Origin of the sequence: Mesorhizobium sp. M1329 (genome assembly GCF_040318035.1) — a bacterium.
In the GTDB taxonomy this organism is placed as follows: Bacteria; Pseudomonadota; Alphaproteobacteria; order Rhizobiales; family Rhizobiaceae; genus Mesorhizobium.
This window is the reverse complement of record NZ_JAMYLN010000005.1, coordinates 57672-113767: the sequence shown is the minus strand read 5'-3', so window position 1 is coordinate 113767 and position 56096 is coordinate 57672. Positions and strand designations below refer to the sequence as shown.

The 56096-nt window shown below is 62.7% G+C and carries 55 protein-coding genes (1 of these 55 only partly in view); 18 read left to right on the top strand and 37 right to left on the bottom strand.

The features are described from left to right. Positions 1-152 precede the first annotated feature (152 nt). Entirely contained in the window at positions 153-950 is a 798-nt protein-coding gene (locus NKH21_RS06840) for a glycoside hydrolase family 25 protein (protein WP_352564463.1), read from the top strand. A gap of 80 nt (positions 951-1030) precedes the next feature. Then, the gene (locus tag NKH21_RS06835; protein ID WP_352564461.1) at positions 1031-2203 is read left to right on the top strand and encodes a lytic murein transglycosylase; all 1173 of its coding nucleotides are present in this window, start codon (positions 1031-1033) and stop codon (positions 2201-2203) included. Positions 2204-2279: 76 nt separating this feature from the next. Here NKH21_RS06835 and NKH21_RS06830 read toward each other — a convergent pair whose 3' ends face one another. Then, positions 2280-3173, bottom strand: coding sequence for a LysR family transcriptional regulator (locus tag NKH21_RS06830; RefSeq protein ID WP_352564460.1), 894 nt, complete (start codon positions 3171-3173; stop codon positions 2280-2282). Positions 3174-3296: 123 nt separating this feature from the next. Between NKH21_RS06830 and NKH21_RS06825 the strand changes: the two genes are divergently transcribed. Then, positions 3297-4028, top strand: coding sequence for an SDR family oxidoreductase (locus tag NKH21_RS06825; protein WP_352564456.1), 732 nt, complete (start codon positions 3297-3299; stop codon positions 4026-4028). 140 nt (positions 4029-4168) lie between these two features. On the opposite strand, the gene NKH21_RS06820 is transcribed toward NKH21_RS06825, so the two are convergent. Then, on the bottom strand, positions 4169-5389 hold the full coding sequence (locus NKH21_RS06820; RefSeq protein ID WP_023721223.1) for an alanine racemase: 1221 nt from the start codon (positions 5387-5389) through the stop codon (positions 4169-4171). A gap of 225 nt (positions 5390-5614) precedes the next feature. On the opposite strand from NKH21_RS06820, the gene NKH21_RS06815 reads away from it, so the two are divergent. Then, a complete protein-coding gene (locus tag NKH21_RS06815) occupies positions 5615-6532 on the top strand; it encodes a DMT family transporter (RefSeq protein WP_352564454.1) in 918 nt (305 codons plus the stop codon). A gap of 36 nt (positions 6533-6568) precedes the next feature. Here the strand turns inward: NKH21_RS06815 and NKH21_RS06810 are convergent, their stop codons facing one another. From NKH21_RS06810 to NKH21_RS06795, 4 genes are all read right to left on the bottom strand, one after another. Further along, positions 6569-7258 (bottom strand): RES family NAD+ phosphorylase, encoded by a 690-nt coding sequence (locus NKH21_RS06810; protein WP_352665950.1) that lies wholly within the window; start codon positions 7256-7258, stop codon positions 6569-6571. Further along, the gene (locus NKH21_RS06805) at positions 7259-7696 is read right to left on the bottom strand and encodes an antitoxin Xre/MbcA/ParS toxin-binding domain-containing protein (protein WP_352863665.1); all 438 of its coding nucleotides are present in this window, start codon (positions 7694-7696) and stop codon (positions 7259-7261) included. A gap of 593 nt (positions 7697-8289) precedes the next feature. Beyond that, a complete protein-coding gene (gene metF, locus NKH21_RS06800) occupies positions 8290-9207 on the bottom strand; it encodes a methylenetetrahydrofolate reductase [NAD(P)H] (protein WP_352564450.1) in 918 nt (305 codons plus the stop codon). Continuing rightward, positions 9207-10229: an ArsR/SmtB family transcription factor gene (locus tag NKH21_RS06795; protein ID WP_352564449.1), complete on the bottom strand. Its 1023-nt coding sequence runs from the start codon at positions 10227-10229 to the stop codon at positions 9207-9209. Before NKH21_RS06795 ends, metF begins: the two co-directional genes overlap by 1 nt. Positions 10230-10371: 142 nt before the next feature. Between NKH21_RS06795 and tsaA the strand changes: the two genes are divergently transcribed. Further along, positions 10372-10896 carry a tRNA (N6-threonylcarbamoyladenosine(37)-N6)-methyltransferase TrmO gene (gene tsaA / locus NKH21_RS06790; protein ID WP_352564447.1) on the top strand — a complete coding sequence of 175 codons (525 nt, stop codon included), beginning with the start codon at positions 10372-10374 and terminating at the stop codon, positions 10894-10896. Beyond that, positions 10893-11204 (top strand): DUF2293 domain-containing protein, encoded by a 312-nt coding sequence (locus tag NKH21_RS06785; protein WP_352564446.1) that lies wholly within the window; start codon positions 10893-10895, stop codon positions 11202-11204. Before tsaA ends, NKH21_RS06785 begins: the two co-directional genes overlap by 4 nt. Before the next feature lie 302 nt (positions 11205-11506). Here NKH21_RS06785 and NKH21_RS06780 read toward each other — a convergent pair whose 3' ends face one another. Continuing rightward, entirely contained in the window at positions 11507-12124 is a 618-nt protein-coding gene (locus NKH21_RS06780; protein WP_352564444.1) for an MOSC domain-containing protein, read from the bottom strand. A 207-nt stretch (positions 12125-12331) separates the two neighbouring features. On the opposite strand from NKH21_RS06780, the gene NKH21_RS06775 reads away from it, so the two are divergent. After that, on the top strand, positions 12332-12898 hold the full coding sequence (locus NKH21_RS06775) for a methyltransferase family protein (protein ID WP_352564443.1): 567 nt from the start codon (positions 12332-12334) through the stop codon (positions 12896-12898). A gap of 68 nt (positions 12899-12966) precedes the next feature. Here the strand turns inward: NKH21_RS06775 and NKH21_RS06770 are convergent, their stop codons facing one another. The 4 genes from NKH21_RS06770 to ettA all read right to left on the bottom strand — a co-directional run bounded on the left by NKH21_RS06770 (position 12967) and on the right by ettA (position 17120). After that, a complete protein-coding gene (locus tag NKH21_RS06770) occupies positions 12967-14088 on the bottom strand; it encodes a beta-ketoacyl-ACP synthase III (RefSeq protein WP_352564441.1) in 1122 nt (373 codons plus the stop codon). A gap of 121 nt (positions 14089-14209) precedes the next feature. Continuing rightward, positions 14210-14545 carry a hypothetical protein gene (locus NKH21_RS06765; protein ID WP_352564439.1) on the bottom strand — a complete coding sequence of 112 codons (336 nt, stop codon included), beginning with the start codon at positions 14543-14545 and terminating at the stop codon, positions 14210-14212. Positions 14546-14654: 109 nt separating this feature from the next. Further along, complete coding sequence (gene tam, locus NKH21_RS06760) at positions 14655-15425, bottom strand: trans-aconitate 2-methyltransferase (protein WP_352564437.1); 771 nt, start codon at positions 15423-15425, stop codon at positions 14655-14657. 45 nt (positions 15426-15470) lie between these two features. Continuing rightward, positions 15471-17120: an energy-dependent translational throttle protein EttA gene (ettA, locus tag NKH21_RS06755; RefSeq protein ID WP_352453385.1), complete on the bottom strand. Its 1650-nt coding sequence runs from the start codon at positions 17118-17120 to the stop codon at positions 15471-15473. 347 nt (positions 17121-17467) lie between these two features. On the opposite strand from ettA, the gene NKH21_RS06750 reads away from it, so the two are divergent. Further along, entirely contained in the window at positions 17468-18763 is a 1296-nt protein-coding gene (locus tag NKH21_RS06750) for a GGDEF domain-containing protein (protein ID WP_352564435.1), read from the top strand. Positions 18764-18790: 27 nt separating this feature from the next. Here NKH21_RS06750 and NKH21_RS06745 read toward each other — a convergent pair whose 3' ends face one another. The 4 genes from NKH21_RS06745 to NKH21_RS06730 form a co-directional block, all read right to left on the bottom strand. After that, a complete protein-coding gene (locus NKH21_RS06745; RefSeq protein ID WP_352564433.1) occupies positions 18791-19405 on the bottom strand; it encodes a hypothetical protein in 615 nt (204 codons plus the stop codon). 73 nt (positions 19406-19478) lie between these two features. Further along, positions 19479-20492 (bottom strand): ribonuclease T2 family protein, encoded by a 1014-nt coding sequence (locus NKH21_RS06740; RefSeq protein WP_352564431.1) that lies wholly within the window; start codon positions 20490-20492, stop codon positions 19479-19481. Between the two features lie 120 nt (positions 20493-20612). Beyond that, entirely contained in the window at positions 20613-21062 is a 450-nt protein-coding gene (locus NKH21_RS06735; protein ID WP_352665954.1) for a MarR family winged helix-turn-helix transcriptional regulator, read from the bottom strand. After that, positions 21059-21961, bottom strand: a complete 903-nt coding sequence (locus tag NKH21_RS06730) for an alpha/beta fold hydrolase (RefSeq protein ID WP_352863659.1) — start codon at positions 21959-21961, stop codon at positions 21059-21061. Before NKH21_RS06730 ends, NKH21_RS06735 begins: the two co-directional genes overlap by 4 nt. Positions 21962-22107: 146 nt before the next feature. Here NKH21_RS06730 and NKH21_RS06725 point away from each other — a divergent pair, with 146 nt between their 5' ends. From NKH21_RS06725 to NKH21_RS06715, 3 genes are all read left to right on the top strand, one after another. Further along, positions 22108-23043 (top strand): alpha/beta fold hydrolase, encoded by a 936-nt coding sequence (locus NKH21_RS06725; protein WP_352564426.1) that lies wholly within the window; start codon positions 22108-22110, stop codon positions 23041-23043. 78 nt (positions 23044-23121) lie between these two features. Continuing rightward, a complete protein-coding gene (locus NKH21_RS06720) occupies positions 23122-24297 on the top strand; it encodes a CaiB/BaiF CoA transferase family protein (protein WP_352505567.1) in 1176 nt (391 codons plus the stop codon). Further along, positions 24294-25943 (top strand): thiamine pyrophosphate-binding protein, encoded by a 1650-nt coding sequence (locus NKH21_RS06715; protein WP_352863656.1) that lies wholly within the window; start codon positions 24294-24296, stop codon positions 25941-25943. Before NKH21_RS06720 ends, NKH21_RS06715 begins: the two co-directional genes overlap by 4 nt. A 49-nt stretch (positions 25944-25992) precedes the next feature. Here the strand turns inward: NKH21_RS06715 and NKH21_RS06710 are convergent, their stop codons facing one another. The 5 genes from NKH21_RS06710 to NKH21_RS06690 all read right to left on the bottom strand — a co-directional run bounded on the left by NKH21_RS06710 (position 25993) and on the right by NKH21_RS06690 (position 30855). Next, positions 25993-26436 (bottom strand): CHRD domain-containing protein, encoded by a 444-nt coding sequence (locus NKH21_RS06710; RefSeq protein WP_352564540.1) that lies wholly within the window; start codon positions 26434-26436, stop codon positions 25993-25995. 152 nt (positions 26437-26588) lie between these two features. Next, positions 26589-27560 (bottom strand): ABC transporter substrate-binding protein, encoded by a 972-nt coding sequence (locus NKH21_RS06705; RefSeq protein WP_352564423.1) that lies wholly within the window; start codon positions 27558-27560, stop codon positions 26589-26591. Between the two features lie 40 nt (positions 27561-27600). Then, complete coding sequence (locus tag NKH21_RS06700) at positions 27601-28737, bottom strand: ABC transporter permease (RefSeq protein WP_352564421.1); 1137 nt, start codon at positions 28735-28737, stop codon at positions 27601-27603. Next, the gene (locus tag NKH21_RS06695; protein ID WP_352665955.1) at positions 28734-29612 is read right to left on the bottom strand and encodes an ABC transporter permease; all 879 of its coding nucleotides are present in this window, start codon (positions 29610-29612) and stop codon (positions 28734-28736) included. The genes NKH21_RS06700 and NKH21_RS06695 overlap by 4 nt, the downstream gene beginning before the upstream one ends. 451 nt (positions 29613-30063) lie before the next feature. Then, the gene (locus NKH21_RS06690; protein ID WP_352564417.1) at positions 30064-30855 is read right to left on the bottom strand and encodes an ABC transporter ATP-binding protein; all 792 of its coding nucleotides are present in this window, start codon (positions 30853-30855) and stop codon (positions 30064-30066) included. A gap of 158 nt (positions 30856-31013) precedes the next feature. Between NKH21_RS06690 and NKH21_RS06685 the strand changes: the two genes are divergently transcribed. Beyond that, a complete protein-coding gene (locus NKH21_RS06685; RefSeq protein ID WP_023720850.1) occupies positions 31014-31418 on the top strand; it encodes a cupin domain-containing protein in 405 nt (134 codons plus the stop codon). 35 nt (positions 31419-31453) lie between these two features. Here NKH21_RS06685 and NKH21_RS06680 read toward each other — a convergent pair whose 3' ends face one another. From NKH21_RS06680 to aptA, 5 genes are all read right to left on the bottom strand, one after another. Further along, on the bottom strand, positions 31454-31816 hold the full coding sequence (locus NKH21_RS06680) for a hypothetical protein (protein WP_352564415.1): 363 nt from the start codon (positions 31814-31816) through the stop codon (positions 31454-31456). A 5-nt stretch (positions 31817-31821) separates the two neighbouring features. Next, complete coding sequence (hydA, locus tag NKH21_RS06675; RefSeq protein WP_352564413.1) at positions 31822-33273, bottom strand: dihydropyrimidinase; 1452 nt, start codon at positions 33271-33273, stop codon at positions 31822-31824. 64 nt (positions 33274-33337) lie between these two features. Then, positions 33338-34588, bottom strand: coding sequence for a Zn-dependent hydrolase (locus NKH21_RS06670; protein ID WP_352564411.1), 1251 nt, complete (start codon positions 34586-34588; stop codon positions 33338-33340). A 3-nt stretch (positions 34589-34591) separates the two neighbouring features. After that, positions 34592-35038 carry an endonuclease domain-containing protein gene (locus NKH21_RS06665; protein WP_352564410.1) on the bottom strand — a complete coding sequence of 149 codons (447 nt, stop codon included), beginning with the start codon at positions 35036-35038 and terminating at the stop codon, positions 34592-34594. Positions 35039-35147: 109 nt separating this feature from the next. Continuing rightward, the gene (gene aptA, locus NKH21_RS06660; protein WP_352465212.1) at positions 35148-36476 is read right to left on the bottom strand and encodes an omega-aminotransferase AptA; all 1329 of its coding nucleotides are present in this window, start codon (positions 36474-36476) and stop codon (positions 35148-35150) included. 243 nt (positions 36477-36719) lie between these two features. Here aptA and NKH21_RS06655 point away from each other — a divergent pair, with 243 nt between their 5' ends. After that, positions 36720-37361: a TetR family transcriptional regulator C-terminal domain-containing protein gene (locus NKH21_RS06655; RefSeq protein ID WP_352564406.1), complete on the top strand. Its 642-nt coding sequence runs from the start codon at positions 36720-36722 to the stop codon at positions 37359-37361. A gap of 65 nt (positions 37362-37426) precedes the next feature. Here the strand turns inward: NKH21_RS06655 and NKH21_RS06650 are convergent, their stop codons facing one another. Further along, positions 37427-38299, bottom strand: a complete 873-nt coding sequence (locus NKH21_RS06650) for a helix-turn-helix transcriptional regulator (protein WP_352665956.1) — start codon at positions 38297-38299, stop codon at positions 37427-37429. A gap of 105 nt (positions 38300-38404) precedes the next feature. Here NKH21_RS06650 and NKH21_RS06645 point away from each other — a divergent pair, with 105 nt between their 5' ends. Both NKH21_RS06645 and NKH21_RS06640 read left to right on the top strand, forming a co-directional pair. Then, positions 38405-39256, top strand: coding sequence for an SDR family NAD(P)-dependent oxidoreductase (locus NKH21_RS06645; RefSeq protein WP_352564403.1), 852 nt, complete (start codon positions 38405-38407; stop codon positions 39254-39256). Continuing rightward, entirely contained in the window at positions 39253-39975 is a 723-nt protein-coding gene (locus tag NKH21_RS06640; RefSeq protein ID WP_352564402.1) for an SDR family oxidoreductase, read from the top strand. The genes NKH21_RS06645 and NKH21_RS06640 overlap by 4 nt, the downstream gene beginning before the upstream one ends. A gap of 28 nt (positions 39976-40003) precedes the next feature. Here NKH21_RS06640 and NKH21_RS06635 read toward each other — a convergent pair whose 3' ends face one another. The 5 genes from NKH21_RS06635 to NKH21_RS06615 all read right to left on the bottom strand — a co-directional run bounded on the left by NKH21_RS06635 (position 40004) and on the right by NKH21_RS06615 (position 44215). Then, positions 40004-40381 (bottom strand): DoxX family protein, encoded by a 378-nt coding sequence (locus NKH21_RS06635; protein ID WP_352564400.1) that lies wholly within the window; start codon positions 40379-40381, stop codon positions 40004-40006. 61 nt (positions 40382-40442) lie between these two features. Further along, a complete protein-coding gene (locus tag NKH21_RS06630) occupies positions 40443-40901 on the bottom strand; it encodes a carboxymuconolactone decarboxylase family protein (protein WP_352564399.1) in 459 nt (152 codons plus the stop codon). A 13-nt stretch (positions 40902-40914) separates the two neighbouring features. Next, entirely contained in the window at positions 40915-41433 is a 519-nt protein-coding gene (locus tag NKH21_RS06625) for an RrF2 family transcriptional regulator (protein ID WP_352564397.1), read from the bottom strand. Between the two features lie 101 nt (positions 41434-41534). Then, on the bottom strand, positions 41535-42848 hold the full coding sequence (preA, locus tag NKH21_RS06620; protein ID WP_352863649.1) for an NAD-dependent dihydropyrimidine dehydrogenase subunit PreA: 1314 nt from the start codon (positions 42846-42848) through the stop codon (positions 41535-41537). A gap of 2 nt (positions 42849-42850) precedes the next feature. Next, on the bottom strand, positions 42851-44215 hold the full coding sequence (locus NKH21_RS06615) for an NAD(P)-dependent oxidoreductase (RefSeq protein ID WP_352564393.1): 1365 nt from the start codon (positions 44213-44215) through the stop codon (positions 42851-42853). 387 nt (positions 44216-44602) lie between these two features. Between NKH21_RS06615 and NKH21_RS06610 the strand changes: the two genes are divergently transcribed. Next, positions 44603-45379: a VOC family protein gene (locus NKH21_RS06610; RefSeq protein ID WP_352564391.1), complete on the top strand. Its 777-nt coding sequence runs from the start codon at positions 44603-44605 to the stop codon at positions 45377-45379. A 117-nt stretch (positions 45380-45496) separates the two neighbouring features. Here the strand turns inward: NKH21_RS06610 and NKH21_RS06605 are convergent, their stop codons facing one another. After that, positions 45497-46003 carry a hypothetical protein gene (locus tag NKH21_RS06605; protein ID WP_352564538.1) on the bottom strand — a complete coding sequence of 169 codons (507 nt, stop codon included), beginning with the start codon at positions 46001-46003 and terminating at the stop codon, positions 45497-45499. A gap of 180 nt (positions 46004-46183) precedes the next feature. Here NKH21_RS06605 and NKH21_RS06600 point away from each other — a divergent pair, with 180 nt between their 5' ends. After that, a complete protein-coding gene (locus NKH21_RS06600; protein WP_352564389.1) occupies positions 46184-46576 on the top strand; it encodes a DoxX family protein in 393 nt (130 codons plus the stop codon). Between the two features lie 15 nt (positions 46577-46591). On the opposite strand, the gene NKH21_RS06595 is transcribed toward NKH21_RS06600, so the two are convergent. Together NKH21_RS06595 and NKH21_RS06590 are read right to left on the bottom strand one after the other, a co-directional pair. Continuing rightward, the gene (locus NKH21_RS06595) at positions 46592-49033 is read right to left on the bottom strand and encodes a GcvT family protein (protein WP_352863646.1); all 2442 of its coding nucleotides are present in this window, start codon (positions 49031-49033) and stop codon (positions 46592-46594) included. A gap of 83 nt (positions 49034-49116) precedes the next feature. Further along, complete coding sequence (locus NKH21_RS06590) at positions 49117-50655, bottom strand: trimethylamine methyltransferase family protein (protein ID WP_352564385.1); 1539 nt, start codon at positions 50653-50655, stop codon at positions 49117-49119. 218 nt (positions 50656-50873) lie between these two features. Between NKH21_RS06590 and NKH21_RS06585 the strand changes: the two genes are divergently transcribed. After that, the gene (locus NKH21_RS06585) at positions 50874-51464 is read left to right on the top strand and encodes a transglycosylase SLT domain-containing protein (RefSeq protein WP_352564384.1); all 591 of its coding nucleotides are present in this window, start codon (positions 50874-50876) and stop codon (positions 51462-51464) included. A gap of 15 nt (positions 51465-51479) precedes the next feature. On the opposite strand, the gene NKH21_RS06580 is transcribed toward NKH21_RS06585, so the two are convergent. The 3 genes from NKH21_RS06580 to NKH21_RS06570 all read right to left on the bottom strand — a co-directional run. Continuing rightward, complete coding sequence (locus NKH21_RS06580) at positions 51480-53903, bottom strand: dipeptide ABC transporter ATP-binding protein (RefSeq protein WP_352564382.1); 2424 nt, start codon at positions 53901-53903, stop codon at positions 51480-51482. 64 nt (positions 53904-53967) lie between these two features. Beyond that, positions 53968-55125, bottom strand: a complete 1158-nt coding sequence (locus tag NKH21_RS06575; RefSeq protein WP_352564380.1) for an ABC transporter permease — start codon at positions 55123-55125, stop codon at positions 53968-53970. 11 nt (positions 55126-55136) lie between these two features. Beyond that, a protein-coding gene (locus NKH21_RS06570; RefSeq protein WP_352564378.1) for an ABC transporter permease crosses the window boundary here: on the bottom strand, positions 55137-56096 show its 3' portion. The gene runs 75 nt beyond the window's last position; only the last 960 of its 1035 coding nucleotides appear in the window; the start codon falls outside the window, past its right edge; it ends in the stop codon at positions 55137-55139.

The following is a 56096-nucleotide window of genomic DNA, read 5'->3' as shown; positions in this document are numbered from 1 at the left end:
TGCGTCCCAAAACTGCGCAACGGTTTGGGAATGCATGAAACGAAGATCAAGGCGCATCGCGTAAGTCGGTTTCAGACACGCCGCGCCCGGTCGAGGGGCCACCCGCGGAAAGACCCATCAGCGGCCGGCTGAAACCGGCTCAGGAAGTAGCGATGCGCCGTTTCGCGGTCCTCATCACGCTGATGTTGCTTGGTGCCTGCTCGACGGTCGAGGATCTGACGCCATCGCTGTCGTCGTCCAGCGCCGCGATGGTTGCGGTACGCGCGCCGCGTTTTGCCGATTCCGACCCGCATGAATGGGACAGCGGCGCACCGTGGAGCTATGCCGTCCACGGCACCGACGTCTCCAAATACCAGACCTCGATCGACTGGCCGGCGGCCAGGGCCAGCGGCATCTCCTTCGCTTTCATCAAGGCAACCGAAGGCGGAGACCGGTTCGATGAAGCTTTCAACGAGCATTGGAGCCGCACCAAGGCGTCGGGCATTCCCCGCGCCGCCTATCATTTCTTCTACTTTTGCACGCCGGCCGCTACCCAGGCGCGCTGGTTCATCCAGAACGTGCCCAAAGACAGCTCGGCCATGCCGCCGGTTCTCGACATGGAATGGAACCCGAAATCGCCGACCTGCAAGCTGCGGCCCGATGCCGCCACGGTACGCAGCGAGATGAGCACATTCCTCGAAATCGTCGAAAAACACTACGGCAAGAAGCCGATCATCTACACGTCGGTGGACTTCTTCGAAGATAATGGTTTATCGGGCTTCCGCAATTACCCCTACTGGCTGCGCTCCGTGGCCGGGCACCCGCGCCAGAAATACGGCAGTCATCCCTTCACCTTCTGGCAGTATACCGGAACGGGTGTCGTGCCGGGCATGGCCGGAAACGCCGACATCAGCGTCTTCAACGGCTCCGAAGCCGCCTGGAAGAAGTGGTTGCGGCAGAACACCCGTTGACACCGGGCCTGTCGCCTGCTTTTCGACACAGCCAATGACGAATGCCTGCAACCGCCGGTAATCTTCTTGGAAGGATAGCGATGCGATTGCGCTTTGGACTTCTCGCGGCGCTGCTCCTGAGCGCCGTGCCGGCCGCGGCAGAGCAATGCGGCGGCGATTTCGAGGCATGGAAGCAGGGTGTGGCGGCGGAGGCCAGGGCGGCTGGCGTCGGCGCTGCCGGCCTTGATGCGCTGGAAAACGCCACCCTCGATGAGAAGGCATTGGCACGCGACCGCGCCCAAGGCGTCTTCACCCAGACCTTCATCGAATTCTCGAACCGCATGATCTCGTCGCATCGGCTGAAGCAAGGTGCGGCCAACCTGCAAAAATATGCCGAGGTCTTTGCCCGCGCCGATCGCCAATTCGGCGTGCAGGCGCCGGTCATCGCCGCTTTCTGGGCCCTGGAAACCGATTTTGGCGCCGTGCAAGGCGATTTTCATACGCTGAACGCGCTGGTGAGCCTCTCGCATGACTGCCGCCGCCCGCAGCTGTTCCGGCCGCAGATCGTGCCGCTGCTGATGTTGATCGATCGCGGCGTGGTGCCGGCCGACGTGACCGGTGCCTGGGCCGGCGAGATCGGCCAGACGCAGATGCTGCCTTCCGACTATCTCGGCCACGGCGTCGACGGCGACGGCGATGGCCTGGTCGACCTGCGCGGCAGCGCGCCGGATGTGATCATGAGCACGGCCAGCAAGATCCAGTCGCGCGGCTGGAAGCGCGATCAGCCCTGGATCGAGGAAGTCCGCGTGCCCGACGATTTGCCGTGGGAGCAGACGGGACGCACCAACAAGCTGCCGTTGACGCAGTGGGCGCAGTGGGGCGTTACCAGGCCCGACGGTACGCCGCTTCTCGACAACCGCATGAAGGCCGGCCTGGCATTGCCTATGGGTCGCAAGGGGCCAGCCTTCCTGACCTACGACAATTTCGACGTCTATCTCGAGTGGAACCAGTCCTTCACCTATGCCCTGACCGCGGCAAATCTTGCCGCCCGGCTGGGGGGCGCGCCGCGCTTCGATCCGCGCAACCCCGAACCCGGCCTCAACGGCGACCAGATGAAGGCGCTGCAGACCAAGCTCGAGGCGAAAGGCTATGATGTCGGTACCGTCGACGGCATACTGGGCACCAACACCCGCGAAGCTATCCGCAAGGAGCAGATGCGGCTGGGCCTGCCGGTCGACGGCTGGCCGACGCCGGAGCTGCTGGCCAGACTGTGAGGGTGGTGAATGGTGAAAAGGAATAGCACCGGAGCCGCACTGGGCACCAGAGCTACTACTATTCACTATTCACTATTCACCGCCTCGCCAGCAGGAAATCGATGAACGCTCGCAGCGGCGCCGGAACCTGGCGGGAACTCGCGTGATAGAGATAAAAACCCGGAAATCTCGGCGACCAGGCTTCGAGAAAACGGATGAGCTTTCCCGCTTCGATCCACGGCCGGACCTGATATTCCAGCATGTACGCCACGCCGACCCCATCCAGAACCGCCCCGATCATCAGTTCCGTATCGTTGATCGTCAGGCCGCCGCTGACGGCCACTTCCAAGGCACGTTGGCCCCGGGCGAACTCCCATCGATAAAGATTGCCGCCGCTCGGCCACTGGAAATTGATGCACTGGTGCTGATGCAGGTCCGCGGGGTGACGCGGCATCGGGTGATGCTCCAGATAGCTCGGCGCCGCCACTGCGGCCATCTCGAGTTCCTCGCTGAGCTTCACCGCCACCATGTCCTTGTGCAGCCGCTCACCCAGTCTGATCCCGGCATCGAAGCGGCCCTCGACGATGTCGGTGAGCATGTCGTCGACAATGATTGTGAGGGTGATATCGGGATAGGCGCGGCGGAAATCGCCGAGGATGGGCGCGATGAAACGCATGGCGGCGATGCGCGGAACATTGATGCGCAGCGAGCCTGCCGGCCGGCCGCGTGATGCATGAGCGTCGGCTACGGCCCCTTCCAGTTCGCCGAACGCCGGTGCGATGCGGGCAAACAGCTTCTCGCCCTCAGCGGTCGGCGACATGCTGCGCGTGGTGCGGTTCAGCAGGCGGACACCGAGACGCTCTTCCAGCCCGCGTATCGTCTGGCTGAGCGCTGGAGGCGAAATCCTGAGCTTGGCCGCGGCACGGACGAAGGTTCCCTCTTCGATGATTGCTGCAAATGCCGTGAGTTCGGAAAACTCGCTTCCTCGCATTATGTACCTCAGGCTTAACAAGTCAGTTAGATAATAGGCTATTCTCTTAGCAATAGCATGCCTCTAGCTTTCCCTGGAACGCCGCTCGATCGAGGCGGCCGTCATCAGACGGAAGGAGAAGCCATGCATCGTCCACTCGAAGGCAAAACCGCACTTGTGACCGGCAGTTCACGCGGCATCGGACGCGCCATCGCGGAGGGGCTCGCGGCCAAGGGTGCTGCCGTGGTCGTCAACTATGTCGGCAACGAGAAGGCAGCCAGGGAGGTCGTTGCCGCCATTGAAGGGAATGGCGGAAAAGCCGTCGCCATCCAGGCGGACGTCTCCAGTCTCCCCGACATTCGCAGGCTGTTCGAGGAGACCGAAAGGCAGATGGGGCCGATTGACATCGTCGTCGCCAATGTCGGCGTCGCCGTCATAAAGCCGCTCGTCGATGCCACCGAAGCGGACTTCGATCACGTCTTCGGCGCCAATGCCAAGGGCACCTTCTTCACGCTTCAGGAGGCGGCGCGCCGCGTTCGCGACGGTGGCCGTATCATTGCCGTCTCCACCGGTGGAACCAGGATGTTCTTCACGCAGACGGCGCTTTATCTCGGCAGCAAGGGAGCCGTCGAGCAGTTCGTCCGCGTCCTCTCGCGCGAACTCGGTCCGCGCGCCGTTACCGTGAATGCGCTTTCACCAGGCTTCACCGACACTGACCTGCTCCCCGAACGGGACCGCGCCGTGGCCGCCGGCATGTCGCCCTTCGGCCGGATCGGAGCACCACGCGACGTCGCCGATGTCGCGGTTTTCCTGGCTTCCGACGAAGCTCGCTGGCTTACCGGCGAGAACATCCAGGCCGGCGGCGGCGTGGCCTGACTACGGGGGGTGAATGGTGAATGGTGAATGGTGAATGGTGAATGGTGAATGGTGAATGGTGAATGGTGACAATTCACCGAAGCGGACGGAACGCAAGAACTACTTCCAATCACTATTCACTATTCACCATTCACCATCAACTAATCCGCCATCGTCTCCAGGCTGGCAAACCCCTGCGGCGCATCGCCTTCGTCGAATGGCGTCGCCACCTCGACGAAAGTATCGGGATAGAAGCCGTTGAACCGTGTTCGGAGCGACAGCGAATAGGCGCCGATATGGCCGATCTCGATCCAATCGCCGGTATCGACGGTTTCGGGCAACCAGAACGGCCGCGACAATATATCGACGGAATCGCAGGTCGCGCCGCAGACCTTGAACGGCACGATGGTCTTGTCCTCGCCATTGCGCGAGCGGATCGCCGGATCGGGGATGAAGCGAGCCGGCAGCGTGATCTTGCCGGTCCATGAATCCGACAGCGACGCCCAGATGCCGTCATTGATGTAGAGCCTTTTGCCCTTGCGCAGCAGCACACGCACAATCAGCGACAGGCAGCGCGCCACGATCACCCGGCCGGGCTCGGCCACCAGCGGCATCTGGTCGAACTGGTACTCCTGGAGGTCGCCCGACAGCCGCGACATGATCTGGCCGAGCGACGGCATCTCCGGCTTGCGGCTGTTCGGATCATGACCGTATTCGGCCGGAAAGCCGCCGCCGACATCGAGCCCGGCAATGTCGAAGCCGACGCGGTTGCGCACCCAGTCGGCGGAGGCCAGCGCCCGCTCATAGGTGTCGGGATCCTCGATCTGGCTGCCGACGTGAAAGCATAGGCCGACCTTGTAGCCCGTCCGGTTCAGCCGTTCGGCGAGTTCGACCGCATTGGCCGGTCCGGCGCCGAACTTCTTCGACAGCTCGTAGGCCGCCGAGCCTTTCGTCTGGATGCGCACGAACACGGTGATCGCGCCCGGATCGATGTCGAGCGCCCGCACCACCCTGGTCAGCTTGGTGATCTCGTCCTCATGGTCGAGCGAAATGACGCGGATGGCGTATTTTTCCAGCGCCAGCCTGATGTCCGACTGCGCCTTGACCGGGTGCATGTAGAGCATCTCGGCGTCCGGCGAGACGGCACGCACGGCGGCGAATTCGCCGGGCGAAGCCACATCGAAGGCGCTGACGCCGGCCTCGACCAGGGCGTTGAGCACGATCTGCTCGCCATTGGTCTTGACCGCATAGGCGGTCTTGCCGGGAAACATGCCCATGAACTGTTTGGCGTCCGCCTTCAGCACCTGCGGGCGGAAGCAATAGATCGGATCGTCCGGGCGAAGCGCCAGCGCTGCCTCGCGGGCATTTTCGAATCGCTGCATGGACGAATCCCTTGACTGAGGCTGCGCACAATTAATCGAAGCTAGCGGCTAATGAAAACAATTCTATGTCTCGCCGCCCCGGCTTCGCGGCGCTACGCCGTTCTGTACCGCCGGTTATGGGCGAGCCAGGCCATCGCTCAGGTTTTGGGTGGCCCTTGCGGCCGGATCGGATATGGCGTGAACAGATGCCTGACGAGCAAGGCATCTCGTCTGGGAGGACGACCAATGGCGATAGCTGCCACCAACACTGTGCGCGGTCCGATGGTGCTCAAAGACTGGGCGCAGCTTCTGCTGCTCGGCGCCATCTGGGGCGGTTCGTTCTTCTTTGCCCGCATTGCGGTGGCGGAACTTCCGCCGCTGGTGCTGGTGCTGTTCCGCGTCACCATCGCGGCCGCGGCACTGCAGCTCTATCTTGCGGTCCGCGGCCCGTCGTTTCGCCTCGCCTTGCCGCATGCCGGCCTGTTCTTCCTGCTGGCGTTCGCCAACAACGTCATCCCTTTCTCGCTGATCTTTGCCGGCCAGACCGAGCTTGGCGCCGGTGTCGCCTCGGTGCTCAATTCGACGACGCCGTTCTGGACGCTGATCCTCGCCAACGCCCTGACCAGTGATGAAAAGCTGTCGTGGAACAAGCTCGCCGGCATCGCCCTCGGTATCGCGGGAACGGCGGTGATGATCGGTCCCGGCCTTGTCGCCGGGCTCGGCGGCCCGGTCTGGGCGAAATTCGCGCTCATCGGTGCCTCGGTCTCCTATGCGGTTGCGCTGATGATTGCCCGCCGCTTCAAGGGTGTCCCGTCACCGGTCATTGCCACCGGCCAATTGACTTGCTCGACCATCATCATGATCCCGGTCGTTTTGTTCACCTATGATGCCGCCAATCTGTTTTCGGCCTCGCCGCCGGTCTGGGCGGCGGTGCTGGCGCTGGCGCTGCTGTCGACGGCTTTCGCCTATATCCTCTATTTCAACCTTGTCGCCTCGGCCGGCGCCACCAACGCCTCGCTGGTCACGCTGATCGTGCCGGCCAGTGCCATCCTGCTCGGCTTCCTGTTCCTCGGCGAGCGGCTCGAACTGTTCGAACTCGGCGGCATGGCGCTGATCGCGCTCGGCCTCGTCACCATCGACGGTCGCCTGTTCGGGCGGCGTTAGAGATGGCACAGCGAAGTTGTCGCTTCCGATCGTGCGCTATATGGGCGTGATCGCGGGAACAGATGAACCCTGCCATTCCAGACGCCAGATACCGCCTTGCCGGAGATTCTGAACGAGATCGGGAAGGAAGGCGGCAAGGCAGGTCCCGCCAACATGTCTCACGGAAGGATACACAAGACCGGTCGCGGCGTCTTGCTTGCGGAGTTGTTTCGCCAGCGCCTGACCGGCCGGATAGGCTAAGGCGGTATCCGGATCGAGCACCGGGTCCTTGCTGAACTCAGCACCGCGCAGATCGTGAAACGAGCCTATGAAGTCGGCAACGAGCTCCGCGTAGTCGGTGACGTTTTCGAACCGTTCGATCGCGGCAAGCTCTCGCGTCAGATGAAACGAGACCTCGCCGAGCGCAGTTTCCGCATCGAACGCACAGTACCAAGCGCCCCTGGCATCATCGTTGAAACGATTGCCGCCCGGACGGGTGTAAGCGAACGCCGCATTGATGAAGGTGTAGCCTGGCCTCCCGAACACCAGTTCGCGCGGATCGAGGTCGGGCAATCCCCCTTGCTGCGCCTGAAGGCGGCCGCTGGTGGCTCCTTCGAGCTCCGCAAGGTCTTCCAAATCTCCATGATTCCTGGCCAACGGCATCAGGACCGGTTCCTTGAGCCTGCCTGTCGAAATCAGCCGGATCGTGTCGCGCTGGGAAATGTCAGCGCGCGGCGGGATCTGCATTCAAAGTCCACCGCGCAAGGCGTCGATGTGTTGGCGAACCTGCAGCAGTTTCGGAATGCCGCCCTCGATCATCAGGTCCAGGGGGCGCCGGCCACCATAAAGAGGCCCTTTGTTCGGTAACCGCACCCATTCATCGGCAAGCGCTTCGGAAAACAGAAGCCGCAGTCCTTTGAAGATGCCGATCAGGGCGCTGATGCGTGTCAGCGAATCCTGGGAGAGAACGCCCTCCCATTCGCCCTTCTTCATGCGGAACCAGGTTCTCTCCGACACGTCGCCGATCAAGGCACAGATCTCGGTGCTGGTCAGATGCCAGATGTCTGCGAGCCTGACGATGCCGGCAACAGCAGCTGGCGTGATCCGCGCCCGTGCCGAGGCATCCGCCAGATTTGCCGGCAAAGCCTGATTTGCAGGATCGCGAACAGCATAAGCGACACTCATTCCGACCTCCAACACTTGGCAGGCAATATAGTGCCAATTGGCAGCATATTCAAGTCCGGGCTATCCTCACACCGCGCTGCTGGTTGCCCTTCGCGTCATGTAGCGTCCAGCATCCGGCTGGACGTGCAAAGGACGTTTCGAATCTTCGTTCGTTCCGAAATCGATTCCGATTTCTGGCGCGGTAGCGCTGCCATTCTCGTTGCTGCCTCGGCTTTGCCACAAATTATTCACAGGTCCCGAGCCGGCTTTTGACAAAGAGTTTCAATGCCTAACGGCAAACGGCAGGTCGCAAATTCCACAATCTCGTCGCATTGCAGCAAAGTTTCTGCTTGCCTGTGGCACAAATGACCCTAGACTCTCGCCATAGCTCTTTAAGAGGAGGCTATGACATGGGACTGACGAGGCCGATCAACGCATTGATGATTTGTGCTGCGTTTGCATTCATCGGCGCCCTCATTATGGGCGTCCTTCCATAAGGCCGCTGAGCGGGGGAAGACCAGCACCGAATACTCCAAATCATTGAAAAGGCCGGGCATTTTGCCCGGCCTTTTGCATTCCCCGATCTTTGGCATTTCAAAAAGGAGCTTGCCGCTTTACGCCGCGGCGGATCCCGCCGCCTCGACTTCGTGCGACCTGATGCCGATCATGTGGCAGATGGCAAAGACCAGATCGGCCCGGTTCATCGTGTAGAAGTGGAAATCGCCGACGCCGCGCTCGACAAGGTCCAGCACCTGCTCGGCCGCCACGGCAGACGCCACCAGCGCATGCGTTTGCGGGTCGTTTTGCAGCCCATCGAAGCGCTCGGCCAGCCATGCCGGCACCAAGGCTCCGCACCGTGCCGAGAAGTTGGCGACCTGGGTGAAATTGTGCACCGGCAATATGCCCGGCACGATCGGTATGTAGATGCCGGCCCGCCGTGCCCGCTCGACATAGCGTTCATAGAGATCGTTGTCGAAGAAGAACTGGGTGATCGCCCGCGTCGCTCCGTTGTCGGCCTTGCGCTTCAGCATGTCGAAGTCGGTGGCGAAATCCGGGCTTTCCGGATGTTTTTCCGGATAGGCCGAGACTGATATGTCGAAATCGCCGGCGCCCTTCAGCGCATCGACCAGTTCGGCGCCATTGGCATAGCCTTCCGGATGCGGCCGGTAGGCCGCGCCGACGCCCTCGGCCGGATCGCCGCGCAGGGCGACGAAACGCTTGACGCCCATGTCGGCGAACTCCCGGATCACCGCATCGACCTCGTGGCGCGCCGCATCGACGCAGGTCATGTGCGCCGCCGGCGTCAGCGTCGTTTCATTGAGGATGCGCTTGACGGTACGGGCCGTGCGCTCGCGGGTCGAACCACCGGCGCCATAGGTGACCGAGACGAATTTCGGCCTGAGCGGCTCCAGCCGGGTGACCGTGTCCCACAGCCTTGCTTCCATGTCGTCGTTTTTCGGCGGAAAGAACTCGAACGAAACCCTGACCTTGTCGCCGATGTCGGGGCGGCGGGAGAAGCGGAACTGGTTCATCAGGCGGTTTCCCCTATCGGATACGCATTGGCCGGTTGTCTGTCGTTGGAAGGCTCGGCAATCAGCATGCGCCGATCGCGGCCGAGCCAGAGTTTGACGGTGAGCTTGGCCTCGTTGCCGCCGCGCGGCTCGAATTCCTGGCTGTCCTCGAGGTCGAGGCCGGCCTCGGAAAACCAGTCGCCAATTTGCCGGTCGGAAAAGCCGAGGCGCATATGCGCGTGCTCCTCGCGCAAGAACTCCAGCGTGTGCGGCGCGAAATCGACGATCACCAGCCGGCCGGCCGGGCGCAACAGCCGCGCCGCCTCGCGGATGGCGCGGGCGGGATCGTCGAGATAGTGCAGCACCTGATGGATGGTAACGAGGTCGAAGGCGTCGCGCTCGACCGGCGGCGCAAAAATGTCGCCCTGGCGCACCTGCGCATTCGAAACGCCCGCCTTGTCGAGATTGGCGCGCGCCACAGTCAGCATCTCGCGCGACATGTCGATGCCGACGCCGCGCCGATAGAGCGGCGAAAAGATCTCGAGCAGCCGTCCGGTGCCGGTGCCGAGATCGAGCATCGACTGGAACGGCCGCTTGCCGACGACTTTGATGAGGGCTGCCTCGACCGCGCGGTCCGGCACATGCAGCGAGCGGATATGGTCCCAGCTTGCGGCGTTTACCGAGAAATATTCGGCAGCCCGGTCCTGCCGCTTGCGCTTGACCGCGGCCAGCCGTTCGAGATCACGCTCGACCTGCGGATCGGCGCCGCGGATGCCGGAAACCAGCCTCAGCACGAAATCGCGCGAGGAGTCGGAATCCGATAGCCGGAAGAACGCCCACGAGCCCTCCTGGTAGCGGCCGATCAGCCCTGCCTCCAGCAGCAATTTCAAATGGCGCGAGACGCGCGGCTGCGATTGGCCGAGGATTTCGGTGAGATCGGACACCGTCAGATCGCCGCGCGACAGCAGCGCCAATATGCGCAGCCGGCTGGATTCGGCAGCCGCCTTCAATGTATCTACCATCGTGTCGAGAGCGACATGCATGCGAGCATTCTCTTTGAAAAGATATAAACATATGTTTATGTCGGTTTTGATAGGCTTGCAAGCGCTATGTCGCTTCCGGACAAGAAAATGACGCATGCGTCGCGGACCGCGCAAGCCCGCAAGCATGATCGAGGCGAGACCCATGTTCGAAACGCGCAGCGGCGAAAAGCTTCTGGAAACCGACCCGGCAACGATGCCGCCGGATGGCCACATCGTCTTCATCGGCCGCATCGCTTCGCCTTGGATTACGCGGGAGACCTGCCCCAAAAACATGAAGGCCGCGCGGGAGACGGGACAGCCGGCGGCTCTCACGATCGATCCGCTCTATCGGGACGGCCTGCTTGGGCTGGAACGCGCCAGCCACGTCATCATCCTGTCCTGGCTGCACCATGCGCCGCGGCAACTGATTGTCCAGAAACCCCGCCATGCCACGGAGCCGAAAGGCGTCTTTTCGCTGCGCTCCCCTGCCCGGCCGAACCCAATTGGGCTGCATGTCGCCAAGCTCGTTACACTCGACATCGACATCGGCCGCGTCGAGCTTGACGCCATCGACGTGCTCGACGGCACGCCGGTCATCGACATCAAGCCCTATTTCGCCTCGACCGATGCCTTCGCCGAGGCGACCATGGCTGGGCGGAACGAGACGTCCAGATCGGACGAGCGGTGAGCGCCCCGACCGGCCGCCGCCGCGCCATCGCCAAGGCGCTGACAGCGCTTCTGCCGCTGGCGCCCTATGCCGACATGGAAAAGATCCGTGCCGATGCCGGCGCCGTGCACATGAAGAGCTTGCCGCCGAGCATTGCCGTGTGGCTGGCGACGATTGCGCATATTCGTCACGCCCACACCGACTACGAAAAGCTGCTCGCCGACGGCTATGACCGCGATTCCGCGCGCTTCTTCGTCATCGAACAAACCAACATCGCGCTGACCCGCTGGCGTGCCACCCGTCTGCTCGACGATGAGGATGAGGCGTAGAGGACGGCAAGCAGACGCGTCGAGTTCTGCGGCGCCCCCTCTGTCCCGCCGACGTCAGGTCGGCAACAAAAAACCCGCCTCGGGAGGCGGGTCGTTGGAGCCAATTAGCACCATACCCAAATTAGTAGCATAGCTGCCCGCACAAAGCAAGAACAAAGTTGCTCGCCTTCAGCATTGAATCGCGACTTCGTTTCAGCATGGGTTTTGAGAGGTCCAGGGACAGTGCCCCTCTGCCCTGCAGGATATAGGGGTACGAAGGAACGCGGCTTCGACTGGCAACACCGCCTTGCCTGGACTCACCTTCAGGCCCGGTAAATCCACTGCTCGGGCACGCGCACCGATATCTCCTCGCCGGCCGTGATCGTGCCGGGCTTCTCGACCCAGGCGACGAGCCCGCGCAAGCGCTTTGCCGCCTTCGGGAACAGCAGCGCGCCGGCCTCGTGGTCGGCCATCCCGGCCTTTTCGGCGACTGATCGGCCGGCGATCCGGCAAGGCCCGTTCTGCGCGTCGATCTTGACGGTCGCGCCGCCTTTGAAGAACAGCAGCGAGCCGGATGGCAGCATCGAGAGGTGCGGCAGGCCTTCGATCAGGAGATTGGCGCCGATCCATTCAGGCTTGATCTCGGTAATGCCCATCCGTTCGGCAACGATTGCCAGTTCGTCCGCCGCGACGATCGACAATTGCCGTTCGTTGCGCATCTCGGTGCCGCGCGGATACCAGGGTTCCCGCCCGCCGGAGCGCCGCGTCGTGCCGGCGTGGAAATCGCCTTCGATACCGTCGAAGCCGAGCTGCAGCGTATCCACCGCTCGTGTCTCAAAACGATCGAATGATGCGAGATAGAGCGCCGCCACCCTGGCGGCGAGTTTTCGCGCCGGCACGATCTCGACTGGATTTTCGGTTGCGGGAAACAGATCCGGCATTGGTCTCATTCCTAGCGACGGGATGCAATTAGCCGAAGTCGATTTATAGGGTCCAGTCGAAAGCGTTGATGCTCCAATCAAGACGGCTGATACGGGTCGGCACCACCAGCGTCCTGGTTGAATCGAGCCCTTGCACAAGCGTGCCGCATTGCTGCCGCGCTGCATCGGTTGATAATATCGGTCAGGTTAAGCCTGCGGAGGTTTATCGTGCATCCCGCATCGGCAATCGCGCAGCTCTGGCTGCTCTGGGTCGTCTCATGGGCCGCGGCCGCCTTCTGGGCCGACCGGGCAGAAAAACGCGCCGGCTTCGAGGCCGAACTGCCCTACCGGGCCGTGCTGGTGGTCGGCACGATCCTGCTCTTCATCCCGGCGCACGGTTACGCCGGCCCGCTGAGGCTTTGGACGCCGAACCTTGCCGAAGCGTGGATCTGCGTCGCGCTGATTGCCGCCGGCCTGGCATTTGCCTGGTGGGCGCGGCTGCATCTCGGCCGCCTGTGGTCGGGCACGGTCACCGCCAAGGCAGAGCACCGCGTCATCGACAGCGGCCCCTACCGGCTGGTCCGCCACCCGATCTACACCGGGCTGCTTCTGGCAATCCTCGCCACCATGGCGGCGAAAGGCACCCTCTGGGGCATCGCTGGCGCCGCCCTTCTCACCGCCGGCATCATCATGAAGGCAAGGCTGGAGGAGCGTTTTCTGCGCAGCGAACTGGGTAGCGCTTACGACGACTATGCCAGGCGCGTTCCGATGCTGGTTCCGTTCGCGCCGAGCTAATGCATGTCGCCCAAAAGCATGCCCTCGGGCTTGAACCGAGGGCGCACAGCGGTTTTGGGACAACGAGTCTAAAGCATGCGCAACAGCGCGCCCCCGATCGAGTAGCCGGCGCCGAAGGCGCAGAGCAGGCCATAGTCGCCGGCCTTCATATCGGCATGGTTCTCCGACAGGGCGACGATTGCGCCGGCGGCGGCGGTGTTGCCGAGGCGCTCCAGCACCATCGGCGCGCGGTCATGATCGACGTCATGGCCGAACGACAGTTTCAGGATCATGGCGTTCATCCGCGCATTGGCCTGATGCAGCCAGAAGCGCCGGATCGCTTGCGGCGTCAGCCCGTGCTCGGCCAGGAATTCGACGATGAACTTGTGGCCGGCGACCGTGACTTCCTTGAACACCTTGTTGCCGATCTGCTTGATCAGATTGCCTTCCAGATCGATCATGTACGGATCGTCCTGGGTGGCGCGGGTGTAATAACCGAGATTGGTGCGGATGCTGTTCGACATCTGCGTCCAGGCGCGCGTGTCGAGCACCTCGAAGCGCCCCGGCCGCTTCTCGCCTTGCGCGAGCCCCTCGACGATCATCGACACGGAAGCGTCGCCGAAGATGAAATGCGTCTGCCGGTCGCGAAAATTGAGATGGCCGGTGATGATCTCCGGCGTCGTCACCAGCACGCGTTTATGCGCCCCTGCCCGCACCAGGTTGACGGCGATGTGCAATGCCGCCGCCGCCGACGAGCAGCCAAGCCCCATATCGAAGCCGGCGCCTTTCGTCCCCATCGCCTGCTGCATTTCGATGGCGATCGCCGGATAGGGCCGCTGATGGTGCGAGGCGGAGCAGATCACCAGGTCTATATCCCCGGGCTTCAGCCCGGCATGATCGAGCGCCTTGCTGGCCGAGGCGATGCCGAACTCGGCCTCCAGCGACAGCGCATCGTCGGGCCGCGCCGGGAAGCGCGGCGCCATGCGGTTCGGGTCGAGGATGCCCTCCCGTTCGATGACATGGCGGGTCTGGACGCCCGAGGCATGGACGATGAAGGCACTGTCCGATTTCTGCAGCAGCGGCTCGCCCGATACCTCGCGGCGGACGTTCTCCATGTCCACCCAGCTGTTGAAGCTGGCGACGAGTTCCTCATTGGTGATCGAAGCTTCGGGGATCTCAACGCCGATGCCGCTGATGATGACGCGATGCATTTCCAGTTCGTCCCGTGCGCAGGCGTTGCGGCTTCATGTCGACGCCGCAAAAAGCTCGGCGCAACCTCTTTTGCACCTAGCCAGTTTATGCCGGCTTAAATCAAGTCCCTGGAAACAGTCTTTACCAGGCGCAGAGCTTGGTATTGGTCTGCGGGTTGTTCCAGCAGGCACCGTCATCGCGGCTCCGCACGAATTGCCCGGGCAGCGGCACGTTGCGGCGGCCGAGATTGACATAGCCATAGGCAAAACCCGGCCCGTCGATCTCCAGGACGTAAGTCGGATAGCCCGGCGCCGAGATGCGAAAGCTGCCGGCATCGTCCAGCGCCCGGTAGCTGCAGGAGAAATAGCCGTCATCGCTGGTGAAGCAGCGCGCTCGCTTGGCCTGCGCCGATATCGAAAAGGCAAGCATAGCGGCCGCACAAATACTGCCGCCGAAAACCATCTTTTTCAGTGTCATCATCCACCCCCCATGGCCCATGAAGGGCCGTGCCCCAGTGAGATGCGCATGACGGCGAAAGCCGGTCAAGCACCCGCTGCTGGCTGTTTTTGGGTGTAGCTAAGAGCTTCTAAGCAGAACGCCGCGCCACGATGAAGAGACGGGGAAAGCGCAGCAATACCTTGCCGCTTGCCGTTTTCGGATAGGCTTCGCTGATCCTGGCCGTGTAGCGCGTCAGGAAAAGGAGCCGCTCGTTTTCGTCGAGCGGATCGAGGAACGGCTTCAGCCCCGTCGACTTCACCCACTCGACGATCGCCTCGGCATCGGCCAGCGGATGATTGTAGATCGTGTGCCAGATATCGAGCCGATCCGAGAATGGCGACAAAAGGTCGTAGTAGAACGCGACCGGCGGCAGCGGCGCGCGGGCCGCGCGCTCGAGCTTTTCGACAAACGGCATCTCGGCCGCGGTCTCCCGCATCAGCCGGTGCGAAGGCTCGGCCATGTTGTCCGGCATCTGCACGGCAAGCGCGCCGCCAGGCGCCAAAAATCCCATCAGCCGCTGGAAGACCGCCGGATGCTCCGGCAGCCACTGAAACACCGCATTGGCAAAGATCACGTCGACTGGTTCGGCCGGCTGCCACGCCGCCGCATCCGCCAGCGCAAAGCTGACGCCGGGCAGGCGCGCCTTGGCCTTCTCGATCATGTCGGGCGAGGTATCGAAGCCGCTGATCTGCGCCTGCGGCCAGCGCTCGACCAGCAATTCGGTCGAATTGCCCGGCCCGCAGCCAATGTCCACGACCCTGCGCGGTGCCGGCACCTGCACCTGCGCAACGAGATCGCGCGCCGGGCGGGTGCGCTCATCCTCGAATTTCAGGTAGAGGGCGGCGGACCAGTCGGCCATCTTGGTTCCTCAGATCATTTGAGAATTCGCCGCCCTGTAAATGTCTTACCGCGTCAGCCGCTTATACGTCATGCGGTGCGGGTTGACCGCTTCCGGGCCGAGACGGCGGATCTTGTCCTGCTCGTAATCCTCGAAATTGCCTTCGAACCATTCGACATGGCTGTCGCCCTCGAAGGCGAGGATGTGCGTCGCCAGACGATCGAGGAACATGCGATCGTGCGAGATGATGACGGCGCAGCCGGCGAAACTCTCGAGCGCGTCTTCAAGTGCGGCCAGCGTTTCGGTATCGAGATCGTTGGTCGGTTCGTCGAGCAGCAGCACGTTGCCGCCGGTCTTCAGCATCTTGGCCAGATGCACGCGGTTGCGCTGACCGCCGGAGAGATTGCCGACCTTTTGCTGCTGGTCGCCGCCGCGGAAATTGAACGACGCGCAATAGGCGCGGGTGTTGGCTTCGAACTTGCCGAGCTTGACCACTTCGGCGCCGCCCGAGATCTCTTCCCAGACGGTCTTGGTCGGGTCGAGTGCGTCGCGGCTCTGGTCGACATAACCAAGCTTGACCGTCTCGCCGACGCGGATGGTGCCGGCATCGGGCTTTTCCTGGCCGGTGATCATGCGGAACAGCGTCGTCTTGCCGGCGCCGTTCGGGCCGATGACGCCGACGATGCCGCCGGGCGGCAGCTTGAATTCGAGATCGTCGATCAAAAGCGTGTCGCCAAAGCCCTTCGACAGGCCCTCGACCTCGATCACCACATTGCCGAGCCGCTCGCCGTGCGGAATGACGATCTGCGTGTCGCTCGGACGCCGCTTGTCGGCTGCATCCAGCAGATCCTGGAACGCCTGGATACGGGCTTTCGACTTGGTCTGCCTAGCCTTAGGGCTCGACTGGATCCACTCGCGCTCGCGGCCGATCGCCCGCTGGCGTGCATCGTCCTCGCGGCCCTCCTGCTTGAGCCGCTTGGCCTTGGCTTCGAGATATTTGGTGTAGTTGCCTTCGTACGGGATTCCGCGGCCACGATCGAGCTCGAGGATCCAGCCGGTGACGTTGTCGAGGAAGTAGCGATCGTGGGTGATGATCATCACCGCGCCCGGATAGGCGCGCAGATGCTTTTCCAGCCACGCCGTCGTCTCGGCGTCGAGATGGTTGGTCGGCTCGTCGAGCAGCAGAAGGTCAGGCTGGCGCAGCAGCAGCTGGCACAGCGCGACGCGACGGCGCTCGCCGCCCGACAGCTTGGTGACGTCGGCCTCCTTGGGCGGGCAGCCGAGTGCCTCCATCGCCATCTCGACCTGCTGTTCGAGATCCCAGAGGTTGAGCCGGTCCATCTCGTCCTGCAGCTTGGCCGACTCGTCCGCCGTCTCGTCGGAATAGTTCATCATCAATTCGTTGTAGCGCTCGATGATGGCGGTCTTGGCGGCGACGCCTTCCATGACGTTCTCGAACACGTTCTTGTTCGGATCGAGCGCCGGCTCCTGCGCCAGGTAACCGACGGTAGCACCCTCGGCCAGCCAGGCCTCGCCGCTCCACTCCTTGTCGATGCCGGCCATGATCTTGAGGATCGTCGACTTGCCGGCGCCGTTGGGGCCGAGGATGCCGATCTTGGCGTCCGGGTAGAAGGACAGATGAATGTTCTCGAGCACCTTCTTGGTGCCGTAGGCCTTGTTGAGGCCGGCCATGTGATAGATGAACTGGCGTGCCACGCGCGCTTTCCCTGAAAAGTCGACTGATGTCGGATTTGAATGGAAGTTGGGCGCTATGTAAGCGATGCGGCCCCGAACGGCAAACAGTTTTGGCCCTAGAGCAATTCCAGGAAAAGTGTGAAACGGTTTTCCGTCCGGAATTGCGTCAAAAACAAAAAGATGGGGCGGTTCAGCGTTTCAGTGAAACGATGAACCGCCCCCAGGCGGATTTGGTCGCACCCGCAAACGCTTAGCCGCTTCATTTCGTGCCGGCGCCCGGGCGAAAGCTCCGGTTAACCATTCCGCGTCAAAACAGTGTTGGATGGGAAATCGCTGGCAGCCGCGATTTCGGGGAGAGAGATCGGGCCGTGCTGAACAGTTTCCTGCTTTTTGCCGAAGCGGTTCTCTATTTCGGCATCATGGTCACGCTTTTTCGGTTCAGGGGCCGCATCGGCCTCGGCGTCTTTGTTTGCGCCCTTGGCGTCATGCATTTCCTGGAAACCTATCTCGCCAGCGTCTTCTACGTCGCGCTACCGTTCGGCATGGTATCGCCGGGTTCGGCCGTGCTGTTTTCCGGCAAGCTGGTCATGCTTCTCCTGCTCTACATCAAGGAGGACGCGGCAACCGTCCGCCAGCCGATCTACGGCCTGCTGCTCGGCAATACCCTGATGATCGGGCTCGTGCTGATCCTGCGCCTGCACGACATCGCACCGCTGCCCGACGGCAAGCTTCCCGACATCGGCTTTATCGACGAGATGGGCTGGCTGATGGTGTGGGGCACGACGCTGCTGTTCGTCGACGCCATCCTGATTATCCTGCTCTATGAAAAGCTCGGCAAATATCTGCGCAAGGCGCTTTTCACCCGAATCCTAGTCTCCGTCGCCTGCGTGCTCACCTTCGATCAGGCAGGTTTTTTCACGGCGCTGCATTTCGTCACCGGTGCGCCGGTGGCGGTGTTCTTCGGCGGCTGGTTCGCCAAGATGGCAGCGGCCCTGATCTACAGCACCATGCTGGTCGCCTATATCAGGTGGTTCGAGGCACGGCAGGTGCCGGCGCCGCGTGGGCTTTCCGACATTTTCGACACGCTGACCTATCGCGAGCGCTATGAAGCGCTGGTCGAGCACGTCGGTCGCGACGGCCTCACCGGCCTGCTGCACAGGGGTCGCTTCGACAGCGAAGGCGAGGCCTCCGTGGCAACCAGCCTGCGGACCGCCAGGCCGCTCAGCCTGCTGATCATCGATGTCGACCACTTCAAATCGATCAATGACCGCTTCGGCCATGCCGAGGGCGACAAGGTGCTGAAAGCCCTGGCGATTTTGCTTGGCGAACTTGTCGGGACCGAAGATCAACTGTTCAGGATCGGCGGCGAGGAATTCGCCATCCTCGGCTGGCGTCCGCAGCCGCTCGCCAGGCTGCTGGGCGAAACCGTCAGGCAAGCGGTCAAGACGTCCGCAAGCACCAGCCGGTTCGACATCACCGTCAGCGCCGGCATCTCGACGGTCAGCGAGACCACCCGTTGCCTTGCCGATCTCTTCGCGCTCGCCGACCAGCGTCTCTACAAGGCCAAATCGACGGGGCGCGATCGCGTTGTCGGCGAACCGGGCGGCAGCGAAGCAGACGGCCGCAACACATGGACTAGGCCGGAGCGCAGCGCCGGCGCGTAACGCTACTCTGGCCTTTGCTTGGGGCAATCAGGATTGTTTGCGCCGCTGCCATCCGCCGATCGCAACCGAAACCGCCACCAGCGCGATCGCCAGCCATTTCAACGCGGTAATAATCGGGCCGGCTTCGATATCGTAGGCGATGAACAGAAGGATGCCCGGCACCAACAGGCCGCAGAGCACGAGCGTGATCCGGTTGATCTGCCATGACACTTTTGCCGCAAGCGCCTGGTCGCCGGGCACGGCGACAAGCGCGGCCCGCATTGCCTTCGGCGCGACCAGCGCGGCCGAAAGACGCAGCGAAATCGGCAGGCCGATGCCGATGATCAGGAAGGCGCATGCCGCCAGGAGCAGCGAAAACTTGAGCGCACTGGTTTCGGCCGGTACCGGGAACAGCAGCGCCGCCAGCGGCAGGAAGACACAGAAGATCCCGAGCGCGGCAATGGCGATGAAGATCGCCGCGTTGACCAGCGTGAACAATTGGTACGTGCCGCCGCCGACGGGTTTGGCGAGCGTGGTCATGCGCACCCACTCGACTTCGGAGTAGGAAAAGCCCGGCCATTCCATATGGCCGTCGCGGATCGCCGTCATGCCCTTGGCCCAGAACGCCAGCCGCGCCAGCGCGCCGCTCGTCATGCCACTCATCGCCACCCCCTGCGAATGATACCCGCGGGATCATACCATCCCCGGCGCAAAGCGACAGTCGCGTTCGGCCTGTTTACTGGAACCCGACGGCATCGACCGTGCCCTTCGGGCAGCCGGCCTTGGTTGTCGGCGCCGAGGCAAGCAGCAGGGTACCGAGCGAAGCGTTCGAGGCGATCGGGCCGGTCAGGCCGAGCGTCAGCTCGCCGATCAGCCGCCTGCCGTTCGAAGGATCGATCACGCAGGACACGCGGACCCGGTCGCCCGCGCCTTTGCCGAACGCGCTGTCGAAGGTGCTGCGGATCTGATCGGACGTAAGCTGCTTGCCGATGCTTCTGGTGAAGAGATCGCGCACCGGCGAAGCATTCACCGCGCGCATCAGGTTCAAGGCGTCGGCGAAATACTCCTGCTGGCTCTTGCCGTAGCAGGTGCCGTGCTTGATCCATTCATGCCTTTCGAGGGCGGATGCGGTGCCCGGCATCACCTGGTCGAGTTCCGCTCGCGTATTCGGGTCCAGCGTGACCGGCGGCAAATCCCGCCAGTGCGCTGGATCGTCGTTCGCCTTGTCGCTTGCCGCGACCTGGCAATAGAAATTTCCGTTCGGCTGCGGCCACAACCCATGCAAGGTGAAGTGGGTCGCATCGAAACCGGCGGCGGTCTGCGCCCGGCATTCGGTCTTGCTGGATTTGGTCTCGCAGAAAGCCGGCTGCCAGCTCAGCGCGAAGACATATTCCGGCTTTCCGGACGCCGATGGCTTGTTCGGCTCGGCAGGTGCCGGTGCAGCCGGCATCGCCGACGCATTGCCACCCGAAACATGGCCGCAACTGATCTTGACCCAGCGGCGCTCCGGATCGGCGCCCGGCACCCGAATGAGATAGTGCGTGGGCGCGTCCTTGTTGCCGGCCAGCAGATCGTAGCTCTGGCCAGCCGCAGTCGATATGTTGCCGGGGTTCTTGCCGCTCTTGATCGCCTGCGTTGCCGGACAGGCGGAATCGGCGACGAAAGAGCCGGTCATCTTCACATCGGCCCGCGCCGCGCTTGCGCCAGCAAACGCAAGAAACACCGCCCCCCATATCGCCCAAATCCGCATTCCGGCACTCCTCGTGATTCACGCGGCAAGCTAGAAACTTGCGACATGTCAGAATTACGATTTCTTTCGCCGGCCGTAAAAACAATCGCCAGCGCATTGAGACGGCTCTCGCGTAGTCGATCAGGATCCGCCCGCCTCCACCCGTTCTGTCAGGGTGCGCAGCAGATCAAGCGAGGCTTTCAGCGCGTCGGCGTCCATACCCTCCGAAACGCGGTTCGCCCAAACATGCTGGCGTGTGCCGATATTCTTGACCGCTGCCCAGCCGGTATCGGTTATCGACAACAGCTTGGCGCGGCGATGCGCCGGGTTGTCGGCATAGGCAGCAAGCCCCTCCGCAGCCAGTATGTCGGCCAGCCGCTGTACGCTCTGACGGGCGAGGCCCATGTCGCGGGCGATGTCGGCCACGGATTTCGGCTCCTTCAAAACCGCACCCAAAACCTGCCAGCGCGCTGCCGTCAGCCCGGTTGGAGCGGCCAGCCGGTCGGCCGCATCCAGAAAACTGCCGTTCAGCCTGAACACGGCAAGCACCAGATCGGTGAGCACATTTGCGGCTTCGGTCCTGGTCGTCATTTCTGGCCGGCCTCGATGGTCGCGACGAAATTGTTGACGGCTTCGGCTACGACCTCGGGCTTGTCGAGCATCACCCAATGGCCGCTGCCCGCCACGATCTGGCGCGGAATGTCCGTGCGCAGCCGGTAGAGCGCGACTGGAGTGTCACTAGCCTCGGTAGCCAATACGAACATCGGCCCGCGATACGCATTGAGTGCCGGCTCCGAGTTCCATTCGGCCAGTGCCTTGCCGACACCTGCCCTCGCCGCCGGATCGACCACTGCCGCATCGGCCAGAACACGCTGGCGAACAGCCGCGTTAGGGCCGGCAATCGACGTGTAGTAGGCGTTCAGGACATCGCGGCCTTGCGGACCGGCCAGATCGCGGACAAAGCCGTCACGAATCGCCTGCGGCAGCGCACGAGGATCGGTCGCCGGGTCGACGAGCAAGACACCGGCGACCCGGACGGCATGGCTGGCGGCATAAGCGAGCGCCACGCCACCACCGCCGCTGTGCGCGACAATGAGAAACCGCTTCAGGCCAAACGCGTCGGCCACGGCGCCGACATCCATTGCACGGCCGTCATAGCCATAGTCACCGTCCTGCGCCGGCGCGGAGGCGCCATGGCCGCGAAAATCGAAGGCTACCGCCTCGCGGCCTTCGACGGAGAGCTGCATCACCCGGTCCCAGTGGGAAGCGCGGCTGCAATCTCCATGCAGGAACATGATCGGCAGGCCATTGCCGGCGTTGATCCTATAAGTGGCAAGCTGGCCTTGCGGGCCCGGAACGGTGGACGTCATCATGGTGATCTCCCTGGTTTCCTGACTGAACGCAGCAATCCCTGGCAGCAGGGTGGCCGTCGTAAAGGCGAAGGCCGCCAGCAAGATTGCACGCCGCGAAATGGCCCCGGTGGTTTTCATAGTCATATCCCCAATCTGCTGCTGACCATTTGACAGCATGCTGTCATGCAATCACATTGACAGCATGCTGTCAACTGCGGCCGAATGGGCACCGTCCCTTGACGTCGATCGCTGCGTCGCCCAACAGTCGCCGACGGGAGCGAGACATGCCATTTGACGAGCAGAGGATGCTGGCATCGCCGACCGGCGCCGAGCTCAACCTTTATGTGAAACACGCCATCGGCCAACCGCGCGCAGTCATCCAGATCAATCACGGACTGGCCGAGCACGCCGCGCGCTATGCCCGCTTCGCCGCTTTCCTCGGCGAGCGCGGCTACCAGGTCTACGCGCACGACCACCGTGGCCATGGCGCCACCAAGGCGCCGGACGCGCCACCCGGCAGGTTCGCCGATGCGGATGGCGGCGCCAAGGTCATCGCCGATGTCGCCGCCGTCCACGATCTGATCGCCACGGAACGGCCCGGCCTGCCGGTCATCGTCTTCGGCCATTCCTTGGGCGCGTCGGTCGCACTGAACTTTGTTCTCCGCCACTCGGCGCGCATCCACGCCGCCGCGATCTGGAACGGCAATTTCTCGGCCGGACTGCTCGGCCAAATCGCGCTGGGCATGCTTGGTTGGGAAAAGTTCCGGCTTGGCTCAGACGTGCCGTCGCGCCTGCTGCCCCGGCTGACGTTCCGGGCCTGGGGCAAGGCCGTGCCCAATCACCGGACGCCGTTCGACTGGCTGTCGCGCGATGCCATAGAAGTCGAGAAATACATCGCCGACCCGCTTTGCGGCTGGGATGCGTCGGTGTCGATGTGGCAGGACATCGTCAAGATGACGCTGCATTGCGGCAGCGACAGCAATTTTTCCGGCGTGCGGCGCGACCTGTCCGTCAACCTGGTCGGAGGCGAGCACGATCCGGCCTCGGACGGCGGCAAGGCGGTCAGCCATCTTGCCGGCCGAATGCACATGATGGGCTTTTCGAATCTCGTGTCAAAGGTTTACGCCAAAACCCGCCACGAAAGCCTGAACGAGATCAACCGAGACATCATCATGGAGGATTTTGCCGCCTGGGCCGACCGCGTGCTGAGGGCACAGTGATACTGGCCCATTGCAAGGGCCGTGACAGCGGCGCGCGGGATTGATAGAGGCTGCGCTTTCGATCAACCACGGTGATCCATGACTGAGCCTCCGCTCAAAGGCATCCGCGTCATCGAACTCGCACGTATCCTCGCCGGGCCATGGGCCGGGCAGCTGCTTGCCGACCTCGGCGCCGACGTGATCAAGGTCGAAAGCCCGGACGGCGGCGACGACACCCGCAAATGGGGACCGCCCTTTGTCATCGGCCATGACGGCGAGAACCTTTCGGCCGCTTATTACCATTCCTGCAACCGCGGCAAGCGCTCCATCGCCATCGACTTCTCGACGCCCGAGGGCGCCGAGACGGTGCGCCGGCTGGTCGCGACATCGGACGTGCTGATCGAAAACTTCAAGGTCGGCGGGCTTAAGAAATACGGCCTCGACTATGACAGCCTGAGGAAAATCAACCCACGGCTGATCTATTGCTCGATCACCGGTTTTGGCCAGTCGGGACCGTATGCGCCGCGTGCCGGCTATGATTTCATCATCCAGGGCATGGCCGGCATGATGTCGATCACCGGCGAAGCCGGCCGCGAACCGCAGAAGGCCGGCGTCGCTATTTCAGATGTTTTCACCGGGCTTTATTCGGTCATCGCCATCCAGGCGGCGCTTCGCCATGCCGAGAAGACCGGCGAAGGCCAGCATATCGACATGGCGCTCTACGACACCCAGATCTCGACGCTCGGCAACCAGAACCTCAACTATCTCGTCTCCGGACAGTCGCCGGTGCAGATGGGCAATGCGCATATGAACATCGCGCCCTACGAAGTGGTGCCGGTGAAGAATGGCCACATCATCCTGGCGGTCGGCAATGACGGCCAGTTCGCAAAGTTCTGCGCTGCCGTCGGCCTCGACGAGCTGGCGTCGAACCCTGACTTCGCCACCAATCCCGCCCGCGTCGCCAACCGGGCAAAGTTGCGCGAGCACATGATCGAGGCGCTGAAAGCCTTCGATCGCGACCCGCTGCTGGCCAGGCTCGAAGCCGCCGGAGTGCCGGCCAGCCCGATCAACAACATCGGCCAGATGTTTGCCGACCCCCAGACCATCGCGCGAGGCATGCGGCTCGACCTCGATGACGGCCATGGCAATCTCTTGCCCTCGGTCCGGGCGCCGATGGTCATGTCCGGCACGCCACTGGTCTATGAGCGCCCGTCGCCGCGTCTCGGCGAACACACCGAAGAAATCCTTGCCGAACTGGAGAGGTCAGGAAAATGAAGACCGGCGGACAACTCATCGTCTATGCGCTCGAAGCCAACGGAACGGACCATATCTATTGCGTACCTGGCGAATCCTATCTGGCGGTGCTCGACGCGCTGCATGATTCGCCGATCCGCACTATCGTCTGCCGCCAGGAGGGCGGCGCCGCAATGATGGCCGACTGCCATGGCCGCCTGACCGGCAGGCCCGGCATCTGCTTCGTCACCCGCGGCCCCGGCGCCACCAATGCCTCGGCCGGCATCCACATCGCCATGCAGGATTCGGTCCCCCTCATCCTGTTCATCGGCCAGGTCGCCAGCCACGCCAAGGGGCGCGAGGCCTTCCAGGAGGTCGACTACGTCAGGTTCTTCGGCGATATCGCCAAATGGGTGGTCGAGATCGACGACGCCGCACGCATCCCCGAATTCGTCACACGCGCTTTTTCGGTGGCGACCTCCGGCCGCCCGGGCCCGGTCGTCATCTCGCTGCCCGAGGACATACTGACCAGCCTCGCCGAGGCACCGGAAGCCCAGCATTACACCCCTGTCGAGACGCGGCCTGGCGAAGCCGACCTCGACGCGCTGGACGTGTTGCTCAACAAGGCAAAGCGGCCCTTCGTCATCCTTGGCGGCACGCGCTGGGACGCGCAGGCCGTTGCACAGATGCGGACGATAGCCGAAGCCTGGTCGCTGCCGGTCGGCTGTTCCTTCCGCCGCCAGATGCTGTTCGACCATCTCCACCCGAACTATGCCGGCGATGTCGGCATCGGCATCAATCCCAAAGTAGCAACCGCCATCAAGCAGGCCGACCTTGTACTGCTCATCGGCGGCCGCATGGGCGAGATGCCGTCATCCGACTACACGCTGTTGAAGAGCCCCTACCCCGACCAGACGCTGGTCCATATCCATGCCGACGCCGGCGAGCTCGGCCGCGTCTACCGGCCGGCGCTGGCGATCAATGCCTCGCCTGCCGCTTTCGTCGAAGCCTTTGCCAAACGCAAGCCGGCCGCAACGCCGGTGTGGGCGGCGGAGGCAGCGAAGCTGCACGCCGCCTATCTCGACTGGTCGACGCCTCCGGAGAGCGGCCCCGGCGCCGTGCAGATGGGGCCGATCATGAATTATCTCGAAACGATGCTGCCGGACGACGCCATCCTCACCAACGGTGCCGGCAACTACGCCACCTGGGTACATCGTTACCATCGCTTCCGGCATTTCGGCACGCAGGCAGCACCCACATCCGGCTCGATGGGTTACGGCACGCCGGCGGCGGTCGCCGCCAAGCAGCTTTTCCCCGACCGCGACGTGATTGCCTTCGCCGGCGACGGCTGTTTCCTGATGAACGGCCAGGAATTCGCCACCGCCGTGCAATACGGGCTGCCGATCATCGTCATCGTCGTCAACAATGGCATCTACGGCACCATCCGCATGCATCAGGAGCGCGAATATCCCGGCCGTGTCGTCGCCACGGATTTGACGAATCCGGATTTCGCCGCTCTTGCCCGCGCTTACGGCGGCCATGGCGAGACGGTGGAAAAGACCGCCGACTTCGCCGCGGCCTTCGAGCGAGCGCGGGCCAGCGGCAAGCCGTCGATCATCGAGATCAGGCTCGACCCCGAGGCGATTACGCCGATGCGGACAATGACCCAGATACGGGAAAAGTCATGATCCGGTAGAGGGGCGGTCGCCCGCCCCTCTATCGGCAGAATGACCGGCGCTACATCGCCTTCTCGATTTGACCCCGGATCTCACCGTCGGCGTGGGCCGCGGTGTGGATATTGACGTAATATTTGCCAGCCTCCAGGTCGGTGGCCTGGGCATCGGTCAATGTCGCCGAACCCTTGATCGGGCTCTTCAGCTTGCCTTCGAACGGCACCACCGGGTCGGCGTTTTCACCCTTTGCCGCCGGGCCGTGAATGTGTGCGGCCTTCGCCGGTCCGCTGAGACCGGAATATCTCACGGTCCAGCTAAGTTTCTTGGTGGCGGTGTTGAACCTGAGCGTGGCGGTGCCCTTGCCCTTCGTGGTGACGGGCGGGTTCTGTTGAGCACCATCGAGCGTCGCCGTCATCTTTATAGTTTCGGCCAAGGCCGGTGAAGCAGAGAAGATGGCTGCAGAAATGGCCAGCGCCGAAAGCATCGGCGTGAAGGACTGGATGCGCATGGAAAACCTCCGTTGTGACACCCTTGAGGCGGATGCACTGGCACAACGATTTTGCGAGCGGATGTTTCCGCCGGTAACGTTCATTTTACATCCCACTAAAAGGGGCGGTCGCCCGCCCCTTTTCGTCTTCCAACAGAGCCTGCTTGATAGCTCTATTTGATGGCCTTGTCGGTGATCGCCGTCGTGTAGGCGCCGGTAGGCTCCTTGCTGATGATCTTCTGGTCAAGCAGCGCCTTGGCGGTGCGCTCGTAGGTCGCCGGATCGAGCTTGCCATCGGCATTGTCGATCAGCTTGGCGACTTCGCCCATCATCCGCTTCTGGTGGTTCTCGTCCTGGCCGCCATTGTCCATGACGATGCCGGCCGCCTCGTCGGAATTGTCGACGGCGTATTTCCAACCCTTCATCGAAGCGCGCACAAAACGCACCATCTTGTCCTCGAAGGCCGTATCCTTGAGCTTGTCCTCCAATGCATAGAGCCCGTCTTCGAGCAGATCATTGCCCATGGCGGAATAGTTGAAGACGGTCAGCTCTTCCGGCTTGTAGCCGGCGTCGATGAGCTGCCAGTATTCGTTGTAGGTCATGACCGAAATGCAATCCGCCTGCTTCTGGATCAGCGGCTGCACGTCAAAGCTCTGCTTGAGCACGGTGACGCCGTCCGGCCCGCCATCGGTCTTGAGGCCAAGCTTGTTCATCCAGGCATAGAACGGATACTCGTTGCCGAAGAACCAGACGCCGAGAGTGTGGCCCTTGAAGTCGGCTTCGGTCTTGATCGGGCCGTCCTTCGGGCAGACCAGCTCCATGCCGGCCTTCTTGAACGGCTGGGCGATGTTGACCAGCGGCACGCCCTTCTCGCGCGCAGCCAGCGCACCGCCCATCCAGTCGACGATGACGTCGGCGCCGCCGCCGGCAATAACCTGCTCCGGTGCAATGTCCGGGCCGCCGGGCTTGATGTCGACGTCGAGGCCCTCGGCTTCATAGAAACCCTTGGCCTTGGCGACATAATAGCCGGCGAACTGTGCCTGGGTGACCCATTTCAGCTGCAGCGTCACCTTGTCTGCGGCCATCGCCTGGAACGCGGCAAGCGACATCGCGCCGGCCAGCATCGAAACAACAAGTCTTTTCATGTTTTTACCCTCTGAAGTTAGCGCCCTAAACCCACCGCCCCTATCCACCACGGACAGAGGGATGCCAAAACGTGATTGCTCTCTCGAAAAGAGCGACCACGCCATAAAAGACCGAACCCGCAAGTGCTGCAACTGCGATTTCCGCCCACACCATGTCGATGTTCATCCGCCCGACTTCCGTCGAAATGCGGAATCCCATGCCGACCACCGGCGTGCCGAAGAACTCGGCGACGATGGCGCCGATCAGCGCCAGCGTCGAATTGATCTTCAACGCATTGAAGATGAAGGGTGCCGCCGCCGGCAGCCGCAGCTTGAACAGCGTCTGCCAGTAGCTCGAGGCATAGGTGCGCATCAGGTCGCGCTCCATATGGCCGGAGGCGGCAAGCCCGGCGACGGTGTTCACCAGCATCGGGAAGAAGGTCATGATGATGACCACCGCTGCCTTCGACTGCCAGTCGAAGCCGAACCACATGACCATGATCGGCGCGACACCGATGATCGGCAGCGCCGACACCATATTGCCGATCGGCAGAAGCCCGCGCCGCAGGAACGGCACGCGGTCGGCGGCGATGGCAACGAGGAAGCCGGCGCCGCTGCCCACCACATAGCCGAAGATGACCGCCTTGAAGATGGTCTGCCTGACATCGGCCCCCAGCACCGGCAGCGAGCCGACGATGCGTGCACCGATGGCGCTTGGCGGCGGCAACAGGATGAAGGGAATGCCGGCACCACGCGTCACCGCTTCCCAGATGATCAGGATCCAGGCGCCGAAGATGGCCGGTATGATCAGGCGCAGGGCGGTTGACGCCCAGCGCGAAATCGGGCGAAACGACGACAAGACCGTTACGCAGCGCCAGGCCAAAAACCACGCCGCGACGAGCAGCAGATAGAAGGATGCGCGAGCGCTGCCCTCATTGCCGGTTATGCCGGCGAGCAGCATCCACGCTGCGCCATGCGCGCCAAGGAACAGCAACACCACCCCTATCATCGGTGGAAAGTTGTCGGCCTCGATTGCCACGAGCAGCAAAATGAAAATCAAAACCGTAGTCGCCATGCCGTAACCGGGCGTAGCACTGACGAGCGGCCAAAGAAGCAGCGCGCCGACAAGCAGGACAAGCGCGGCATAACCTTGCCAGGATCGGGGGGTGATTGAGGAAAGGCTCAGGAGCGAGCTCATGCCGGCCTCCCGCCCATGGCGCGGTCGACTAGGCGCCCGGCAATGCCGACCAGCATAACCAGCAGCGCCGCCACCACGGAGCCGGCAACCAGAGCCGACCAGATGTCGATGGTCTGGCTGTAATAGGCGCCGGCGAGCAGTTTGGCGCCGATGCCGGCGACGGCACCGGTCGGCAGCTCGCCGACGATGGCGCCAACCAGGCTGGCGGCCACAGCCACCTTCATCGAGGTGAACAGGAACGGCACCGAAGCCGGCACCCGCAATTTCCAGAAGGTCTGCGAGGGGCTGGCATTATAGGTGTGCATCAGGTCGAGATGGGTGAGCTCGGGCGAGCGAAGCCCCTTCACCATGCCAACCGCCACAGGGAAGAACGACAGATAGGTCGAGATCAGCGCCTTCGGGATAAGCCCGGTGATGTCGACCGCCGCCAGCACGACAATGATCATCGGCGCCACCGCCAGGATCGGAATGGTCTGCGAGGCGATGATCCACGGCATCAGGCTGCGGTCGAGCGTCGCCACATGCACGATGCCGACGGCGATGACGATGCCGAGCGCTGTGCCGAAGGCAAAGCCGAGCAGCGTCGACGACAGCGTTACCCAGGCATTGTAGACCAGGCTCCGGCTTGAGGTGACACTGCGCAAAAAGGTGTTTTCGAAGAAATTCACCGCCACCTGATGCGGCGCCGGCAGCGTCGGCTTCGGCTGCGCCAGCGTCTTGCCGATGAATTCCACAACGCCCGGCGTCTGATTGGCGCGGCGGTCGAGATCGCGCTGGAACGGCGCGTTGAGGATGACCGCCATGACGTACCAGACGACGACCACGCCCAGGAGGATCGAGGTCACCGGAACGAGCTTGTCACGGAAGGAATCCATCTAGAAGGCCTCGCCGGATACGCGCCCTCCTCTCCCCAGCGGGGAGAGGGTGGCCGGAGCGAAGCGGAGGCCGCGTACTTTCGCCCCGGCAATCGTTTCTTTCGTCCTCCAAAGGCGGAGCAGCCGCGAAGCGGCGCATATCGAGAGCGCGGCCAACCACGCTTTCGTCATCCTAGGGCGGAGCAAGGAGCGAAGCGACGCGGCGCAGACCCTAGGATCCATGCCGTTACCTTCCCGCTCCGCAAGGATGCGGAACATTGCTCCCTCTCTGGAGGGAACAGCGCCCGTGGCTTGCCCGGCGCTTATTCTCGACTGTTTGCGCCCTTCGGCCGACGTCGCGGCATGGATCCTAGGGTCTGCGCACGCCGCTTCGCGGCGGCTCCGCCCTAGGATGACGAAGGCGCGGGTGGCCGCTTCGTCGTTAGGCGAAGCCGGAATCCTGTCCTGCGCCTCAATCATCATAGCTGTGTCCCGCCCTCAGCCCGTCGCGCACGCGTGCCGCGATGGCCAGGAACTCCGGCGTCTCGCGGATATCGAGCGGCCGCTTTTTCGGCAGCGTCGATTCTATGACATCGCTGACACGCCCCGGGCGAGGCGACATGACGACAATGCGCGTCGACAGATAGACCGCCTCGGGGATCGAATGGGTGACGAAGCAGATAGTCTTGTTGGTCCGCTCCCAAAGCTCCAGCAGCTGTTCGTTGAGGTGGTCGCGCACGATCTCGTCGAGCGCGCCAAAAGGTTCGTCCATCAACAAAAGGTCGGCGTCGAAGGCGAGCGCCCGCGCGATCGAGGCGCGCTGCTGCATGCCGCCCGAAAGCTGCCAGGGGTATTTCTTCTCGAAGCCGCTGAGGTTGACGAGGTCGAGGGTTCGCTTGATGCGCGCCGCCTGCTCCGCCCTGGACAGGCCCATGATCTCCAGCGGCAGGGCCACATTGCGCTCGATCGTGCGCCATGGATAAAGTGCGGCCGCCTGGAAGACATAGCCATAGGCGCGGCTCTGGCGCGCCTGCTCGGGCGTCATGCCGTTGACGGAGATGGCTCCCGATGTCGGCTTCTCCAGATCGGCGATGACGCGCAGCAACGTCGTCTTGCCGCAGCCGGACGGCCCGATGAAGGACACGAATTCGCCCTTGCCGATGGTCAGGTCGACATTCGACAGCGCCTGCACCGGACCATCATTGGTCTGGAAGGTCAGGCCAAGCTTGCTTGCCGAAACAACGGCTGGCGATGCTCCCGTCATCGGCCGAAGCCTGTCGCTTCCGGCCACTGCCGCGGCCGGAAGCCCATTGATTTTACCCCGATGTTGTTTTCCACTCGACCAGTCCTACTCGCCCCGGTTCTATTCGCCCCGGTCCTACTCGCCCTTACCCCATCAGATAGACGCCCGGAGTTGCCCCGATGTCGCCCAAACCGACTTGCCATCTTATCCGCCCTGAAAGCTCTTATGAAGGCAAGCAGGGCCTGAGCTATTTCGCCGGTATCGCCGCCGAAACAGTCGGGTCGTCCGGCATCTGCATGCATCTGCTGACCATGCCGCCGGGCGCCCGCGCCAAGGCGCATATGCACGAAAACCATGAAACCGCGATCTATGTGCTCTCCGGCGAGGTCCATACCTGGTATGGTGACCGGCTCGAACAGCATATCGTGGTCAAGGCCGGCGATCTTTTCTATATTCCCCCCGGCGTCCCGCATCTGCCGGCCAATCTCAGCGACAGCCCCGCCTCGGCGGTCATTGCCCGCACTGACCCCAACGAACAGGAAAGCGTCGTCCTGCTGCCGGAACTGGACGGGTTGGTCGCCTGAGGCCGGCATCGAGGCAGCGGCCGTCATCGGCACCGTCACGAACATGATTTCAGCGGCCCTATCTCCTCAAGGCCGGGAATGGTCACGAAGAAACCGTCCCCTCCTCTGTTGATGACCTTGACGACATCCGTGGTGGTGCCCTCCTCGCCCTCGGCGAAACAGGTGGAGCTCAACAACAGGGTGCCAGGCGCCGTCGTCAATCGCTGTGCGAACTGGCAGCCGCTGCCATAGGTTTCGATGCCGTCGGCGGTCAGCACAACATAATCGTCGCTGTCCTGATAACCGAGCCGTACACCAGCGCAACCGACCTCATTGCCAAAGGAACCGGCAAGGACGTCAGCCGCCGGCCCGGCGGCAAGGATCACCGCGGCCATCGAGATAATCGCTGTCTGGCTCACCAAGCTCAAACGCCCGTCGCCGGGATGCCCGTCCGTTCCACCTTGCGCGGCGCGGAAATCTCCTTCCAGGTCGACAGTGCCCGGTTAACAGCCGCGTTCGGCTCGCGAGCAACGAACTCGCCATGGCCGGGCTTTGCCTTCACTTCGTTTTCCTCGATCGACAGTTCGCCGCGCGAGAAGACGAAGCGCGGCAGGCCGGTTACCTCAAAACCTTCGAAGACGTTGTAGTCGATCACCGACTGCTGCTTCTTGGCCGTAATCTTCTTCTTGGCGCTGGGGTCCCAGACGAGGATGTCGGCGTCCGCGCCTTCGACGATGGCGCCCTTCTTCGGATACATGTTGAGGATCTTGGCGATGTTGGTCGAGGTCACCGCGACGAACTCGTTCATCGTCAGCCGGCCGGTTTTGACGCCGGTCGTCCACAGCACCGGCAAACGATCTTCGAGCCCGCCCGTGCCGTTCGGAATCTTGGTGAAGTCGCCGACGCCGTTGCGCTTCTGTTTGGTGGTGAAGGCACAATGGTCGGTCGCCACCACTTGCAGCGAGCCGGCCTGCAGGCCGGCCCACAGCGAATCCTGGTGCAATTTGTTGCGGAAGGGCGGGCTCATGACGCGGCGCGCCGCATGGTCCCAGTCCTTGTTGAAATATTCGCTCTCGTCCAGCGTCAGGTGCTGGATCAGCGGCTCGCCGAATACCCGCATGCCCTTCTGGCGCGCCCGGCGGATGGCTTCGTGCGCCTGCTCGCAGGAGACATGCACGACATAGAGCGGCACGCCGGCCATGTCGGCGATCATGATGGCGCGGTTGGTCGCCTCGCCTTCGACTTCCGGCGGCCGCGAATAGGCGTGTCCCTCCGGGCCGCTGTTGCCCGCCGCCAGCAGCTTTTGCGACAGCGCCGCCACCACGTCGCCATTCTCGGCATGGACCAGCGGCAGCGCGCCAAGATCGGCGCAGCGCTGGAACGACGAATAAAGCTCGTCGTCGTCGACCATCAACGCGCCCTTGTAGGCCATGAAATGCTTGAACGAGGTAATGCCCCTGTCGACGACGGTGGCCATCTCGTCGAACACCTGCTTGCCCCACCAGGTGATTGCCATGTGGAAGGAATAGTCGCAGGACGCCTTCGAGGTCTTGTTGTCCCACATCTGCAGGGCCTCGAGCAGAGACTGCTGCGGCGCCGGCAGACAGAAATCGACGACCATCGTCGTGCCGCCGGCAAGGGCGGCGCGTGTACCGCTCTCGAAATCGTCGGCCGAATAGGTGCCCATGAACGGCATTTCGAGATGGGTATGCGGGTCGATGCCGCCCGGCATCACATAGCAGCCGCTGGCGTCGAACTCATGGTCGCCATGCAGGTTCGAACCGATGGCAACGATCTTGCCGTGCTGCATCAGCACATCGGCCTTCCATGTGCGGTCGGCGGTGACGATCGTGCCATTCTTGATGACTTTGGACATTTTCTTGTTCCCTTATTCTCTTCGCGCTTCTTGCGAGCGGCGTTGCGAGGCGGCAGCTACCCCATCATTCGACAATCACCGCCGTGTCGACCACCGCGTGGAACAGCACGTCGGCGCCGGCCGCTGCCCATTCCTTGGTGATTTCCTCGGCCTCGTTGTGGCTGAGACCGTCGACGCAGGGGCACATCACCATTGCGGTGGGTGCGACGCGGTTGATCCAGCAGGCGTCATGGCCGGCGCCGGAGACGATATTGCGATGCGTATAGCCCAGGCGCTCCGCCGCATCCCGCACAGCCTTGACGCAGCCCGCGTCGAAGGTGACCGGGTCGAAATGGCCGACCTGATCGATTTGATATTTGATGTCGAGCGCGTCACAGATCGTGTCGATGCCTTCGCGGATGCGGCCGTCCATAGCGTCCAGCACCTTCTTTTCCGGCGAGCGGATGTCGATGGTGAAGACGGTGCGGCCGGCGATGATGTTGCGCGAGTTCGGATAGACCTCCATATGGCCGACCGCGCCGACGGCGTCGGGTTGGTAGTCCATGGCGATCTCGTGCACCAATTCGATCACCCGCGCCATGCCGAGCCCGGCATTGCGCCGCTTCGGCATCGGCGTCGAACCGGTATGCGCCTCCTTGCCGGTCAGCGTCACCTGCAGCCATTTCAACCCTTGCCCATGGGTGACGACACCAATGTCGATACCCTCGTCCTCGAGGATCGGGCCCTGCTCGATATGCAATTCGAAGAAGGCGTGGATCTTGCGCTCGCCGACTTTCTCGGTCCCCTTCCAGCCGATCCGTTCGAGCTCCTCGCCGAATTTCTTGCCGTCCTTGTCGACATGCGAATAAACGTCGGCCTGATCGAGCACGCCGGCGAAAACGCCGGACGCCATCATGGCCGGCGCAAAGCGCGCGCCTTCCTCGTTGGTCCAGTTGGTGACGACGATCGGGTGCTTTGTCTTGATGCCGAGATCGTTTAGCGAGCGCACGACCTCCAGCCCGCCGAGCACGCCGAGCACGCCGTCATACTTGCCGCCGGTCGGCTGGGTGTCGAGATGGCTGCCGACATAGACCGGCGGCAGGCTGGGATCGGTGCCTTCGCGACGGGCAAACATCGTGCCCATCTCGTCGACGCCCATTTCGAGCCCCGCCTCATCGCACCAGCGCTTGAACAGGTGCCGCCCTTCGCCGTCCTCGTCGGTAACGGTCTGGCGATTGTTGCCGCCGGCAATGCCAGGGCCGATCTTCGCCATCTCCATTATCGAATCCCACAAACGGTCTGAATTGATTCGCAGATTCTCGCCGGGGGCGGCCATATTCTAAAACCTCATCGGTTGCGGCACGCCAGCGTCCCCCTCCCCCTCGAGGGGAGGGTGGCCGCGAAGCGGTCGGGTGGGGTCGGCTGACATGCGCGCGACCTTCTCCTTGACCACCTGTGCGACATGCCAAGCGCTGTTTATGACATCGGGCTCATCGACGCGAAAGATATCGAACCCAAGCGATCGCAGATAGGCATCACGGACGGCGTCGTGCCGTTTGCCCTTCTCCTGTTCGTGCAGATCACCATCGACTTCAACGACCAGCTTTACCGCGAGGCAGGTAAAGTCGACGATGTAAGGCCCGATCGGACACTGGCGGCGGAATTTCATCCCGGCCGATTTCAATTCGCGCAGTTCATACCAAAGCAGCGATTCGCCTTTGGTCGCATGAACCCGAAGCGCGCGCGCCTTTTGGCGCATTTCGAAGCTCACGCGGGTCCGCGGCATCACAGGCACCTACGCGGCCGAAGGTCAGGTTGGCGCGCTGCCGCACCGACCCCACCCGGCCGCTTCGCGGCCACCCTCCCCTCGAGGGGGAGGGAAAGCTGCGCCTGGTTCAATCCACCGCCCTCAGCACTTCGCGCACATGGTCGATCAATTCGTTGATCTGGCCTTTGGTGATGATCAGCGGCGGCGACAGCGCGATGATGTCGCCGGTGGTGCGGATCAATGCACCGCGCTCGAACGCCTTGACAAAGGCCGAGAAAGCCCGCTTCGTCGGCTGGCCGGCGATCGGCGCCAGCTCGATTGCACCGATCAGGCCGATGTTGCGGATGTCGATGACGTTCGGCTCGCCCTTCAGCGAGTGCAGCGCGTCCTCCCAGTACGGCGCCAGTTCCTCGCCGCGCGTCAGCAGCCCCTCTTCCTTGTAGGTGTCGAGCGTGCCCAGCGCCGCCGCGCAGGCGATCGGATTGCCTGAATAGGTGTAGCCGTGGAAGAACTCGATCATGTGCTCGGGCCCGGTCATGAAGGCGTCGTGGATTTCCTTCTTCACGAACACCGCGCCCATCGGGATGACGCCGTTGGAGACGCCCTTCGCCGTGGTCATGATATCCGGCGTGACGCCGAAATAGTCGGCGGCAAACGGCGTACCGAGACGGCCGAAACCGGTGATGACCTCATCGAAAATCAGAAGAATGCCGTGCTTGGTGCAGATCTCGCGCAGCTTCTGCAGATAGCCCTTCGGCGGCAGGATGACGCCGGTGGAACCGGCAACCGGCTCGACGATGACGGCGGCGATGGTCGAGGCGTCGTGCAGTGCGACGATGCGCTCCAGCTCGTTCGCCAGTTCCGCGCCATGCTCGGGCACGCCCTTGGTGAAGGAGTTCTTTTCCGGCAGATGCGTGTGTGGCATGTGATCGACGCCGCCGAGCAGTGTGCCGAACATCTTGCGGTTGGTGACGATGCCGCCGACCGAGATGCCGCCGAAATTGACGCCGTGATAGCCGCGTTCGCGGCCGATCAGACGGGTGCGCGAACCCTCGCCTTTTACGCGGTGATAGGCGATCGCCATCTTCAGCGCGGTCTCGACCGATTCCGATCCGGAATTGGTGAAGAACACATGGTCCATGCCCTTCGGCGCGATATCGACCAGCCGGTTCGCCAGCTCGAACACGATCGGGTGGCCCATCTGGAACGCCGGCGCATAGTCGAGCTCGGCCGCCTGGCTCTGGATCGCCTCGGTGATCTTTGGGCGGCAGTGGCCGGCATTGACACACCACAGGCCGGCGGTGCCGTCGAGAACCTTGCGCCCGTCGCTGGTCGTGTAATGCATGTCCTTGGCCGACACCATCATGCGCGGCGCCTGCTTGAACTGCCGGTTTGCCGTGAACGGCATCCAGAATGCACTGAGATCGTTCGGCGTGACTTTCAGCCGGTTGGACATGACCAAGACTTCCCCTTGTAACCTGTTTCGGTGCGGCTAACGCCTGGTCTTTCCAACACTTGGTCTTTGCTGTGTTTTCGTGCTACGCAAATTTTTGACCGGTTGGACAAACGTTAGCACCGCTCTATCAGCGGTCAAGGGATTACTAGCGGAAATGCGGCTTTCGAAGTGCGCTCCACAGGGCGGAGAAAAACTGGTCCAGAGAATTGGTCCAGACGCTCCTCGCAGCGAAGGTTTTTCGAGGTGACGGGAGCGGTCGAAAGCTCCACTCCTCGCCGCACCCGCATCCAGCTGGAAAAGCGCGAGCTCATCCTCGAAGCGGCGCTCGAAGTCTTTTCGACCAATGGTTTTCGCGGCTCGACCATCGACCAGATCGCCGAAGCCGCCGGCATGTCGAAGCCGAACCTGCTCTATTATTTCCGCCGCAAGGAGGACATCCACAAGACGCTGATGCAGCGGCTTCTCGACACCTGGCTGGCGCCGCTGCGCGAACTCGACGATATCGGCGACCCCTTGACCGAACTGCGCAGCTACATCCGGCGCAAGCTCGAAATGGCGCGCGATTTCCCGCGCGAGAGCCGGCTGTTCGCCAACGAGATCCTGCAGGGCGCGCCGCGCATCATGCCGATGCTGGAAGGCGAGTTGAAGACGCTGGTCGACGAGAAAGCCAATGTCATCAAGGGCTGGATGCGCGCCGGTAAGATTGCCCGCACCGACCCCTGGCACCTGATCTTCTCGATCTGGGCGACGACGCAGCATTATGCCGATTTCGACGTCCAGGTCCGCGCCGTGCTCGGCCCCGACCGCGGTGGCGACGGCCGCTTCGAGGATGCCGCAAGGTTTCTCGAGCAACTGTTCATCGACGGGCTGAAGCCGAAAGGCTGACGACCATGATCCCGAAAAGTGGAAGCCGGTTTTCGGACAAGATCATGGTCAAACAAAGATAGGGTTCACGCGCTGCGCCGCTCGGCCGGAAGCGTCTCCAGCAGCTGTTCGAGCTTGGCGATCGAGTTCTGCTCGGCGAGCGGCGTGTAGACGATCAGCTTCATATCCGAGCCGTCGTCGATCGACAGGCTCATATGCTCGAAAGCCATGGCGCCCGCTATCGGGTGCCGGACATGCTTCACTCCCGATAGGTTGCGGGCCACGTCGCGCAACGGCCACCAGGCGCGAAACTCCGGGCTCGAGCGCGTCATCAGCGCGATCAGCCGCTCGAAATCCGGATCGCCGACATATCTGGCGCTTTCTGCCCGGAATGACGCCAGCACGGCACGCGCCAGTTCCTCCCAGTCGACGAGCAGGCGCCGATGCTGCGGGCTGGTGAAAACCATGTGGACGATGTTACGGGAATCGCCCTCCAGCAAACCATAGTCGCCGAACACGGCTGCCGCGGCAGAGTTCCAGGCCAGCACATCCCAGCGCCGCCCAAGGACATAGGCCGGCTGCAGGACCAGGCTCTGCAGCATGTGCAGCAACGGACTATCGACCTTTTCCGGCGCGTCGACGCGACGCTCCGGCTGCGGTCGGCCGGCAAGGATGAACAGATGCCGCTGCTCGGCCGCGTCCAGGCGCAGCGCCCGGCTGAGTGCGGTCAGCACTTCCACCGACGGCCGAACGTCACGACCTTGCTCCAGCCAGGTGTACCAGGTCGTACCGACGCCGGCGATCATCGCCACCTCCTCGCGCCGCAGCCCGGGCGTGCGCCGGCGCAACCCCGTCGAGATGCCGGTGGCCGAAGGCGTCAGCCTTTCGCGCCGCGAGCGCAGGAAGGCGCCAAGCTCGCGGCGGCGGCTGTCTTCGGCGGAGTGCGTGGTGGAATCCATCGGCGCTATTATAGCAGTATCGATACCAGGATAAAGTTTGAACTGTTTGGCAAGTGGCTGGTGCCCCATCTTTCCGCTCAGAGCGATGAGATGGAGGCTCTGAACATGGAACTGACAGACAAGACAATCCTCATCACCGGGTCGACCGACGGCGTCGGCCGCGTCGTCGCGCAAAGGCTCGGCGCTGGCGGCGCCCGCATCCTGGTGCATGGCCGCGACGCGACAAGGGGCAAGGCGATCGTGGCCGAAATCGAAGCCGCCGGCGGCAAGGCCGAGCTGCTCGTCGCCGATCTCTCCTCCCTGGCGGAAGTCCGCCGCCTCGCGGAGGCCGTGAGCGCAAGGACCAAGCGGCTCGAAATCCTCATCAACAATGCTGGCGTCGGCACCGCCGGTCCCAACTCCAAACGACAAGTCAGTGCCGACGGCTACGAACTGCGCTTTGCTGTCAATTATCTCGCCGGCTTCCTGCTCACCATGGAGCTGCTGCCGCTGCTCAAGGCCAGCGCGCCGGCGCGCATTGTCAACGTCGCCTCGGCCGGCCAGCAGGCGATCGATTTCGACGACGTCATGCTGACCCGCTCCTATGACGGCGTCCGTGCCTACTGCCAGAGCAAGCTGGCGCAGATCATGTTCACCATCGATCTGGCGGAGCAGCTGAACGGCACCAATGTGACCGTCAACAGCTTGCATCCCGCAAGCTACATGAACACCACGATGGTGCGGCAGGCGGGCATCACGCCGTGGAGCTCGGTCGAAACCGGCGCCGAAGCCATCACCAACCTCGCCACATCGCCGGCACTCGAAGGGCGAAGCGGCCTCTATTTCGACGGCCAAAGAGAATCCCGCGCCGATGCGCAAGCCTATGACGCAAAGGCAAGGCAGCAGTTGCGCGAATTGAGCCTCGGCCTTGTCGGGCTCGCACCCGCTTCCGCAACATCGAAGAAGGAAAATTCATGACCGAGAAAACCTATCACACCGTCGTCGTCGGCGGCTCCTCCGGCATCGGCCTCGCCACCGCGAAAGAGCTGCTCGGCCTGGGGATGAAGGTGACGATGACCGGGCGCAACCAGGAAAGGCTCGACAACGCATGGCAAAGCCTTGGCGGTGCGGTCGAAAAAGCTGCCTTCGATGCCGCGAAACCGGACGAGGTTCGCCGGTTCTTCAGCGACCTCGGCCCTTTCGATCACCTGGTGCTGGCCGCCAGCGGCGGCAAGGGGCTCGGCCCGTTCGAAACGCTTGACCTGACCGACATCGGCGGTGGCGTCGACGAGAAGGTCCGGCCACAGCTCTCCTGCCTGCAGGCGGCCTTGCCGACACTGAACAAGAGTGGCTCGGTGACTTTCATCTCGGCGGTGTCGGCGCAATTGTCGGCGCCGGGTGTCGCCGGCATCGCCGCCGTCAACGGCATGCTGCTGACCGTGGTGCCGATCCTGGCAATGGAGCTGAAGCCGTTACGCGTCAATGTCGTGGCACCGGGTGTCATCGACACGCCATGGTGGGATTTTCTGCCCGATGGGCAGCGGCAGGCGGTGTTTGCCGAGTATGCCGGCAAGACGCCGGTCGGCCGTATCGGTCGCGCCGAGGACGTCGCCGAGGCGATTGCGTTCCTGGTTTCGAACAGTTTCGTTACCGGCCAGGTCCTGACCTGTGATGGCGGCTTGCGGTATGCGGCGTAACGCGGCTACCTCGACGCGATGATCGCTGTCAAAGCGATTGCGCGATCAGCGCCAGAAATCCTCCGGTCAGCGCGACGTTGCCGACAAAACCGTTGATGCGGGACGCGCGCTCCGGGCCCTGATGATTCCAGAAGTTATGAAACATCGGCGTGGCAACGATCAGGAACAGGATCAGGCACAGAGCGGCGGCAGCGGTCCAGATGCCCACAATCACCAGTGCTCCGGCGACCATCTGCAGGACTATCCCCAGCCACAGCACCAGCCGTGCCTGCGGCACGCCGCGCGTCGTCATCAATTGGCTCACCAATGCCGCGTTCTGAACGTTGCGCAGGCCGGCAAAGACAAAGGCGCCGCCAAGCAGCAAGCGGGCGGCGAATAGTATCTCACTATCAAAGTTTGAAAACATGCTGTCAGGTCCTTGGGCAGAAAAGAGGCGCGCGGCGCAAGGCTGCGCGCCTGGTCCATGCTCAAGCGGCCAAGACCGCTGGCATCGGATGGATTGCATGGAACGGAACGCAAAGCCGGTTCCAGGTGTTGATCATGCCGAGCGCAACCGAGAGCTTGACCAGTTCCTCTTCCGAGAAATGCTCAAGCGTCCTTGCATAGAGTTCGTCCGACACACCGTTGTCGGCGATCCTGGTCAGCGCGTCGGTCCAGGCGAAGGCTGCGCGTTCGCGCTCCGAAAACAGCGGCGATTCCTTCCAGGCGGAGACCAGATAGAGCCGCTGCTCGCTTTCGCCGTCGCGGCGCGCTTCGCGGCTGTGCATCTCGACGCAATACGAGCAGCCGTTGATCTGCGACGCCCTGAGCTTGATCAGATGCAACAGGCTTTTTTCGAGCCCGCATTCGTCGACTGCCTTGTTGAGCGCCGACACCGCCTTCATGATCTCCGGCGCCGCGCCGAAAAATTGCAGCCTCTGTTTCATCGTCTGTAGCCTTTCATGCTTGCTTGGTTGAACTTGATTTCTGCGGCCGCTGGTGGCGCCCGACGAAGGCGCAGTTGGCCGCGACCGAACGGGGATCGGCATCGGCCGTGTATTCCGCAACGATGTCGGACAGCCGGGCGTCGGCGAGCGCGGCGCGATAGGCACGTTCGGCCTTCAGCATTGCCACGTTGATGCCGCAGGGTTTGACATAGACCGAGGCATCGAGCTTCGCCGGGCCGCGCTGGCGGATTTCGGCGCAGCGGAAGGCCGGTTCGCGCCCCTCGACGGCCAGTACGATATCGAGCAGCGTTATGCGTTCCGCCGGCCGTGCCAGCCGGTAGCCGCCGGACGGCCCCGGCACCGATTCCAGAATGCCCGACGCTGTCAGCGCGTTGAGATGCTTTAGCAGATAGCTCGGCGACAGCCCGAACGCTTCGGCCATGGCAGCACCCGGCAAGGTCGCGGCGCCATCAACGCCGGCAAGCATCGCGGCGCAGTGGATGGCCGCTTCGACGCCTTCGCCCAGCTTCATTTCGCTCTCCCATTCATGGATATAGATTATCGTGGATAGTTTTTATCCGCAATAGGAAAATTAAAAAGCGGCGCCCGTGAACGCCGCTTTTTTTCGCAATGCTACTCCGCCGCCACCTTGGCCATCGGATTGTTCAGATGCGTCGTCCAGTTGGCATAGATCGGCGATACCGGCTTGCCGGTGCGCTGGTCCATCACGCCGGCCGCCAAAGGCTCCATGGTGATGCAGTTCTCGACCGGACAGACATTGACGCAGAGATTGCAGCCGACGCATTCGGCCTCGATCACTTCGAAATGCCTGACGCCGTCGACCATGCTGGTGATCGCCTGGTGCGAGGTGTCCTCGCAGGCGATGTGGCAGCGGCCGCATTTTATGCAGGCGTCCTGGTCGATGCGCGCCTTGGCGATGTAATTGAGGTTGAGGTACTGCCAGTCGGTGACGTTGGGCGTTGCGCGGCCGATGATGTCGTCGAGCGAGGCATGGCCCTTCTCGTCCATCCAGTTTTCCAGGCCGGCGATCATCTCCTGCACGATCTTGAAGCCATAGGTCATCGCCGCAGTGCACACCTGCACATTGCCGGCGCCGAGCGCCATGAACTCGGCGGCGTCACGCCAGGTGGTGATGCCGCCGATGCCGGAGATCGGCAGGCCATGCGTTTCAGGGTCGCGCGCGATCTCGGCCACCATGTTCATGGCGATCGGCTTCACCGCCGGACCGCAATAGCCGCCATGCGAACCCTTGCCGTCGATCGTCGGCTCCGGTGCGAAACTATCGAGATTGACGCCGGTGATCGAATTGATGGTGTTGATCAGCGACACCGCATCGGTGCCGCCGGCAAGGGCAGCGCGTGCCGGCTTGCGTATGTCGGTGATGTTCGGCGTCAGCTTGGTGATCACCGGCATACGGGTGTTGGCCTTGCACCAGCGCACCACCATTTCGATGTATTCCGGCACCTGGCCGACGGCGGCACCCATGCCGCGTTCCGACATGCCGTGCGGGCAGCCGAAATTGAGCTCTATGCCGTCGGCGCCGGTCTCCTCGACCACCGGCAGGATCGCCTTCCAGGCATGCTCCTCGCACGGCACCATCAGCGAGACGACGATCGCCCGGTCGGGCCAGTCCATCTTGACCTGCTTGATCTCGCGCAGATTGACCTGCAGGTCGCGGTCGGTAATCAACTCGATGTTGTTCAGGCCAAGCAGGCGACGATCTGCGCCCCAGATGGCGCCATAGCGTGGCCCGTTGACGTTGACCACCGGTGGGCCCTCTTCGCCCAGCGTCTTCCAGACGACACCGCCCCAGCCGGCCTTGAAGGCGCGGATGACGTTGTAGGCCTTGTCGGTCGGCGGCGCCGACGCCAGCCAGAACGGGTTCGGCGATTTGATGCCGACGAAATTATTGCGGATGTCTGCCATGCTCATGCCCTCCCGTTCGAGGTCAATGCCCGATGAATGCCTTCCGCAGCATCGCGGCCTTGCGCGACGGCCGAGACTGTCAGGTCGTCGCCGCCAAAGATGCAGTCGCCGCCGGCCCAGACGTTTGGCAGCGAGGTGCGGCCTTCGGCGTCGACCTTGATGCGGCCGGCTTCCAGCGCGATCTCCGCACCGCTGCCGTTGAGCGCAGCTGGGACAAAGCTCTGGCCGATCGCCTTGAACACTTGGTCGGCAGTCAGCGTCAGCCGCTCGCCGGTGCCGACGAGCCTGTCGCCGTCCATCGCGGTGTATTCGAGCTCGATCGCCGACACCTTGCCAGCGTCGGCAATGACCCGCTTCGGCTGCAACCAGTGCCGGATGATGACGCCGTTGGCGGCAGCCAGATCCTGCTCGAATTCGGAAGCATTCATGTGCTCAGGGCCGCGCCGATAGCAGATCGTCACCTCTTCGGCTCCGAGCAGCTTCGATTGCACCGCCGCGTCGATCGCCGTCATGCCGCCGCCGATGACGACAACACGCCGGCCGACCGGCAGGCTGGCCAGATCACTGGCCTGACGAAGCTCGGCAATGAACTCGACGGCATTGGTGACGCCTTGCGCCTCCTCGCCATCCGCTCGCAAGGCATTGACGCCGGCAAGCCCCATGCCGAGGAACACCGCATCGTAATTCCTGGTCAGGTCCGACAGCTGGTAGTCACGGCCGAGCGCCTTGCCGTTCTGGATGTCGATGCCGCCGATGGAGGTGACATAGTCGACTTCGGCCTGGGCGAAATTGTCGACGCTCTTATAGGCCGCGATACCGTACTCATTGAGGCCGCCGGGCTTCGGGCGGGCTTCCAGGATGGTCACGTCGTGACCGTGGCGGGCAAGCCGATGCGCGGCCGCAAGCCCGGCCGGTCCGGCGCCGACCACGGCGACCGTCTTGCCGGTCGGTTCGGAGCGCTTGTAGAACTGCTTGTTTTCGGCCATCGCGACATCGGTGGCGTAGCGCTGAAGGCGACCAATCTGCACCGGCTTGCCTTCTGCCACCTCGCGCACGCAGACCTCTTCGCACAGCGTCTCGGTCGGGCAGACGCGGGCGCACATGCCGCCCAAAATGTTCTGATCGAAAATAGTCTTGGCTGAGCCGATCGGATTGCCCGTCGAAATCTGGCGAATGAACAGCGGGATGTCGATCGAAGTCGGGCATGCATTCATGCACGGCGCGTCATAGCAGAAATAGCAGCGGTCGGACTCGACCAGCGCCTCGTGATGATCGAGCGGTGGATGCAGGTCGGCAAAATTATCGGCATATTGCTCCGGCGAGAGCCGCCCGCCGGCAATGCCTTGCTTGAACTGGCCTTCTGGCATCGTCAGTTCCCCATGTTCTTGTTTTGGGGAAGGCTAGCACGTTTTATTTTTTTATCAATTGGTCAATTTTCGCCGCAACCCGCTGAAAACCTTCAAAAAACATGATTATAATAGTCATGTTTTCCAAACGGCCATGCGTCACGAAGCAGGTACGGATTGGCTCTCTCGATGGCACAGCGCGACAAGTTCGGAAGTGAGCGAGATCCCGGCGCATGGATCAACAACCCCTCGTTGACTGCAAGCAAGATCGAAAACCGCAGGGCGCACAACCCGGTAACATTTCCAATTCGCCGCCATCTTTTTTGGTTGGCTGTCGGATTTTCGTCGTGAAGATCGTCCTAGAATGGATCGCGCATGATCGATGTACAAACCGCAAGGAGCACGACAATGCCACAGTCCCCCATGCCTTTCTTCTGGTACGAGCTGATGACCACCGATCTCGACGCCGCCGAGGCGTTTTACACCTCCGTGGTGGGCTGGAGGGGGCAGCCTTTCGAAGGGGCCCAGGGCATGCCGCGCTATATCGTCATGAATGTCGGCGAGCGCGGCGTCGGCGGGCTGATGACGCTGCCCGAGGACGCGCGCAAGATGGGCATGCCGCCGGCTTGGATCGGTTATATCCTCACCAGGGACGTCGATGCCGCAACGGCGTCCCTCAAGAAGGCTGGTGGCGCGGTTCACCGCGAGCCCGACGACATTCCTGGCGTCGGCCGCTTCGCCGTCGTTGCCGACCCGCAAGGCGCGATGTTCAACTTCCTGCAGCCCAGCGGCCCCGACCAGCCGCCGCTGCCGTTGACGACACCCGGCAACGTCGGCTGGCATGAGCTCTACACGTCAGACTGGAAGGCGGCGTTCGATTTCTATTCCAGCCAGTTCGGCTGGGAGAAGGGCGACGCCATGGACATGGGTCCGATGGGCGTCTACCAGCTTTTCGCCTTCGGCGCCGAGCCTGTTGGCGGCATGATGAACAAGCCCGAGCAGATCCCGGTGCCGGTCTGGCAGTTCTATTTCAACGTGCCCGGCATCGACGCGGCAGCCAAGCGCGTCACCGACAATGGCGGCAAGATCCTGATGGGTCCGATGGAGGTCCCCGGCGGCAGCTGGATCGTGCAGTGCACAGACCCACAAGGCGCCCATTTCGCGCTAATGGCACCGGTGCGGTAGCAACGTCGCGTCGCGATTGGCGAAACCGGCAGCAAAAACCGATCTCCCCCCTCGTGGGGGAGATGTCCGGCAGGACAGAGAGGGGCGCTGTCCCTCCAATCTAACGCTCTTTGAGAACTATTCCGGCGTCAGCACGGAAACTTTGAGATCGGGCTTCTTGGCGCCGCTGAGCTGGATGGTCGCCCGGCCGGCGGCTAGCTTGAAGCGCACGCTCTTGCGGATCCCCGGACAGGTTTTTATACCACTGGAAGCCGCCGACTTCACGGCTTTACCGTCCTGAACGACATCGATCCAGGCCTCATCAGACAGGCTGATCTGGAGTTTTCCCTCCGGGGGCACGGCCACGCTCGCCGTCGCGCCGAATGTACCGGCTGCCGGCGCGCGTTCCGGCGGAACGGTGAAGCTGATCGTGCCGACCGGCGCCAACGCCACATCTGCAGCCTCGCCGACCGAAAGGTCAGCGCCGGACTGCGCGGCGGGCGCCGCCGCAAACAGGGCCTCCTCGCGCGTCACTGGCCATTTGAAAGCAGCACAGCCGGCGTCGTCGGCCATGGCGACGCTGGTGCCTGCAAGGATGGCGAATAGGCTGACGACGACTTTTCTCATGGCAAACGGAACCCACATGGTTTGGAGTGTCTGGATCTCAGTACAACTATAGCGGTTTAAATACAGCCCTGGAGAGAAAAATATTGAAAGGACGAGGAACATTTCCATCACTGATTGTTGATGGCGGGCCATGCGAAGTGAATGGTCCCCTGCCGGGCGATAATCTATGGCCGGTTCGGGGGTGAAATGGAGTCTTAGATGAAGCTTTTCGACGGCCTTGCCAGATATCAGCCGCAGGCTCTGGCCGCATTGCGCATCATGACGGCACTGCAATTCATCGAACATGGTACGCAAAAGCTGTTCAATTTTCCCGCCGGCGACCATGCCGGTACATTGACCGGGCTGACGCTGACCGCTGGCCTCCTCGAATTCGTGGGCGGCATTCTCTTGGCGCCTGGGCGCTTCGCCCGGCCGGTCGCCTTCCTCCTGGCTGGCGAGATGGCGATCGCCTATTTCATGGCGCACATGCCGCGCGACTTCTTCCCCATCAACAATGGCGGCGATTCGGCGATCTCGTTCTGCTTCATTTTCCTCTATCTGGTGTTTGCCGGTCCGGGTGCCCTGGCCCTCGACAACCGGCGCAACAGCTGAGGCGTCGGCGCGTCTTCACCCACGCATCCGCTCGAAATTCGCGTCGAACAGCGGGATCGGCTGCATGCGCGCAGCGTGGCGTTTGCCCAGAATCTCGATCTCGAAGCCTTCAACTTCGTCGGCAATCTCTTTCGGCACATAGCCGATGGCGACGGATTTTTTCGAATGATGTGCGTAGCCGCCCGACGTGACCCAGCCGCGCACGGCACCGCCAAACCAGATTGGCTCGTCGCCGATGACGTCGGCATCGACAGTATCGACGACAAAGGCCCGCAGCCGCAGTCTGCCGCCGTGCTTGCGCTCCGCCAATGCGGCCTGCTTGCCAATAAAATCGGCCTGCTTGCCATAGGCAACGAAGCGGTCGAGCCCAGCCTCCAGCGGCCCGTAGATCGGCCGGTATTCGCGCGCCCATGAGCCGTAATTCTTCTCCAGCCGCAGCGCATTGAGGGCGCGCGAGCCGAACAGGCCGATGCCGAATTCCTCGCCCGCCGCCATCAGCGCCTGATAGGCGGTGCGCTGATATTCCGGCGCCACCCAGATTTCGTAGCCGAGATCGCCGGTGTAGCTGACGCGCCCGACCAGGCACGGCGCCATGCCGATGTCCATCCTGCTGATGGCCATGAACGGAAAAGCCGCGTTCGACACGTCAGATCGTGTGACCTTTTCAAGAAGCTTCCGCGCGCTCGGCCCGGCGATCGACGAGCCGGTGAGTTTTGCGCCGAGCGCCTCGATGCTGACAGAGCCGTCCTTCGGCAGATGCGCTTCGAACCAGCGCATATGGTACTGCTCGGCGACGCCGGAGCCGGCCAGGAACCAATCGCCATTTTCAGAATTTAGGCTGCTGAGATTGGCCAGCGTGAAATCGCCGATCAGCCTGCCGTCTTCCTTCAGCATCGGCGCCAGCGTCATGCGGCCGGGGCTTGGCAACTTGCAGGCAAGCAGGCGGTCGAGCCAGGCTGCAGCGCCCTCGCCGGTTACCCTGTATTTGGCGAATGACGAGATTTCCGAGAGACCAACGCCCTGCCGAACCGTCTCCACTTCTCTCGCCACATGCTCGAAATCGTTCGAGCGGCGCCAGGAGAATTCGTCCTTGACGCCTTCGGGCGCGTACCACAGCGGCACTTCCAGCCCATAGGCGACCCCCCATTGCGCGCCCTTGACCGACAACAGGTCGTAGACCGGTGTCGTCCTGAGTGGCCGTCCGGCCGGTAGTTCCTCGTTCGGGAAGCGGATCGAAAACCGCCGCGAATAGTTTTCGCGCACCTTGGCGTTGGTGTAGGCCATCGTCGCCCAGTCACCGTAACGCGACACATCCATCGCCCAGATATCGGCGCCGGGATCGCCCTCAATCATCCAGTTCGACAACGCCAGGCCGACGCCGCCTCCCTGCGAGAACCCCGCCATGACACCACAGGCCACCCAGAATCCCGGCAGGCCGCGCACCGGCCCGACCAGCGGATTGCCGTCCGGCGCGAAGGTGAAGGGACCGTTGATGATCTGCTTGATGCCGGTGTTCTGGAAGGCCGGGAAATGCCGGAACCCGACCTCCAGCGACGGCGCGATCCGGTCGATGTCGGGTTCGAGCAGCTCGTGGCCGAAATTCCACGGCGTCTGGAACTCGGACCATGGCCTGTTGGCCTTTTCGTAAGTGCCCATCAGCATGCCGCCGCGCTCCTGGCGCAGATAGAGCTCGCCGTCGAAATCGACCGCGTGGATGATCTCCGTGCCGGTCTTCTGGTTCCAGGCGGCGACTTCCGGCATGTCTTCGGTGATCAGGTACATGTGCTCCATCGCCAGCACCGGCAGCTCCAGCCCGACCATGCGGCCGACCTCGCGCGCCCACAGGCCGCCGGCGTTGACGACATGCTCGGCCACCACCTCGCCCTTGTTGGTAATGACGCGCCACAGTCCGTCGGCGCGTCGCACGATGTCCTCGACCTTGGTGAAGCGCTCGACCTCGGCACCAAGCTTCCTCGCCGCCTTGGCGTAGGCGTGGGTAACGCCGGACGGGTCGAGATGACCGTCCTCCTTGTTGCGCACAGCACCAACGAACTGCTTGGGATCGAGCAGCGGCATCAGCTCGGCCGCCTCATCAGGCGATATCTCCTCGAGGTCGATGCCGAGATAGCGACCCTTGGCGACGACGCCGCGCAGCCAGTCGAGCCGCGCCTCGGTCGCCGCCAGCAAGACGCCGCCGGTCAGATGCACGCCAGTCGCCTGGCCGGACAGCTCCTCGATCTCCTTGTAGAGCGAGATCGTGTATTTCTGCAGCTTGGCGACGTTGGGGTCGCCATTGATCGTGTGCATGCCGCCGGCCGCGTGCCAGGTCGAGCCGGAGGTCAATTCATCGCGCTCCAGAAGCACTATGTCGGTCCAGCCGTGACGGGCCAGATGGAACAGCACGGAGCACCCGACAACGCCACCGCCGATAACCACGACCTTTGCATGCGATTTCATGGGATTCTCGTCATTTCAAAGAGTTGGTTGGGTTTCATGATTCTGTAGGAGAAGAGAATGAATCCAAACAAGAAGAGCGGCGCTTAAGGCTCGCTTTGCCCGATCGCTTCCTTGCGCTTGGCCACATACGCCTCCAGCGCCTCGCGCCTGGAGATTTCCATCACCGGCTCGACATAGTCCTCTAGCGCCTTCTTCCACAGCCTCGTCGCACGCGCCGTGGCGTCGAGCCCACCGGCCTCCTCCCAGGCCTCGTAGTTCTGCCAGTTGGACAGAATCGGCTGGTAGAAGGCCGTGGCGTAGCGCTCCAGCGTGTGTGGCTCGCCGAAAAAGTGGCCGCCGGTCGGAACCGCACCCAGAGCCTCGACGGCAAGCTCGGCCTCGTTGACTTCGATCGGGCGCAAAAACTCCATCATGTGCTGGATCATCTCGACGTCGATGATGAACTTTTCGAACGACGCTGTCAGTCCGCCCTCCTGCCAGCCGGCGGCATGGTAGACGAGGTTGCCATGGCCGAGCACCGCGCCCCACAGCGCCATCAGCGTCTCATAGGCGCCTTGCGCGTCGGCGGCGTTGGAAGCCGAGCCCGGCGTCGTCCGGTAAGGCAGCCTGTAACGCCGCGCCAACTGTCCGGACGCGATATTCGCCTTGGTGTTTTCAGGCGTGCCGAACGCGGGCGCTCCCGATTTCATATCGACATTGGAGGTGAAGGCGCCATACATCACCGGCGCGCCGGGGCGGACGAGCTGCGTCAGCACCACGCCGAACAGCGCCTCGGCATTCTGCTGGGCGAGCGCGCCGGCAAGCGTCACCGGGCTCATCGCCCCCATCAGCGTGAACGGCGTTACCGCCACCGACTGGCCGAACTCGGCCATCGTCATCAGCCCCTCGGCCATCATCTCATCGAAGCGGCGCGGCGAGTTGACCGAAATGATCGTGGTGACGCCGGGATCGTCGCGCATCTCGTCAAGCGTCAGTCCGCGCGCGATTGCCATCATTTCGATGCCGTCGAGCGCCCTGCCGCGGCCGATAGCCGAGACGTGAAAGCTTTTGTCGGTCAGCGTCAGATTGGCGAAATAGGTGTCGAGGTGGCGGGAATTCGCCGGCAGTTCCATCGGCGCGCAGACCTGGTTGCCTAGCATGTGGATGCAGTTGAAATGCTGCGCCAGCCGGACGAGATCGGAATAATCGCGCAAATTGCCGGCACGGCGGCCGCGCTCCATGTCGTGCACATTCGGCGGCCCGGCGACGAGCGTGAAGTTGATGGTATTGCCGCCGAGGTGGACGGCATGGGCGGGATTGCGCGGCGTCAGCGTATAGCTGGACTGCGTCGTCTTCAGCGCTTCCTCAATCATGGCGCGATCGATGCGGACGTTCATCGTGGCATGATCGACCTTGGCCCCGGCCTTCTCGAACAGCGACAGCGCCCGCGGGCTCATCACCTCGATGCCGAAATTCTCAAGAATGTGCGTCGACGCCTGGTGGATCGCCTCGATCTGGTCGGCCGAGAGCATCGCCATCGGCGGATAAGGGTTTGTCACCCGCCTGAGCGGCAGTTGCGGGATGGCGGTCGGTCCCCTGTTGCTGGTTCGCTCGGCGCCGCGCTTGCGTCTTGGTTCGCTCATGCGGCGCATCAAAGCGCTGGCGCGAAGATCGAGCTGTCAAGAATCCGCCACCTGCGGGCGTGATTTTAGCCAAGGCGCCATTCCGGGAATTTCATATCGGTAAAAGCGACAACAAACGTCGGAATGTTCATACTTCCTCAGCGCCAGCCAAAACGGCCGACGAGCCGTTAAGAAACGCCGCAAGATTCCTTTTATGTTTTCAGCCTAATGCTCTTCCGATGCGTAGGTCGAGTTTTAGTAAAATTGTAGCGATTGCCGTGCCGCTGACGCTTTCGGCCTGCGCGACGCCGCCGAACCACATCAACGATGTCTGTGCCGTTTTCGACCAGAATGACGGCTGGTTCGACAATTGGCAGGCGGCGGCACAACGCGCCGAGCAGAAATACGGTGTGCCGGTTCCCGTGCTGATGGCGACGGTGCGCAAGGAATCCGGCTTCAAGAGCAACGCCAGGCCGCCGCGCACCAAGCTGCTGGGCTTCATTCCCTGGAAACATATCTCCAGTGCAACCGGCTTCTCGCAGGCGCTCGACGGGACCTGGGCGCAATACCAGAACGAGACCGGCAGCTGGGCGGCGCGCCGCACCAGGTTTGCCGATGCCGTCGATTTTGTCGGCTGGTATCATTCCAAGACCGCCGACACACTCGGCGTCGCCCGCAACGACACTTACAATCTGTATCTCGCCTACTATCTCGGCTGGAACGCCTATAAGCGCGGTAATCGCGGCGACGCTGACGTGCAGCGCTATGCGCACGCCACCGAGCAGATGGCCCAGGACTACGCCGCGCAGCTACGGCAATGCGCGCCCTAGCGTACTAGCGGCATTTCAGCCGCCCTTGGGTTTGCGCGGCCTGCGCGGAGCGTCCTCTGCCTGCCGTCCATCACCGACCGTCGGCGGCGTGATTGGTGCCACCGCGCTATCGGCAGGGCTTGAGGTCCCGCCGGTCTCTGAAACCTCGTCGCGAATCTCGTGACTTCGGGCTTTGGCGACCGCTTCGGCATTCTCCACTGCCTGGCCCTCGGCATCGGCTTCAACGCTGCCAGTCTTCCCATGCGGGCGCTTGGGCGGATCTCCGGCAAAGCCCGGGCCAACACCGTGGTTTGCATCCTCGGGCACGCCCTCATTCGCGGCGTGCTCCTTGTCGAATTTGATCACCGGCTCCATTTTCGCCAGCACGTCGTCGGACAGCCAGCACAGGCTCATATGGCCGTCGCCGAGATTTTTGACTGGCGGCACCGTAGTTTCGCAAAGATTGTCCGGCACCAGTTTCTTGTAGCCGCAGCGCGTCTGGAACGGACATCCCGAGGGCGGGTTCATCGCTGACGGAATGTCGCCTTCCAGCACGATGTGCCTTTTCACCACGCTGGTATCGGCAATCGGGATCGCCGACAGCAGCGCCTCGGTGTAGGGGTGATAGGGCGGCGAAAATATCTGGTCGGTCGTGCCTTGCTCGACGATATAGCCGAGATACATGACGACGACGCGGTCGGCGATGTAGCGCACCACCGACAGATCGTGGCTGATGAACAGCATCGTCGTCTTGTTCTTGCGCTGGATGTCCATCAAAAGCTCGGTCACCGCCGCCTGGACCGACACATCCAATGCCGAGACCGGCTCGTCGGCCACCACCACCTTGGCGTCGCCGGCAAAGGCGCGCGCCACGCCGATGCGCTGTTTCTGGCCACCTGAAAGCTGGCGCGGCTTGCGTGTCTCGAATGCTCTGGGCAGCTTCACCAGGTCTAGCAATTCCAGCATCCGCTTGCGCCGGTCGGCCACCGTGTTGCCGACATTGAACTTTTCCAGCGTGCGAATGATCTGCGAACCGACCGAATGGCTGGGATTGAGTGTGTCGAACGGATTTTGAAACACCATCTGGATCGACGATACCGTGTCGACGCTGCGCTTCTCGATCCCGGTCGACTGGATCTCCTTGTTGCCGAGCTTGACGCGGCCGGAACTTGCCGTTTCGAGGCCGAGCAGCACCTTGGCCAGGGTCGATTTTCCGCAGCCGGATTCGCCAACGATAGCGACGGTCTCGGATTCGCGCGCCATGAACGAGATCGTCTCATTGGCCTTGACGACACGGCCCTCGCTCGAGCCGAACACTTCGCTGCCGCCGACCTTGTAGTACTTCCTGAGGTCTTCGATTTGGAGCACCGGCGCACCGGGCACCACCCGCTCGTTCACCTTCTTGGCGCCGGGTGGCAGCGCCTCCCAGTCGATCTCGTTGAAGCGCACACAGCGCGAGAAATGCCCGTCATGGCCTTCGACCGCGATCATCGGAATTTCGGCGGCGTTGCAGACGCCCTCGACGAAATGGTGGCAGCGCGGGCCGAAATTGCAGCCCTTCGGCCGCTCGTGCGGTAGCGGCAACTGACCCGGGATGGATATTAGCGGCCGCGAATTCTTGTCGGCGCCCGGCAATGGGATCGAGCGGAACAGGCCTTGCGTGTAGGGATGGCGCATCCGGTCGAAGACGTCCTTGATCTTGCCCGTCTCCACCGCTTCGCCCGAATACATCACCGTGATGCGGTCGCAGGTCTCCAGGATCAGGCCCAGATTGTGCGACACGAAGATCATCGAGGTGCCGAACTTCTCGCCCAGCCCCTTGACCAGGTCGACGATACCGGCCTCAACCGTCACGTCGAGCGCTGTCGTCGGCTCGTCGAGCAGAAGCAGCGCCGGCTTCGACAGCAGCGCCATGGCAATGACGATGCGCTGCTGCTGGCCGCCGGAAAGCTGGTGCGGGTAGGAACGCATCATGCGCTCGGGATCCGGCAGCTTCACCGCGCGCACCATTTCCAAAGCGCGTTTGTAAGCTTCGTCCTTCGACACCTTGTCGTGGATCAGCGGCACTTCCATCAGCTGCTGGCCGACCTTCATCGCGGGGTTGAGGCTGGCCATTGGCTCCTGGTAGATCATGGCGATCTTGTTGCCGCGGATAGCGCGCAGTTCCTCGTCGGACAGTTCTCCCATGTCCTTGCCCTGGAACTTGATCTTTCCGCCGACGATCTTTCCGATGTTGGAGAGGTCACGCATGATACCGAGCGACACGGTCGACTTGCCGCAGCCGGATTCGCCGACAATACCCATTGCCTCGCCAGGCATGACCGTGCAGGAAAAATCCATGACGGCCGGGATCTCGCCCTTGCGGGTGAAGAAGGAGATCGACAGGTTCTCGATCTCGATGATCGGCCCATTGGTCGGCCCATTGGTCGGCTTGGCGGGATTTCGAACTGCCTCATTCATGGGTCGCTCCAATCCTTGTTCTTCAGGCATGTCGGGCCGAACCCGGCATCGATCTTTCCCGGTATCAATCTTTCATCGACTGTTCGCGCAGCGAATCCGCCAGGAGGTTGAGGCCGAGCACGAACGACATCAATGCGATCGTCGGCGGCAGCGCCGGGTGGATGAAGGAGCGCAGCAGCCGGCTGGCATCCTTGATCGCCGTGCCCCAGTCCGGACTTTCCGGCGCCAGTCCCAGCCCGAAATAGCCGAGTGTGCCGAGCAGGATCGTAGTGTAGCCGATGCGCAGGCAGGCGTCGACGATCAGCGGCCCGCGCGCATTGGGCAATATCTCCCACAGCATGATGTACCAGGGCGATTCACCCCGCGTCTGCGCCGCCGCAACATAGTCGCGCGTTTTGATGTCCATGACCAGGCCGCGCACGATGCGGAACACGCCCGGGCTGGAGGCGAACACCACCGCCACGAAGATGTTGAGCTGGTTGGGATCGATATGGATGATCTTGAACGGATCGGCATCGAAGACAAGGCCGGCATAGATCCAGCCGCCAACCACCAACGTCAGGCCAAGCAGGATATAGAGGCGGTCGGGTCGGTTCTTGTAGCGCGTCCAGAACAGCACGCTGAAGAAGATGATCGGAAATAGGAAGAACAGCCCGGCCATCGCGTAGGGGATCGGCGTGTCCATGATGCCCGGCGTCACCAGCAGGTAGAACAGCAGGATCACCGGGAAGGCCAGCACAAGGTTGGCGAGGAAGGACAGCACCGTATCGATCTTGCCGCCATAATAGCCGGCCGGCAGGCCGAGCGTTATGCCGACCATCAGTGCAAAACCGGTCGCCGCCGGCGCGATGATCAGCACGATCTGGCTGCCATAGACCATGCGGGAGAACACGTCGCGGGCGAGCTTGTCGCCGCCGAAATAATATACAAGTTTCGACGCCGGCTCGATCGCGCCCGGCAGCGCGTCCTTCATGATCGGCACTTGGGCGAGCGGATCGAAGGGCGAGATGGTCGACGCGAAGATCGCCGTAAACAGCCAGAACAGGCAGATGCCGACGCCAACGATGCCGACGCCGCTGTCGAAAAGCTGGCCGTAAAGGCCTAGCTTCTTCTTGTAGCCGAAGCTCGTCCCCATCACCAGGGCGAGAGCGATCCAGACCGGCCAGAAGCGGGTAAGCACGCCGAGTACGACGTTGAAGGCGCTGAGATATTCGACCTGCATCCGCCGGTCTCCTATTGAACTCTGATGCGCGGATTGAGGAACGCGTAGCCGACATCGGAGATGAGCTGTGTGATCAGGACGATAAACACCGAGACCAGCGAGCAGCCGAGCAGAAGATCGATGTCGTTGTTGCCGGCGGCCTCGACCAGCGTGTAGCCGAACCCCTGGTAGCGGAACATCACCTCGACGATGACGACGCCGGTGAGCAGCCAGGGAAACTGTAGCATGATGACCGTGAACGGTGCGATCAGCGCGTTGCGCAGAGCGTGCTTTATCACCACGCTGCCGAAGGAGAGGCCCTTGAGCCGGGCGGTGCGGATATACTGTTGCGTCATCACCTCGACCATCGAGGCTCGGGTCATGCGGGCGATGTAGCCGATGCCGTAGATCGCCAGCGTCATCACCGGCAAGGTGAAATTGTAGAAGGTGATGCCCTGGCTGGCCGAGGCCGCCGAACCGTTCAGTACGCCGAGCCAGGAGGCGAAGATGACGGTGAAGATGACGCCCGAAACATATTCGGGCGTCGCCGTCGAGGCGATCGAAGCCACCGACAATGTACGGTCGGTGCGTGAGCCCTCGCGCATGCCGGCGAGGATGCCAATCAAAAGCGAGATCGGCACCATTACGGCCAGCACGCAGAGCATCAGGATGCCGGTGGCACTGAGCGCCGGAAAGAGTTTCGAAGCGACCGTCGTCTTGAACTTGGTCGAGCAACCGAAATCGCCTTGCAGGATGCCGGAGAATGTCGGCACGACCGGATCGTTGCAGAAGGAGAAACGCTGCGCCGGCTTGCCGGTCGCCGGGTCGGTAACCGGCTGCTTGGGCACCACACCCAGCCATTGGCCATAGCGGACAAAGAAATTCTGCCGATAGCCATGGTTGACCAGCCAAGCTTCAAGCTGCTCGGCCGAGGTGTGCATTTCGGTCTGGCTGATCGCCAGCTTTTTCAGATTGGGCCCGAGATTGACCAG

Coding starts and splice junctions, on each gene's coding strand:
- NKH21_RS06580 (WP_352564382.1), bottom strand. CDS start 53,903: ATGAATGAGGCAGTTCGAAATCCCGCCAAGCCGACCAATGGGCCGACC.
- NKH21_RS06595 (WP_352863646.1), bottom strand. CDS start 49,033: ATGAAATCGCATGCAAAGGTCGTGGTTATCGGCGGTGGCGTTGTCGGG.
- NKH21_RS06740 (WP_352564431.1), bottom strand. CDS start 20,492: ATGCGGATTTGGGCGATATGGGGGGCGGTGTTTCTTGCGTTTGCTGGC.
- NKH21_RS06710 (WP_352564540.1), bottom strand. CDS start 26,436: ATGCGCATCCAGTCCTTCACGCCGATGCTTTCGGCGCTGGCCATTTCT.
- NKH21_RS06830 (WP_352564460.1), bottom strand. CDS start 3,173: ATGCGAGGAAGCGAGTTTTCCGAACTCACGGCATTTGCAGCAATCATC.
- NKH21_RS06810 (WP_352665950.1), bottom strand. CDS start 7,258: ATGCAGATCCCGCCGCGCGCTGACATTTCCCAGCGCGACACGATCCGG.
- NKH21_RS06745 (WP_352564433.1), bottom strand. CDS start 19,405: ATGAGTGGCATGACGAGCGGCGCGCTGGCGCGGCTGGCGTTCTGGGCC.
- NKH21_RS06670 (WP_352564411.1), bottom strand. CDS start 34,588: ATGGCCGCCCCCGGCGAGAATCTGCGAATCAATTCAGACCGTTTGTGG.
- NKH21_RS06690 (WP_352564417.1), bottom strand. CDS start 30,855: ATGACGGGAGCATCGCCAGCCGTTGTTTCGGCAAGCAAGCTTGGCCTG.
- NKH21_RS06585 (WP_352564384.1), top strand. CDS start 50,874: ATGCGTAGGTCGAGTTTTAGTAAAATTGTAGCGATTGCCGTGCCGCTG.
- NKH21_RS06575 (WP_352564380.1), bottom strand. CDS start 55,125: ATGCAGGTCGAATATCTCAGCGCCTTCAACGTCGTACTCGGCGTGCTT.
- metF (WP_352564450.1), bottom strand. CDS start 9,207: ATGAACCAGTTCCGCTTCTCCCGCCGCCCCGACATCGGCGACAAGGTC.
- NKH21_RS06765 (WP_352564439.1), bottom strand. CDS start 14,545: ATGACACTGAAAAAGATGGTTTTCGGCGGCAGTATTTGTGCGGCCGCT.
- NKH21_RS06625 (WP_352564397.1), bottom strand. CDS start 41,433: ATGAAGCTGGGCGAAGGCGTCGAAGCGGCCATCCACTGCGCCGCGATG.
- NKH21_RS06795 (WP_352564449.1), bottom strand. CDS start 10,229: ATGCATGTCGCTCTCGACACGATGGTAGATACATTGAAGGCGGCTGCC.
- NKH21_RS06590 (WP_352564385.1), bottom strand. CDS start 50,655: ATGAGCGAACCAAGACGCAAGCGCGGCGCCGAGCGAACCAGCAACAGG.
- tsaA (WP_352564447.1), top strand. CDS start 10,372: ATGTTCGAAACGCGCAGCGGCGAAAAGCTTCTGGAAACCGACCCGGCA.
- preA (WP_352863649.1), bottom strand. CDS start 42,848: ATGGCAGACATCCGCAATAATTTCGTCGGCATCAAATCGCCGAACCCG.
- tam (WP_352564437.1), bottom strand. CDS start 15,425: ATGGCCGACTGGTCCGCCGCCCTCTACCTGAAATTCGAGGATGAGCGC.
- NKH21_RS06600 (WP_352564389.1), top strand. CDS start 46,184: ATGAAGCTTTTCGACGGCCTTGCCAGATATCAGCCGCAGGCTCTGGCC.
- NKH21_RS06605 (WP_352564538.1), bottom strand. CDS start 46,003: ATGTGGGTTCCGTTTGCCATGAGAAAAGTCGTCGTCAGCCTATTCGCC.
- NKH21_RS06615 (WP_352564393.1), bottom strand. CDS start 44,215: ATGCCAGAAGGCCAGTTCAAGCAAGGCATTGCCGGCGGGCGGCTCTCG.
- NKH21_RS06635 (WP_352564400.1), bottom strand. CDS start 40,381: ATGTTTTCAAACTTTGATAGTGAGATACTATTCGCCGCCCGCTTGCTG.
- NKH21_RS06650 (WP_352665956.1), bottom strand. CDS start 38,299: ATGGATTCCACCACGCACTCCGCCGAAGACAGCCGCCGCCGCGAGCTT.
- NKH21_RS06610 (WP_352564391.1), top strand. CDS start 44,603: ATGCCACAGTCCCCCATGCCTTTCTTCTGGTACGAGCTGATGACCACC.
- NKH21_RS06715 (WP_352863656.1), top strand. CDS start 24,294: ATGAAGACCGGCGGACAACTCATCGTCTATGCGCTCGAAGCCAACGGA.
- NKH21_RS06815 (WP_352564454.1), top strand. CDS start 5,615: ATGGCGATAGCTGCCACCAACACTGTGCGCGGTCCGATGGTGCTCAAA.
- NKH21_RS06695 (WP_352665955.1), bottom strand. CDS start 29,612: ATGGATTCCTTCCGTGACAAGCTCGTTCCGGTGACCTCGATCCTCCTG.
- NKH21_RS06720 (WP_352505567.1), top strand. CDS start 23,122: ATGACTGAGCCTCCGCTCAAAGGCATCCGCGTCATCGAACTCGCACGT.
- NKH21_RS06730 (WP_352863659.1), bottom strand. CDS start 21,961: ATGAAAACCACCGGGGCCATTTCGCGGCGTGCAATCTTGCTGGCGGCC.
- NKH21_RS06805 (WP_352863665.1), bottom strand. CDS start 7,696: ATGAGTGTCGCTTATGCTGTTCGCGATCCTGCAAATCAGGCTTTGCCG.
- hydA (WP_352564413.1), bottom strand. CDS start 33,273: ATGTCCAAAGTCATCAAGAATGGCACGATCGTCACCGCCGACCGCACA.
- NKH21_RS06770 (WP_352564441.1), bottom strand. CDS start 14,088: ATGCATCGCGTCATCATCAGCGGCATCGGCGTTGAGATCCCCGAAGCT.
- NKH21_RS06630 (WP_352564399.1), bottom strand. CDS start 40,901: ATGAAACAGAGGCTGCAATTTTTCGGCGCGGCGCCGGAGATCATGAAG.
- NKH21_RS06705 (WP_352564423.1), bottom strand. CDS start 27,560: ATGAAAAGACTTGTTGTTTCGATGCTGGCCGGCGCGATGTCGCTTGCC.
- NKH21_RS06735 (WP_352665954.1), bottom strand. CDS start 21,062: ATGACGACCAGGACCGAAGCCGCAAATGTGCTCACCGATCTGGTGCTT.
- NKH21_RS06645 (WP_352564403.1), top strand. CDS start 38,405: ATGGAACTGACAGACAAGACAATCCTCATCACCGGGTCGACCGACGGC.
- NKH21_RS06725 (WP_352564426.1), top strand. CDS start 22,108: ATGCCATTTGACGAGCAGAGGATGCTGGCATCGCCGACCGGCGCCGAG.
- NKH21_RS06665 (WP_352564410.1), bottom strand. CDS start 35,038: ATGCCGCGGACCCGCGTGAGCTTCGAAATGCGCCAAAAGGCGCGCGCG.
- aptA (WP_352465212.1), bottom strand. CDS start 36,476: ATGTCCAACCGGCTGAAAGTCACGCCGAACGATCTCAGTGCATTCTGG.
- NKH21_RS06700 (WP_352564421.1), bottom strand. CDS start 28,737: ATGAGCTCGCTCCTGAGCCTTTCCTCAATCACCCCCCGATCCTGGCAA.
- NKH21_RS06825 (WP_352564456.1), top strand. CDS start 3,297: ATGCATCGTCCACTCGAAGGCAAAACCGCACTTGTGACCGGCAGTTCA.
- NKH21_RS06780 (WP_352564444.1), bottom strand. CDS start 12,124: ATGCCGGATCTGTTTCCCGCAACCGAAAATCCAGTCGAGATCGTGCCG.
- NKH21_RS06640 (WP_352564402.1), top strand. CDS start 39,253: ATGACCGAGAAAACCTATCACACCGTCGTCGTCGGCGGCTCCTCCGGC.
- NKH21_RS06820 (WP_023721223.1), bottom strand. CDS start 5,389: ATGCAGCGATTCGAAAATGCCCGCGAGGCAGCGCTGGCGCTTCGCCCG.
- NKH21_RS06840 (WP_352564463.1), top strand. CDS start 153: ATGCGCCGTTTCGCGGTCCTCATCACGCTGATGTTGCTTGGTGCCTGC.
- NKH21_RS06835 (WP_352564461.1), top strand. CDS start 1,031: ATGCGATTGCGCTTTGGACTTCTCGCGGCGCTGCTCCTGAGCGCCGTG.
- NKH21_RS06685 (WP_023720850.1), top strand. CDS start 31,014: ATGTCGCCCAAACCGACTTGCCATCTTATCCGCCCTGAAAGCTCTTAT.